37 protein-coding genes and 1 pseudogene (1 of these 38 running past the window's edge) are annotated in these 51,685 nt (G+C 71.6%); 15 read left to right on the forward strand and 23 right to left on the reverse strand.

The features are described from left to right. The 5 genes from IEZ05_RS30940 to trhA all read right to left on the reverse strand — a co-directional run. On the reverse strand, positions 1–267 hold the 5' end (the start) of the coding sequence (locus IEZ05_RS30940; RefSeq protein ID WP_189233639.1) for a PP2C family protein-serine/threonine phosphatase. The gene continues 972 nt to the left of window position 1, outside the view; only the first 267 of its 1,239 coding nucleotides appear in the window; the start codon lies at positions 265–267; its stop codon lies beyond the left edge, outside the window. A gap of 335 nt (positions 268–602) precedes the next feature. Continuing rightward, positions 603–902: an SCO5918 family protein gene (locus tag IEZ05_RS30945; protein ID WP_268255240.1), complete on the reverse strand. Its 300-nt coding sequence runs from the start codon at positions 900–902 to the stop codon at positions 603–605. 20 nt (positions 903–922) lie between these two features. Continuing rightward, positions 923–2,434, reverse strand: a complete 1,512-nt coding sequence (locus IEZ05_RS30950; RefSeq protein ID WP_189233603.1) for a DEAD/DEAH box helicase — start codon at positions 2,432–2,434, stop codon at positions 923–925. Between the two features lie 323 nt (positions 2,435–2,757). Continuing rightward, entirely contained in the window at positions 2,758–2,961 is a 204-nt protein-coding gene (locus IEZ05_RS30955) for a cold-shock protein (protein ID WP_189233604.1), read from the reverse strand. Between the two features lie 479 nt (positions 2,962–3,440). Continuing rightward, positions 3,441–4,226 carry a PAQR family membrane homeostasis protein TrhA gene (gene trhA, locus IEZ05_RS30960; RefSeq protein ID WP_373298878.1) on the reverse strand — a complete coding sequence of 262 codons (786 nt, stop codon included), beginning with the start codon at positions 4,224–4,226 and terminating at the stop codon, positions 3,441–3,443. 1,288 nt (positions 4,227–5,514) lie between these two features. Here trhA and IEZ05_RS30965 point away from each other — a divergent pair. Next, entirely contained in the window at positions 5,515–6,156 is a 642-nt protein-coding gene (locus tag IEZ05_RS30965) for a carbonic anhydrase (protein WP_189233606.1), read from the forward strand. Between the two features lie 44 nt (positions 6,157–6,200). On the opposite strand, the gene IEZ05_RS30970 is transcribed toward IEZ05_RS30965, so the two are convergent. Both IEZ05_RS30970 and IEZ05_RS30975 read right to left on the reverse strand, forming a co-directional pair. Then, positions 6,201–6,590 (reverse strand): hypothetical protein, encoded by a 390-nt coding sequence (locus IEZ05_RS30970; protein ID WP_229869940.1) that lies wholly within the window; start codon positions 6,588–6,590, stop codon positions 6,201–6,203. Positions 6,591–6,664: 74 nt separating this feature from the next. Further along, complete coding sequence (locus tag IEZ05_RS30975; RefSeq protein WP_189233608.1) at positions 6,665–7,639, reverse strand: L-threonylcarbamoyladenylate synthase; 975 nt, start codon at positions 7,637–7,639, stop codon at positions 6,665–6,667. 815 nt (positions 7,640–8,454) lie between these two features. Between IEZ05_RS30975 and IEZ05_RS30980 the strand changes: the two genes are divergently transcribed. Together IEZ05_RS30980 and IEZ05_RS30985 are read left to right on the forward strand one after the other, a co-directional pair. Then, positions 8,455–9,321, forward strand: coding sequence for a class I SAM-dependent methyltransferase (locus IEZ05_RS30980; protein ID WP_189233609.1), 867 nt, complete (start codon positions 8,455–8,457; stop codon positions 9,319–9,321). Further along, a complete protein-coding gene (locus IEZ05_RS30985; protein WP_189233610.1) occupies positions 9,321–10,031 on the forward strand; it encodes a GNAT family N-acetyltransferase in 711 nt (236 codons plus the stop codon). The genes IEZ05_RS30980 and IEZ05_RS30985 overlap by 1 nt, the downstream gene beginning before the upstream one ends. A 446-nt stretch (positions 10,032–10,477) precedes the next feature. Here the strand turns inward: IEZ05_RS30985 and IEZ05_RS30990 are convergent, their stop codons facing one another. After that, positions 10,478–10,927 (reverse strand): spore-associated protein, encoded by a 450-nt coding sequence (locus tag IEZ05_RS30990; RefSeq protein WP_189233611.1) that lies wholly within the window; start codon positions 10,925–10,927, stop codon positions 10,478–10,480. 185 nt (positions 10,928–11,112) lie between these two features. Further along, a complete protein-coding gene (locus tag IEZ05_RS30995; RefSeq protein WP_189233612.1) occupies positions 11,113–11,847 on the reverse strand; it encodes a class I SAM-dependent methyltransferase in 735 nt (244 codons plus the stop codon). Between the two features lie 149 nt (positions 11,848–11,996). Here IEZ05_RS30995 and IEZ05_RS31000 point away from each other — a divergent pair, with 149 nt between their 5' ends. Further along, a complete protein-coding gene (locus IEZ05_RS31000) occupies positions 11,997–13,898 on the forward strand; it encodes a CocE/NonD family hydrolase (protein WP_189233613.1) in 1,902 nt (633 codons plus the stop codon). 96 nt (positions 13,899–13,994) lie between these two features. Here IEZ05_RS31000 and IEZ05_RS31005 read toward each other — a convergent pair whose 3' ends face one another. Beyond that, positions 13,995–18,035 carry an endo-alpha-N-acetylgalactosaminidase family protein gene (locus IEZ05_RS31005; protein ID WP_189233614.1) on the reverse strand — a complete coding sequence of 1,347 codons (4,041 nt, stop codon included), beginning with the start codon at positions 18,033–18,035 and terminating at the stop codon, positions 13,995–13,997. Between the two features lie 151 nt (positions 18,036–18,186). Continuing rightward, positions 18,187–19,953, reverse strand: coding sequence for a glycoside hydrolase family 35 protein (locus tag IEZ05_RS31010; protein WP_189233640.1), 1,767 nt, complete (start codon positions 19,951–19,953; stop codon positions 18,187–18,189). Positions 19,954–20,194: 241 nt separating this feature from the next. On the opposite strand from IEZ05_RS31010, the gene IEZ05_RS31015 reads away from it, so the two are divergent. Next, positions 20,195–21,286, forward strand: coding sequence for a LacI family DNA-binding transcriptional regulator (locus IEZ05_RS31015; RefSeq protein WP_229869935.1), 1,092 nt, complete (start codon positions 20,195–20,197; stop codon positions 21,284–21,286). A 58-nt stretch (positions 21,287–21,344) separates the two neighbouring features. On the opposite strand, the gene IEZ05_RS31020 is transcribed toward IEZ05_RS31015, so the two are convergent. Beyond that, positions 21,345–22,253 (reverse strand): NAD-dependent protein deacetylase, encoded by a 909-nt coding sequence (locus tag IEZ05_RS31020; RefSeq protein ID WP_189233615.1) that lies wholly within the window; start codon positions 22,251–22,253, stop codon positions 21,345–21,347. 57 nt (positions 22,254–22,310) lie between these two features. Between IEZ05_RS31020 and IEZ05_RS31025 the strand changes: the two genes are divergently transcribed. Further along, entirely contained in the window at positions 22,311–22,700 is a 390-nt protein-coding gene (locus IEZ05_RS31025) for a nuclear transport factor 2 family protein (protein ID WP_189233616.1), read from the forward strand. A gap of 41 nt (positions 22,701–22,741) precedes the next feature. Here IEZ05_RS31025 and IEZ05_RS31030 read toward each other — a convergent pair whose 3' ends face one another. The 3 genes from IEZ05_RS31030 to IEZ05_RS31040 all read right to left on the reverse strand — a co-directional run bounded on the left by IEZ05_RS31030 (position 22,742) and on the right by IEZ05_RS31040 (position 24,734). Continuing rightward, complete coding sequence (locus IEZ05_RS31030) at positions 22,742–23,416, reverse strand: hypothetical protein (RefSeq protein WP_189233617.1); 675 nt, start codon at positions 23,414–23,416, stop codon at positions 22,742–22,744. Positions 23,417–23,517: 101 nt separating this feature from the next. Then, a complete protein-coding gene (locus IEZ05_RS31035; RefSeq protein WP_189233618.1) occupies positions 23,518–24,120 on the reverse strand; it encodes a hypothetical protein in 603 nt (200 codons plus the stop codon). 62 nt (positions 24,121–24,182) lie between these two features. Beyond that, complete coding sequence (locus tag IEZ05_RS31040; protein ID WP_189233619.1) at positions 24,183–24,734, reverse strand: mycothiol transferase; 552 nt, start codon at positions 24,732–24,734, stop codon at positions 24,183–24,185. 168 nt (positions 24,735–24,902) lie between these two features. On the opposite strand from IEZ05_RS31040, the gene IEZ05_RS31045 reads away from it, so the two are divergent. Next, positions 24,903–25,430, forward strand: a complete 528-nt coding sequence (locus tag IEZ05_RS31045; protein WP_189233620.1) for a hypothetical protein — start codon at positions 24,903–24,905, stop codon at positions 25,428–25,430. Between the two features lie 65 nt (positions 25,431–25,495). Here the strand turns inward: IEZ05_RS31045 and IEZ05_RS31050 are convergent, their stop codons facing one another. Both IEZ05_RS31050 and IEZ05_RS31055 read right to left on the reverse strand, forming a co-directional pair. Continuing rightward, positions 25,496–25,933 carry a DUF3592 domain-containing protein gene (locus IEZ05_RS31050; protein ID WP_189233621.1) on the reverse strand — a complete coding sequence of 146 codons (438 nt, stop codon included), beginning with the start codon at positions 25,931–25,933 and terminating at the stop codon, positions 25,496–25,498. Between the two features lie 198 nt (positions 25,934–26,131). Continuing rightward, on the reverse strand, positions 26,132–29,182 hold the full coding sequence (locus IEZ05_RS31055; protein WP_229869936.1) for a glycosyl hydrolase: 3,051 nt from the start codon (positions 29,180–29,182) through the stop codon (positions 26,132–26,134). A 368-nt stretch (positions 29,183–29,550) separates the two neighbouring features. Here IEZ05_RS31055 and IEZ05_RS31060 point away from each other — a divergent pair, with 368 nt between their 5' ends. The 3 genes from IEZ05_RS31060 to IEZ05_RS31070 all read left to right on the forward strand — a co-directional run bounded on the left by IEZ05_RS31060 (position 29,551) and on the right by IEZ05_RS31070 (position 38,992). Continuing rightward, positions 29,551–32,136 (forward strand): glycoside hydrolase family 127 protein, encoded by a 2,586-nt coding sequence (locus tag IEZ05_RS31060; RefSeq protein ID WP_189233643.1) that lies wholly within the window; start codon positions 29,551–29,553, stop codon positions 32,134–32,136. A gap of 135 nt (positions 32,137–32,271) precedes the next feature. Then, positions 32,272–35,682 (forward strand): glycosylhydrolase-like jelly roll fold domain-containing protein, encoded by a 3,411-nt coding sequence (locus tag IEZ05_RS36870; protein ID WP_189233622.1) that lies wholly within the window; start codon positions 32,272–32,274, stop codon positions 35,680–35,682. A 43-nt stretch (positions 35,683–35,725) separates the two neighbouring features. Beyond that, a complete protein-coding gene (locus IEZ05_RS31070; RefSeq protein WP_189233623.1) occupies positions 35,726–38,992 on the forward strand; it encodes a family 78 glycoside hydrolase catalytic domain in 3,267 nt (1,088 codons plus the stop codon). Positions 38,993–39,058: 66 nt separating this feature from the next. On the opposite strand, the gene IEZ05_RS31075 is transcribed toward IEZ05_RS31070, so the two are convergent. The 6 genes from IEZ05_RS31075 to IEZ05_RS31100 all read right to left on the reverse strand — a co-directional run bounded on the left by IEZ05_RS31075 (position 39,059) and on the right by IEZ05_RS31100 (position 45,334). Then, positions 39,059–40,087, reverse strand: coding sequence for a LacI family DNA-binding transcriptional regulator (locus IEZ05_RS31075; RefSeq protein WP_189233624.1), 1,029 nt, complete (start codon positions 40,085–40,087; stop codon positions 39,059–39,061). A gap of 80 nt (positions 40,088–40,167) precedes the next feature. After that, complete coding sequence (locus IEZ05_RS31080) at positions 40,168–40,488, reverse strand: L-rhamnose mutarotase (protein WP_189233625.1); 321 nt, start codon at positions 40,486–40,488, stop codon at positions 40,168–40,170. Positions 40,489–40,566: 78 nt separating this feature from the next. Then, the gene (gene rhaS / locus IEZ05_RS31085; protein ID WP_189233626.1) at positions 40,567–41,652 is read right to left on the reverse strand and encodes a rhamnose ABC transporter substrate-binding protein; all 1,086 of its coding nucleotides are present in this window, start codon (positions 41,650–41,652) and stop codon (positions 40,567–40,569) included. 76 nt (positions 41,653–41,728) lie between these two features. Next, the gene (locus IEZ05_RS31090) at positions 41,729–42,760 is read right to left on the reverse strand and encodes an ABC transporter permease (RefSeq protein ID WP_189233627.1); all 1,032 of its coding nucleotides are present in this window, start codon (positions 42,758–42,760) and stop codon (positions 41,729–41,731) included. Beyond that, positions 42,753–43,808 carry an ABC transporter permease gene (locus tag IEZ05_RS31095; RefSeq protein ID WP_189233628.1) on the reverse strand — a complete coding sequence of 352 codons (1,056 nt, stop codon included), beginning with the start codon at positions 43,806–43,808 and terminating at the stop codon, positions 42,753–42,755. Before IEZ05_RS31095 ends, IEZ05_RS31090 begins: the two co-directional genes overlap by 8 nt. Next, a complete protein-coding gene (locus tag IEZ05_RS31100; protein WP_189233629.1) occupies positions 43,805–45,334 on the reverse strand; it encodes a sugar ABC transporter ATP-binding protein in 1,530 nt (509 codons plus the stop codon). The genes IEZ05_RS31095 and IEZ05_RS31100 overlap by 4 nt, the downstream gene beginning before the upstream one ends. Before the next feature lie 359 nt (positions 45,335–45,693). Between IEZ05_RS31100 and rhaI the strand changes: the two genes are divergently transcribed. From rhaI to IEZ05_RS31125, 5 genes and pseudogenes are all read left to right on the forward strand, one after another. Further along, entirely contained in the window at positions 45,694–46,860 is a 1,167-nt protein-coding gene (gene rhaI / locus IEZ05_RS31105) for an L-rhamnose isomerase (protein ID WP_189233630.1), read from the forward strand. 65 nt (positions 46,861–46,925) lie between these two features. Next, positions 46,926–48,971: a bifunctional aldolase/short-chain dehydrogenase gene (locus IEZ05_RS31110; protein WP_189233631.1), complete on the forward strand. Its 2,046-nt coding sequence runs from the start codon at positions 46,926–46,928 to the stop codon at positions 48,969–48,971. A 160-nt stretch (positions 48,972–49,131) separates the two neighbouring features. Further along, on the forward strand, positions 49,132–50,640 hold the full coding sequence (locus IEZ05_RS31115) for a rhamnulokinase (RefSeq protein ID WP_229869938.1): 1,509 nt from the start codon (positions 49,132–49,134) through the stop codon (positions 50,638–50,640). Further along, on the forward strand, positions 50,631–51,386 hold the full coding sequence (locus tag IEZ05_RS31120) for a (Fe-S)-binding protein (RefSeq protein WP_189233633.1): 756 nt from the start codon (positions 50,631–50,633) through the stop codon (positions 51,384–51,386). The genes IEZ05_RS31115 and IEZ05_RS31120 overlap by 10 nt, the downstream gene beginning before the upstream one ends. Further along, a pseudogene (locus IEZ05_RS31125) lies at positions 51,383–51,685 on the forward strand (lactate utilization protein); the annotation flags it as partial. The gene IEZ05_RS31120 and the pseudogene IEZ05_RS31125, both read left to right, overlap by 4 nt.

A 51,685-nucleotide genomic window follows, 5' to 3' on the forward strand; every position in this document is an offset into this window, starting at 1 on the left:
GCCCTCGCCCTTGCCCTCGACCCCCGGCCGCTGGCTGCGGATCACCTCGTCGTACAGGGTGCCCCGCAGCGGGATACGCCGGGCCGGCTCACCGGTCTCGACACTGCCCGCAGCGCCCAGCCGTACGACCGAGCCGCCGGTGAAGTCGGTGATCAGGAAGGACACCGACGCCGCCCCCAGGCGCTCCGTGAGCATGCGCGCGACCACATCGAGCGACTCCACGGGCGCCGCGGCCTCCGCTGCCTCCAACGTCCCCGCCAGCGTCAACGCCCCGCCCGCGCGATTCCCGTCCGACCCCCATGCGGTCACGGCGCCTCCTCACTCCTCAACCCGATGCCGCTCAGGACTCGCGTCCCGGACCCGCGGGTGCCAGTGCCCAGTCCAGCACCGAACGGGTCGTACGGCACCACGTGTCCCAGCCTGCGCCCAGGAACCCAGCCGCCCGGCGCTCACCGCGCTCGAACCCTGTGCGGCCAGGACCAGTCCCCGTGCGCCCTGCGCTACCGGCGGTACCTCATGTGGCAGCCGGAAGGATGGCACGCAAGTGCACAGTGACGGCGGCGAGCTCACTGCTGCGACCCAGGCTCACGCCTGCCCGCCGGTCAGCCTGCCGCGGGGGCCCCGAGCATTGCGGAAGCCTTCTGCAACGGGCTGAGCATGCGCTCGGGTGCGGCAGCTCGGGAGAGGTCGCGGCAGGTGAAGCCGAGCTGGGTCATGGCCCGCAGGACCTCGCCGGCGTTGAAGTCGCGGCGGTCCTGACGGGTGACGACCTGCCCGACCTGCTTGACGGGGTAGGTGCGACGACCGATGGTCACGGACGCCCCGATGACTTCCTCGGGCTTGACGCCCTCCATCGATTCCAGGACGCCGCTCATGGTGAGGTGGAAGGGGAAGCGGGCGATGACACCTGAACACGAAGTCCTTACGCCGCGGCGTCGAACGAGGACTGCCGGGTCCTGCGCCGGGCGGCCGAGGCGGGGCTGCGCCGGCCGCGTGAGGACGACGTGCCGCGCTGACGCCGCTCGGCGACCGGCGCGGTGATCGTCACGGGGATGCCGGAGGGCGTCCGGGCGCCGGTGATCCGGCCGAGGGCCTCTTCGCCGGCACGGACCTGGGTGGTCTGGGGCGTGATGCCGGCGGCGGTCATGAGACGGGTCATGTCGCGGCGCTGGTTGGGGGTGACCAGGGTGACGACACTGCCGGACTCGCCGGCGCGCGCGGTGCGGCCGCCGCGGTGCAGGTAGTCCTTGTGGTCGGTCGGCGGGTCGACGTTCACGACGAGGTCGAGGTTGTCGACGTGGATGCCGCGGGCGGCGACGTTCGTGGCCACGAGCACGGTGACGTGCCCGGTCTTGAACTGGGTCAGGGTCCGGGTGCGCTGCGGCTGTGACTTGCCGCCGTGCAGGGCGGCGGCCCGCACCCCGCTGTTCAGCAGGTCCTGCGTCAACCGGTCGACGGCGTGCTTGGTGTCCAGGAACATGATCACCCGGCCTTCGCGCGCCGCGATCTGCGTCGTCGTCCAGTGCTTGTCCGCGCCGTGGACGTGCAGCACGTGGTGCTCCATCGTACTGACCGCACCCGCGGACGGGTCGACGGAGTGAACGACCGGGTCGGTGAGATATCGGCGGACCAGGCGGTCGACGTTGCGGTCGAGGGTGGCGGAGAACAGCATCCGCTGGCCCTCGGGGCGGACCTGGTCCAGGAGCGCGGTGACCTGGGGCATGAAACCCATGTCGGCCATCTGGTCCGCCTCGTCGAGGACGGTGATCGCGACCTGGTTCAGCCTGCAGTCACCGCGGTCGATGAGGTCCTTGAGCCGGCCCGGCGTCGCGACGACGACCTCGGCTCCACTGCGCAGCGCCTTGGCCTGCCTGCCGATCGACATTCCTCCGACGACCGTGGCGAGACGGAGCTGCACCGAGCGGGCGTAGGGGGTGAGCGCGTCGGTCACCTGCTGGGCGAGCTCACGCGTCGGCACCAGGACCAGGGCCAGCGGCTGGCGGGGCTCGGCGCGCTGTCCGGCGGTGCGGGCCAGCAAGGCCAGGCCGAAAGCGAGGGTCTTGCCGGAGCCGGTGCGCCCGCGTCCCAGGGCGTCGCGGCCCGCGAGGGTGTTGGGCAGGGTCGCGCCCTGGATCGGGAACGGGACGCTCACGCCTTGCGCGGTCAGCGCGGCCAGCAGCTGCTTGGGCATGTCGAGGTCGGCGAACGCCTCGACCGCGGGGAGTGCGGCAGTGATCGTCTTCGGCAGCGCGAACTCGCCCTGGACCACTGCGGGCCGCCGGCCGTAGCCGCCCGAACGGCTCTGACCCCCTGAACGGCTCGGGGCGGACGATCCGAAACGGCCGTCCCGCCTCGAACCGGCGCCGGCGCCGAAAGCGGGGCCGTCGCCACGGCTGCGACGGGAAGAACGGTCATTGATACGTGCGGAGTTCATGGAGAACCTTCCTTGATACGGCACGTATCAAGGAATTCCCGCAGCGAAGACAGCGCGGGGAATCGCAAGAACGGACCGAATGGAATGAGAAAAAGAATGAGGAGTGCAGTAGGGCTGACGCGGATTGCATCGACGGCATTTCTGAGCCATAGGGGCGTGAAATCCCGGACGCCTACCGGTTGCGCCTTGGGCGAGGCGTGCATCCCTGGACGTAACCACGGACGTTCTTCTCGTCCCGCAGGTCGCACCACCGCGGCAAATGTCCGCAGCTGGGGCCCGCACCCCGAGGGATGCGGGCCCCAGCTACGAAGTGCGCGTCAGCGTCAGGCGGGGACGATGTTCTCGGCCGTCGGGCCCTTCTGGCCCGCCGCGATGTCGAAGGTGACCTTCTGGCCTTCGAGCAGCTCGCGGAAGCCCTGGGCGGCGATGTTCGAGAAGTGGGCGAACACGTCGGCACCCCCACCGTCCTGCTCGATGAAGCCGAAACCCTTGGCTGCGTTGAACCACTTCACAGTGCCTGACGCCATGTCATATCTCCTCTTGGGCAGGTAAGCCGGGACCCGCGATGCACGGATACCGGGTCGCCGCGATGATGCCCCGTCCGGAAAACGACCGGCCATACGAAAACGCCGCCAGCGACTGAAGATGCCGACGAAGGCGCTTGAAGTTTTTGGGAACCACAACTGCAACTGAGGTCGACAGTAGCATGAGATGGCGGGTCGAGTTCCGTAAACGGCTCCGTCCTGCTGATTGCAGTGAAAACGCTCTCCGTGCGACGCGTCAAACCCTCCCCTCGCGACCACAGATATCGGCCGACCCGAAGCGCAGCGTTTCAGGAACGGAGGCCGCCGTTGAGCGCTCGAAAGAGCGCGTATTTGCGGTGGAGATTTCCTGCCCGACGTGCACCCCGGTGGCCCGTGCACCGGTCTCGCCGCGCCTCCGGGCCGCCGGTGAGGCGAGCGGACGGGCAGGCCCACAGGCCGGCAGGCGTGCGGTGGTGTGGGGGTCAGCGGGTCGCCAGGAAAATGGCGATGTAGTGCGCGGCGAAGGCTGCCACAGTCAACGCGTGGAACACCTCGTGGAAGCCGAACCAGCGGGGGGAGGGGTCGGGCCGTTGGAGGGCGTAGACGACCGCGCCCGCGCTGTAGAGAAGGCCGCCGGCCACGATCAAGGTGAGGACGGCCACCCCGCCGGTGTGCAGGAAGCCGGGCAGGTAGCGCACCGGCGCCCAGCCCAGGGCCAGGTAGCACGGGGTGTACAGCCAGCGCGGGGCCCCGATCCACAGGACCCGGAATGCGATGCCGGCCAACGCCCCCGTCCACACGATCCACAGCAGCACGGATCGCTGGTCCGTCGGGAGGAGGAGTACGGCAAGGGGGGTGCAGGTGCCAGCGATGATCAGGAATATGTTGGCGTGGTCGAGGCGTCGCAGAAGAGCCTCGCCGACCGGCCCCCAGGTGCCGCGGTGGTAGATGGCACTGGTGGCGAACAGCAGCCAGGCGGTGACCGAGTACACGGCGCAGGCCAAGGCCGCCTGCGGGGTAGGAGCCAGGCAGATGAGCACGACACCTGCGACCAGCGCCGCGGGGACCATCCCGGCATGGAGCCAGCCGCGCAGCCTCGGCTTGATCGGTTCCACCAAATCGGCCGCCCGCTCCACCAGAGCGGCAATCGTGTGGGCGTTCTCTCCCGCGCCGTCACTTCGTGGTCCGCGGGGCAGACCGGCTTCGCGCTGCTCTCCACGCTCTGAAACAACGTGCGCACGCTCGACCTCAGCGGTGTCACGCGACAAGGCTTCCCATCCTCCCCCGGACTCCCGGGCGCCCCTGGCAAACATGTGCTCATGCTAGGAGATCTCACAGGACAGCCCTTCGAGAGGCTGGTCCGAAAACCAGACGCTCCCTCAGTCGGGCGTGGGCTCCCCCACGGCGGACATACGCGGTGCGGCTCCCAGGTTCCGCCAATTGGGCCGCCCTGACGCTTCGGTGGCCCGGCGGTGTTCGGCGTCGATGGGCTGGGCTTGATAGTGGCGGTGTCCGCCCGCGGAGCGCAGCGGGGTGGTGAGGCGCGCTTCGCCGACGGCGCGGAAAAAGCCCTGCGTGGTGCCGAGCATCTCGGCGGCCCGGCGTCTGCTGTCGTCGCACCTCGTGTGGAACCCGTGGAGGGGCCCTGGCGCCGTACCGGCACCAGGGCCCCGAAGGAACTGCTACACCATCTGCCGGCCCCAGTAATGCGCCGGCCTTCTGTTTCCGCGTGCCCGGCCTGAACGCTGCCGGGGGCGCGGGGATCGCGGATGCGTGACCGGAGACCACCTCACTATCGATGTCCTGCGGTACCCGGACCCCTTGCTCGTCCGGGCGATCCTGATGGCGCTCGGTCCCTCCGTTCTTCCCTCTGATCCAGCACTTGCCGAACCGGTACTGCTGGTGGCCTGCAACAGCGCCACTCCCGGTACGCGCGCCCGCAGCCAGACGCCTTTACCGGGGTACCACGCGAAAACCACACTGCGGGTACTGCGGTCCTGCTCATGGCGGCCCCTGATCACTGCGGGCCACCCGGTCCGGCCGTCAGTCCCGTCGCCGTCCTGCAACAACCCTGGCTTCGGAACTCCACCGCCGCACCGTCTGCGTACTGCTGCCCGGCAGTTCATCCCTGCCGGGCCCTTCTTGATCTCGGCTACGAGAGAAACCATAGCCATCCCATCTCCCAATGTCTACTCCAGCCGATACAGATTTTTGTGGGCCTGGCTGCGAGGTAGTCGCCCACGGACGGAGCAGCGAACAAACAGACACCGGCGCAGACGACCCCGACGCAGACGTGACCGGCCGCTAGATGTGACCGCTCGTCTCATCCCAGACGACGTCGTGGCGGCGCTCCTGGCGCAGGCCCGCAATGGCGGTGACGAGTGATCCGGGCGGTCCGCCCTCGTTCGGCTGACGGCGCGGGCAGCGCCTGGCTCGTTGTGCGGATGAGACGAACGCGGGGTCCTGTGAGGGCATGGTCGTCAGCGTGGCCCGATCCGGCAGCCTCTGGCAGGACCTGGCGGTGCGACGGCTGGTGCCCGCTCATAGGCTGCCGCCATGACAGAGATCCAGAATCCGACTCCCCGTGACGCCTTCGACCTGCTCATGGCCGGTAACCAGCGCTTCGTCTCAGGCACCCCTGAGCACCCGAACCAGGACGCCGCACGCCGCACCGAGATCGCGCCGTCCCAGCAGCCGTTCGCCGTGCTGTTCGGGTGTTCCGACTCCCGGCTGGCCGCCGAAATCATCTTCGACCGCGGCCTGGGCGACCTGTTCGTGGTACGCACCGCTGGCCACGTCGCGGGCCCGGAGGTGCTGGGCAGCATCGAGTTCGGCGTGGAGGTGCTGGGCTGCCCGCTGGTGGTGATTCTCGGGCACGACTCGTGCGGCGCGGTCGGCGCGGCGTGCGCCGCGCTGGAGGACGGCGTGACGCCGGCCGGGTACGTCCGGGACGTTGTCGAGCGGGTGACCCCCAGCGTGCTGGCCGCCCGGGCCGCCGGACGGGTTGAGCCCGAGGAGATCCTCGCCGAGCACATCAGGCACACCGCCGACCTGCTGCTGGACCGCTCCCGGGTCCTCGCCGACAAGGTCGCCGCCGGCCGGACCGCCGTGGTGGGCCTGCGCTACCGCCTGGCCGACGGCAGTGCCCACCTCGTCGCCGCTCACGGCCTCGACGCGGCTGTGCTCCCGGCCTCTTGACCGCCGCGGCGCGGCCCCTCACCATGATCTGCCGCGATCGGCCGTCAGGAGACGGGAGGTACAGCGCGGGTCAGGGGCTCCAGGTCTCCGTACAGGGCGGCATGGAGTGCAGCCGCGAGTTCGCGGGCGCGGTCTTCGCTCCGCACGCCGTGCATCATGAAGTAGATCGGTCCTGCGTAGGCGTCAAGGTCGACCTCACGGTTGTCGACCAGGCAGGTGATCGCGGCCCGGACCGCATCGTTCGCGGCATCGTCGACAGCATGACCGGAGCCGGCAGTGAGCGTGTCCGCCTTCACGGTCCACCGCTGCCGTCTTTCGGATTCGATGGCGACGAACACAGCCTGCTGCGCCATGGCCATCCGGTACACGTCGTGGAACGCGTCGGTGCCGGTGGCATCCGGAATGAGGTGGGCGGGGCAAGGAACGGGCAGCATCTGCACGAGGGCATTGTGCACAGAGGAGCAGATCAATCGCCTCCGGTGACGCAGTGTTCCACCGTCGGTGCTGGTCACGCGGTGGGCCGGGGCCCCGCGGCGCGGCGCAGCCGGTTGGCGATGGCCAGTCCCAGCCCCTCCTCCACCGGCAAGGAGGCGACGATGAGATCGCACCCCCGCTGGTCGAGTCCGCGCAGGAACCCGTACAGATCGCGCGCGTAGTCAGCCAGGGACGCTGGGACATCCACCACGGCGTGCGCCTTCACCGGGGTGTCGGCGAGGGACGGGGGAAGGAGGACGCCGACGTGATGCCCCTGCTCCTGCGCGCGCCGCGCCTCGTCGACGACCTTCTCCGGCTCGGTCAGGACGACCCGCGCAGACGGCGCGTAGTGCGACGGATGCTGGCCTGGCACCCGGACGTGGCTGGTCGCCGGGACCGCGAGCGGGCATCCCAGCACCGCTTCGAGGTCCTCGCGCGTCACCCCGCCGGGCCGCAGGATGGTCGGGACCTCGCCGGTGGCGTCGACGATGGTCGACTCGACACCGACCTTGCAGGGGCCGCCGTCCAGTACGAAATCGACGGCGTCGCCGAGCTCGGCACGGACGTCGTCCGCGGTCGTGGGGCTCACCGAGCCGAAGCGGTTGGCGGACGGGGCCGTGACACCGCCACCGAAGGCCGACAGCAGCGCAAGTGCGACGGGGTGGTCGGGTACGCGCACGGCCACCGTCTCCAAGCCACCGGTCGCCTCCAGAGGCACCCGGCGCCCACGCCCCAGGACCAGCGTGAGGGGCCCCGGCCAGAAGCGTTCGGCCAGCAGGCGGGCCGTCGCGGGTACCTCCTGGACCCAGTCGCCCAGGTGCTCCGCGCCGCTGATGTGGACGATCAGAGGGTGCGAGGGCGGGCGCCCCTTGACCTGGAAGATACGCGAGACGGCGGCGGGGTCCTCAGCGTTTGCGCCCAGTCCGTAGACAGTCTCGGTCGGGAGAGCCACCAGGCCCCCGGCGCGCAGCACACCAGCCGCCTTCTCGATGTCACTGGTTCTTGCCATCACGCTCGCAATCCTAGGTGCGTCAAGGACCCCGGAACTTCACCAGGCCCCAACTGGAAGCGTTCTTCGCCCCCGCCGACGAGGAGGTCTTACGTGTCCGCGGCAAGGCCGCAAGGGCTGGTTGCCGGCCGGTCCGCTTGTTCGGTGACCGGGCGGGTGGCTGTCTTGTCGTGGTAACCGAGGGCCTTCGCGATGAAGGGGCCGGGGCCTGGACGCAGGAGGAACGTGGAGCAGATACGCCCCCGGTGACCACACACGGTGATTGCGCCTGACATCGGTTCGCTGATCTACACGCTCCCGAGATCAGTCGGAAACTCCTGGTCCAGAAGCTGTAGCACCTCCTGCTGCCGCCCTCGCCCTCGTGCAGCCCCTGCTGCCTGGGCTTCATGGCTCCGCCGGATCGCTCGTCATCTCCGGCATCGTCCCAGCCTGGCTCACGGAAAACCAGCCTGAACCAGCTACTCGCCGTGACCGAGGTCGTGGATGCCAAGCGAACACATACGCCGACCGGACCGGCGATCTCGTGCCGCGGTCGACAACCGACGCAGTCCACGTAGATCCCGGGGCGCTTGCGGGTGCGCTGTACCTGACCGAGGCCGTCATCACTCTCCGGCTTCTCACCGAGACGCGCGGGCCGCCACCTGCCCGAAGGTCACCTGGCGATCTCGGACAAGGGCGCTGCCGCGTCTTGGCGTTCGTACCTGCAACCTTCCATCCGTTCGGGTGGTTTGGCTTTCGTCATCTCCCGAGTCCCCGTGCCCGGCCCACAGACGGTGCGGCATGTTGAGGCGGTGGATTACTTGGGGCAGGAACCGATGACCGATGCGGTGGGTGAGACGGCGCTGTGGACGCTGTACCACCGCTCCCTGGCAGCCCGTGATCCTGAGTGCGGCCTGACCGACCCCAAGGCCATCGAACTGGTCGAGGCTTTGGACTACCCGTTCGCGCAGCGTTTCGGCACGGACAACCGCGGATGGGCCCGGGGCATGGCGGTGCGGGCGCGGTGTTACGACCGTGAGGTGCGCGCCTTCCTGGCCCGGCATCCGCGCGGCACGGTGGTCTGCCTGGGCGAGGGACTGGAGACGCAGTTCTGGCGAGTGGACAACGGCATGGTGCAGTGGCTGGGGGTCGAACTCGCGGAGTCGGCCGCACCGCGTCGCCGCTTGCTCCCCGACACTGACCGGTGCCGGACTTTGACCGGTTGCCTCCTGGACGAGCGGTGGACGGGAGAGGTCGACGCCTCGGAGGGTGTCCTCGTCCTGGCACAGGGTGTGCTGATGTATCTGGCCTGGGACCGTGTGAGGGCCCTGGTGGAGGCGTGCGCAGTGCGTTTGCCGCGGGCGCAGTTGGTGTTCGACACTCCACCGGCATGGTTCGCCGCAGGCACCGCCCGCGGCTGGTTCCGCTATCCGGCCGGGTACCGGCCACCCCCGATGTCGTGGGGGATGACACCCGCGCGGCTGCGTGAACTACGGGCATGCCCGGGGGTGGCCGCAACGTTGCCGGTGCGCGCGCCCCGTGGAGCGGGCCTGTGGTGGGGCCGGATGGCCCCTGTCGTCGACCGTGTGCCCGGGCTGCGCTCGTACGGGCCCCTGTCCGTGACCCGCCTGCTCTTCGCACCCGTCCCCCAGCCTGGCCGGCCCGCCGCCGCCCAGCCCTCCCATACCCGCGAGGAGCCCTGATGACCACCCTTCCCGACCAAGCCGAGTACACCTGCGTGAACACGCCCCTATCCGAGGCGCCGACCCCGCCACCGACGTCCGTCCCGAGTACTCCTCTCGTGCCGGTGGAGGGAACCGTCCTGCGCCTGCGGGAGTTGGAACACGCTGACGCCGACGCCGTTCTGGACATCTTCGGCGACCCCCGCACCACCCGCTGCTACGGCTCCCAGCCATTGACCGCCGCCGACGCACGTGCCGTGATCGACCACGCCTGCACGCAAGCCCGGCAGGCCCCCCGTACCTTCTACCGACTGGGCGTCGTCCTCCGTGACACCGACGAACTCATCGGCACCGCCAAGCTCTCCCTCACCCCACCCTCCACCGACCAATTCGTCGCGTGCAACCACCGCGCCGCCGAGTTCGGCATCGCCCTGAGCCCCGACCACACCAACACCGGCCTCGGTGCGGAGGTCGGCTCGCTCCTCGCTGTCCTGGCCTTCGACCGCCTCGCCCTGCACCGCTTGTGGTGCCTCCTGATGCCCACCAACACCGCGGCGATCCGCGCCCTGGACAAAAGCGGTGTATTCATCAAAGAAGCGCGACTTCGGCACTTCGCGCACGTCGATGGTGTCTGGCACGACATGCTCCAGTACTCCATCCTGGAGGACGACTGGAAAGCCTTGCGCCAGAACAGGCCGATCCGCGCGACGTGCAGCCCCACCACGACCTGATGGCGGTCGTGCTGGTACCCCGGGCCCGTGGTGTATCTGGGCGTGTCAGGGTCGGCGGCGGAACCAGCCGCGGCTCCTGCCCGCCTCAACGTCTCCGATGTCGATCTGACCGGCAGCGTGACCAGCTCCGAGCCCAGCACGCTCGCCGTCGCCGACCTCGACGCGACCGGCCAGGCGGCCTACACCTTCTACGCCGACGGAGCCACCGACTGGCAGTGGACCGCGAGCGAACTCGCCGCAACACGGAGGGACGACGCGGTCTGCCTCCACACCGAGTCCCTCGCGCTGATCCGCCGGCCCGGGGCAGCCGAGGGTGGACAGCCACGGCCACGGCGGTCTCGCCCTGATCGTCGTCCGGGCGGCTCCCGGGCACACGAGCCGCGACCCGACGCCGCCCCGGCGGGGGTGCCCACGCGCGCACTCCGCCGGGACGAGTCGGAACCGGATCAGCGGGTCGTGGTGACCCGGTGCTCCTTCAGGGCCGCGCAGTTGGAGCCGGTCACCTGCACGGACACACTGCCGATGCTGCCGCCCCAGTCGACGCAGTGGCCCTTGCCGTAGGCGTACACCGGGCCCGCGTACGACGTGTACGTCCCGTAGTCCCCGTCACCCTGGTCGGTGTCGGGGACGTACAGGTATGCGGACATGTCCACGGCCGTGCCCACGGTGTTGCGGATGGTCACGACGCAGTTCTTGCCGTTGGAGGAGTTGTAGGTCAGGTAGACGGTCCCCCTGGAGCCGATGGGCGCGGAGTTGACGGTCTTGTAGCCGCTGCCGCAGACGGTCCCCGGGGTGACGCTCGCCGCGGCGGAGGCGGGCGCGGCCAGGGCGGTGGTGCCCCCGACGGACACCGCCACCAGTGCGGCAGCGGCCAGCTTGGCGCGAGTTGAGATCATTTTTCCCCCTTGTGTGGTCTTGGAGCTGGTTGGTGCTCCTGCCTGGTGTGACCCGTCACGTACCGGAATGGTTGTGCCGCCGTGGCGAGCGAACGGGGTCAACCGGCGTACGCGGGGCGCACACTGACGCTCCGTCCGCCGGGGTGCGGGGCGCGACCGCCTCGCCCACGGCGGCCCCGGCGTCCTCAGACTTCCTGGGGGCGACGTGCGACGAAGACGAACTCCCGGCCCGGACGGTCGGGAGCCTCACGCACGTCGTCGACCACGTACCCCTGTGCGATCAGGTCCGCCTCGACCTCCTCGCGCTCCCGGAAACGCAACGTCGACTCCGACGTCAGTACCTGCCCGTCCACGGCGAAGACATAGGTCCAGCGGAACGTCACCAACGGCAGGCTCACGTCGGTCACCTCGACCCAGCTCTCGACCGCGCCGAGGTCCGGAACGTCCGTCACGCGGCAGGACCGCTCACGGTTCCACTCCTCCCAGGCGCGGCGGGCCGGAACCCGCGTCTCGAACATCAAGTGCCCGCCCGGCCGCAGGGATCGGTACGTTCTCCGCAGCGTCTCCTGCCATGTCCGCGGGGCCACGATGGCCTGCGCCACGTTCGCCGTCATGGTCGCCAGATCGACCCGCAGGGGCGGGAGCGCCGAGGCGTCCCCGTGGATCCACCGCACCCGTTCACCGCCGGGCTTGCCCCGGGCCACGTCGAGGGACGCCCCGGCGGGGTCGACCCCGACGACCTCGATGCCGCGGTCGGCGAGCAGGAGGGCGAACACCCCTGTCCCGCAGCCGATGTCCAGCACCCGGCGTGCGCCGAGCTCCTCGGCCATGCGGACGTACGCGTCGAGATCACCGCGATCGGGGTCGAGCGGGTCATGGATCGCGGCGAGCCGTGGATGCCCGAAGCACTCGTGAGCCATGGGGCCGACGGTATGCGGCACAGAATCCGAAGCGCCACTCAGTTCCGCCGCCGCACAGGGAAGTTGCACGCCCCATCGACGCGCGGCGGGTATCGCTGCTAAACCTGCACCACCTGCACCACTTGCACCCACCGTTCAAGGAGGAGCATGTGAGAGCCCGTAGCGCGGCCACCCGGACCGCCTCGGCACTTGTCGCCGCCCTGGCGCTGACCGCCGGCCTGGCGGGCCCCGCCGTCGCGGCGCCCGGGGCGGAGGCCGAACCGGCCGCCGCACCCCGGCCCGTGACGGGGGCGGCGGCCACCGCGACCGACCCCGTCACCCATGAGGAGAACGACCGCGTCCCCGAGGGCTCGGTCTGGACGCAGCACTACTTCCCGTCCTCGGACGGCTCCGGCACCCAACTGCACGCCGACGTCCTGCTGCCGGAGAAACTGGCCAGGAAGAAGAATGCGAAGGTGCCGGTCATCCTGTCGATCGGCCCGTACTTCGCCCACTCCGGGCAGACCGGCCCGGAGGGCTGGACCCACACCGGCCCCTCGTCCCGCTTCCAGGACTTCATCGAGGGCACCGACCTGTTCGACCAGGGCTACGCATTCGTCATGGTGGACCTGCGCGGCTTCGGCGGCTCCACCGGCTGCCTCGACTGGGGCGGCCCCGGCGAACAGGCCGACGTGAGGGCCGCGGTCGACTGGGCCGCGAAGCAGCCGTGGTCCACCGGCGCCGTGGGCATGTACGGAAAGTCGTACGACGCCGTCACCGGCCTCATCGGCAACAACCTGGACCAGCGCGCCCTCAAGGCCGTCGTCGCCCAGGAACCCCTGTGGGACATGTACCAGTACATCTACTCCAACGGCGTCCCCCGCCCGAACGTGACCGGCACCGCCGGGGCGTACAACTCCATCGCCACGATGCCTCCGATGGCGGACGACGACCCGCGCTACCAGGCCAACGCCCGGTACGAGGAGACCCACCCGGAGTGCCTGACGGAGAACTCGGCCGGATACCGGATATCCGACCAGCGGGACCCGTACTGGACCTCCCGCGACCTGGCGAAGATGGCCAGGGGCAGTGACACCCCGCTCTTCGTCACCCAGGGCTTCATCGAGAACAACACCAAGCCCGAGGAGATGGAGGAGTACCTCGACAACCACCGGGGCCCCGAGCGCGGCTGGCTCGGCCAGTGGGACCACGTGCGCGGCGGCGACCGCGTCGGCGACGGACGCCTGGCCATGGGCCGCGAAGGCTGGTACGACGAGACCCTGTCCTTCTACGACCAGTACCTCAAGGGCATCAGGCCGGCCGTCCGCTACCCGAACTACGCCGTCGAGGACTCCACCGGCGCCTGGCGCGCCCAGCGCACCTGGCCCGTCACGGAACGGTTCGTCACCCTTCCGCTCGGTGGCGGCTCGTACGTGGACGACGGCGGCGCCTCCGCCCGCGCGGCACTGACCGCCTCGGGCGAACCGGCGCCGCAGCCGTCCGCGCAGCCGGCCGGCAAATGGGACATGGAGAACGCGCCCGCGACCGAGCAGGCCCCGCCGCGCGGGCTGGCGAGGGAAGTGGCGAAGCGTCAGCAGGCCGGTGCGGTCACGTCCAGCTTCTTCGTGTGGTCGAAGCCGCTGAAGCAGGCCGTCCGTGTCACCGGCACCCCGCAGGTCTCGCTGACGGCGAGGGGCGAGGGCAACGTCATGCTCAAGCTGTACGACGTCGCCCCGGACGGCACCGCCGTCATGTTCGACGAACAGGTCTCCCTGGTGGACTCGGGCCGGCTGACCGTCGACCTGAAGGCGACCGACTGGACCCTCGCGGCAGGACACGTCCTGGCCGTGGAGATCGGTTCCGTCCAGACCGGCTCGTGGCGTGACACCCCGTCGGGCGAGACCATCCAGGTCAAGGGCGCGAAGCTCAGGCTGGCCCTGGACGACCCGGCCGACGACGTCGCCACCGCCGGAGACCGCTCGCCGTTCCTGGACACGTATCTGCGCCAGTACACGGTGAACCTGCCGGCCGGTCCGGCGACGTTCACGGTGGTTCCGGGCGGCCGCCTCTGACCCTCCGGCCGGCCCCGGCAGCAGGACGGCCGGGGCCGGCCCCCACCCGGGGCCGGCCCCGTGGCCCCCGGCGGACCACGCCGGGGGCCGGCCGGTTCAGCCCTGGTCGGCGGGCCGCTCGCCCGGCGGATGGCCCGTCGGCAGGTCCACCGGCGTGCCGTACACCCGCATCTCCGCGGCTGCCGCGAACGGCTGCCCGTTGAGGGCGTTCAGGGCCGTGAACCGTACGTGCGAGGCCCGGACCCGGTCGAAGGAGACGCGCTGCGTCTGCGGCACGTCCTTCAGCGTGCCCTTCGCCACCGTCCTCCAGTTCGTGCCGTCCTCCGACACGGCGACCTCGTAGCCGCCGACGCGGCCGTTCTGACCACCGCTCTGCCGGTTCAGATAGCCGAAGCCGTCCACGTCGGCCGCGCCGCCGAGCTTCAGCGTCACCCAGTGCGGGTAGGGCGCGGGCGTGCCGGTGTAGTCGGTGTGCCAGATGGTGCCCGGGTCACCGTCGAGGACGTTGGACACGGGTCCCTCGCCGTCGCCGGAGGAGCCGTTCTCGGAGTCGGCGGTGGCGGTCATCGAGCCGGGGGAGAGCAGCGGCTCGGTGGTCACCGCGGCCCGGGCGTCCGCCGAGACGGTCTTGGTGGCCCCGGCGTGGGCGTAGGTGGCGGTCGCCCGCCAGGTGGCGGTGGTGCCGGCCGCGCCGGCGGGCGGCGTCAGCAGCCAGGTGGTGCTCACGCTCGCGCCCGGCTTCACGGTCCCGACGAGGTTGCCGTCCTTCTTCTCGACCTCCGCCTTCCAGCCCTCCGGCAGCCCGCGCAGCGCCGTCCCGACGTTCACGGCGTCGGTGGACTCGTTGTTGGTGAAGGTGGTGACGAACTCGCCCGGCACCCCGGGGCTCAGCTCGGTACCGGCCGGCACGCTCACGTTCGCGCAGGCGGCCCCGGCCTCGGCCTCGCCCAGGTCGGTCACGGTGACGTCGTCGACGACCAGGTCCGTGCCCCGGGCGCCGCCGAGCTTGCGCAGCCCGACCCAGGTGTCCCCGCAGCCCGCGACGATCTCGCGGGAGTACGTCGTCGTGTCCAGGGCGGGCTCCAGGACGTCACGGGTGATGTCCCGGGAGGTCGTCCTCCCGTCCGCGACGCGGTCCGCGCCGGTCACCCAGGCCCACTGTCCCTCGATGTTGGTCTGGTACGAGAACGACACCCGGTACTTGTGTCCCTCCTCGAACGGCACGGTCGCGGGCGTGGTGCGGTACACCAGCCCCGTGTTCTCCGCGTGGGACTTGAGCGAGTGCCGCCCGGCGAGCACGTCGTCGACCGCCTTGCCCTTCAACGTGCCCGTGTCGTACGGGGAGTAGGTGTTCTTCCACGCCTTCTGGCTGTACGGCTCGTGCAGGTCGCTGACGCTCGTGCGGGGGTCGGTGACACCACCGGCGTCGCCCTTCACGAACGGGCCCCAGCCCGGCTGGTTGCCCTCGAAGTCGTCGTGGGCGACGACCGTGCCGTCCCCGGCGCGGGGGAGCGGCGAGGTGGTGTCGGCCATGACGCGCACGTCGTCCAGCACGACCGCCGCTCCGCCGGCACCGGCGCTGAGCTCCACGGTGACCTTGCCGCCCCGCGGTGCCGTGAACGCGACGGCGGCCCGCTGGGAGTAGGTGTCGCGCTTCTCGTCGGAGGCCATCCAGTTGCGTGCCGGGGTGATGTCGAAGGTGTTCACCGCCGAGTCGCCGGCACCGCGCACCCGGAGCGTGGTGTCCCGGCGTTCACCGGGGGCGATCTCGACGTCGGCGCTGAGCGTGTACCGCCTGCCCGGCACCAGACCGGAGACCCGCTGGGAGAGGCCGGAGGCACCGCTGCCGAGGCGGACGACGTTGTCGCCGTTGCCGGCCCGCGTGATCGCGGCGTCGCCCCGCGGGTTCCAGGCGTCCAGGTTCCCGCCGTTGAACCCGGGGTCGGTCAGCCCGGTGAACTCGCCGTACGCCGCGTCCTGGTGCGGTGCCTTGCCACCGTTCGGCACCAGGACGTAGGGCTGCCCCTTCTCCCCGGTCAGCGTCACCTTCCCGTCCTCGGCCTTCACCCGGGCCTTCTTCACCCGGCCCTGGTCGGTGAGGGCGTACAGGGTGAAGTTCCTGTTCCTGGCGAACTGGTCGGTCAGCTCGAAGGTGTGGGTGCCGCCGGACGCGCTGAAGAAGTACATCTTGTCGGCGTCGCCCGGCGAGGACGTGCCGTTGTCCGCCCGGGAGTCGCCCCACGGCAGCAGGTAGGTGTCGCCTTCGAGCACGACCGCGTCACCCATGGAGATCCGGCGCCGGCCGTCCACGGACTGGACGCGCACGCCGTCGGTGAGCGTCGCCGACCTGCCGCGGTCCCAGTCCATCACCCGGAAGTGCTGGAGGAACTTGGTGGGCAGGTTGTCGGTCCAGATGTTGCGGTAGAAGGCGTTCCAGTCGTCGTGGCCGGTCCAGCCCTCGAACTCGACGACGCTGGCGCCGCCGAGCAGCGGGTCGACGTTCCACACGTCACGGTCGGAGTTGGCGATGAACCGGACGATGTCGGAGTTGATGCCCTTGTTGGTCGCGCCGCCGTAGTTCTTGTCGGCGGCCCAGTGCGACCACACCGACGAGCCCTCGAACTTGTACGACCACTCGGTGGCCACCTCGAAGCCCATCTTGCGCAGCCCGGCGGCCAGTCCGTCGGCCAGCCAGCCGCTGGAGTAGTAGGCGTCGATGTAGACCGTCCTGATCTGCGGGGCCTCCTTGCGCAGCTGCGCGAAGCGGTCGAGGACGGCGCCGGTGCCGAGGTCCTTGCGCTGGTCGATGTGGTAGGCCTGGTTGAGCCAGTCCCACCCGTTCGGCTGCCCCGCGACCAGCCCTTGGCTGAAGGTCTTCGCCTGCGCGTACGCCTCGGTGGCGTTGACGTGCACGGCGAAGTCCGCGTTGTAGCCGGCGCCGGTCCCGGTGAGCCGGTTGAGGTCCTTCAGCCCGCCCGCGCGCACGTTCTCGTTGCCGCCGTAGTCGGGGTGCGCCGAGTCGTGGCCCTCGCTCGCGTAGCCCTTCTCCAGCACCCACTGCCCGAGGTTGTCGGTGGCCATGGAGATGCGCTTGGTGTTGTCCAGCGTCTTGAGGAACGGATTGGTGGCCTGGCTCGCGAAGTTGAACGGGATGCGCTGCACCACCCGCTCGGGCACCCGGTCCGCGCCCAGCGGGCGCCGCATGTGCTCCCGGTGCGCGATCGCGCCGTCCTGCCAGTCGACCGTGCCGTCGCCGTTGGCGTCGGCGGCGAGGACCACGGTCGCCCGGGGCAGCTCGTAGGTGTCGACCCGCGGGTCGGTTGCGCCCTGCGGGTGGTGGGTGTAGGTGCCGACGGACAGCTCCGCCCGGCGCCTGCCCTCGCCGGCGTCGACGATGCGGGACTGCAGGCGGGTGTTCCAGTTGCTGTTGTCGTTCTGCGGCGAGTCCTCGGTGGCGTTGGTGACGATGCCCGCGGACAGCTGCGCGGTGCCGACGAACGCGTACGGGGTGCCGACGGGCTCCTTGTCGGGGGCGGTGCCGTCGGTGATCGGGACGAACCGGTCGGCGGTCGTCGTCGAGTCCGTGGAGATCTTCGTCCGGGCGAGGTTGGCGCCCGGTGCGGAGGAGTCGACGGAGACGAGGGACTGGCCGGGGATCGCGAGGGTCCGCACGGTGGAGGCGGCCTCGCCGGAGATCTGCTCCACGGCGAAGACGACCGTGGTGTCCTCGGTCACCGTGATGGTCGAGGTGATGGTGAGGCCGGGCAGGTCCGCGAAGGTGGAGGTGTAGGTGGCCTTGCTCGCCTCCGCCTTCATGGTGGTCGTGGCCCGGTGCGGGGTGCCGTTCACGGTGAAGGTGTCGAGGACGGACGCCTGTCCGTCGAGGGTGCGTGTGCCCAGCCGGTAGGAGATGACCTGCGGGAACTCCTCGGCCACCGTGACGGTCAGCCCGCCCCGGCTCAGCTGCACCGGCGTGGCCGCCGCCGGCGCGGGGGCGGACAGGGCTCGGGGCAGCGCCGCGCCGGCGGGCACGGCCGCGGTCGACAGCATGCCCAGACACAGGCCCAGGGCCGCGGCCACGGCGCCGGGACGCGGGCCGCGTCTGCGCCCGGGCGGGCGGGGCGACGGGGACGTCATGGTTTCCACCTGGTACTTCCTCCTCGGATCGGGTGAGGGACGGGAGACGGCGGTGAGATCGTGACGGCGGCCGCGAAGGAACGACGGCCGGGGACGAGGACAGACGGTGGATCGCCGGGCGCGGGGGCGGGCGGGAGCCGCCCGGGGAGGGTCAGAAGGTCTCGACGTACTCCTCGGCGGGCCCCAGCTCGGGCCCCTCGCACAGCTCCAACCGGTCACCGAGGCGCTCCAGCTCCAGCACGGTGACGGTGTTCTCGCCCGGCACGAGCAGCGGTGCGGGCACGTAGAGCGTCCGCTGGGGACCGATCTCCCAGTAGCGGCCGAGCAGGGTGCCGTTGACCCACACGAAGCCCTTGCCGAAGCCGGGGAACGCCAGGAAGGCGTCGGCGGGCTCGGGGACCGTGAACCGAGCCGTGGCGAACCCCGTGGAGCCGTCCGGGCCGGCGGCCGACACGGCGCGCGCGAGGTCCTCCGGCGTCCACGTGTCGAGCGGCAGCCGGTGCATGGTCCAGCCGTGCACGAGCCGTCGGCCGACCGAGACACCGCCGAGGATGCCCTTGTGCCCGCCGAGCAGCGGGCCGTAGTTGACGCGTCCCTGGTTCTCCACCAGCAGCTCCAGCAGCACCGGTTCGCCCTGGCCGAGGACCTCCAGGGAGGCGTTCTCGTCGTCGAGGACGCCGAGCGGCACGCCGTCCAGGAAGACCTGGGCGCGGTCGTGGAGCCCGGAGACCGTGAGGGTGTGGCCCCCGCGCGGCAGGAGCGGTTCGGCGCGGTAGAGGACGAGACCGGACGCCTGCTCCAGTTCCTCGAAGCTCAGCGGATGCGGGGAGGTCACCGGCTCGGACGCGGCGCGCAGCGCCCCCAGCAGCGGGGCCTCGGCGCGCACGGGGACCGTACGGGCGGCCAGCAGCGTCGGCTCGGGCGGCAGCGGGCGTGCGGGAACCCCGCTGACGGCGAGCAGCCGCTCGCGGAACGCGTGGAACTTCGGCGTCGTCGCACCGTGTTCGGCGATCGGCGCGTCGGAGTCGTAGCTGGTCACCGTCGGCTGCAGCGCGCCGCCGTCGTGATTGGCACCGGCCCACAGACCGAAGTTGGTGCCGCCGTGCGCCATGTACAGGCTGACCGAACCGTCGGCGTCCAGGATGTCGTCGAGCGTGCGTGTCGCGCTCTCCACGGACCGGACGTGGTGCTTCTCGCCCCAGTGGTCGAACCAGCCGTTCCAGAACTCCGCGCACACGAACGGCTCGTCGCGGCGGCGCGCACGCAACAGGGCGGCTGCCTCGCGGGCGTGGGAGCCGAACGTCGCGGCCGCCAGATGGCCCGGCAGGCCGCCACCGTCCTGCATCAGCTCGGTGGGGCCGTCCGCCGTGTAGAGCAGTTCCGTGACGCCGCGCTCCACGAGCGCGTCCCGCACCCAGCGGACGTAGCCCCGGTCGTCGCCGTAACTGCCGTACTCGTTCTCGATCTGGACGGCGACCACCGGCCCGCCCCGCCCCGCCTGCAACGCCGCGAGGCGCGGGATCAGCTCGTCGAACCAGCGGCCGACCTCCGCCAGGTAGGGCGGGTGGGAGGAGCGCAGCCGCATGCCCGGCCGCCCGGTCAGCCAGACGGGCAGCCCGCCGTTGTCCCACTCGGCGCAGATGTACGGGCCCGGCCGCACGATCACGTCCAGCCCGGTCTCCTGGGCGGTCCGCACGAAGCGCTCGACGTCGTGTCCGCCGGTGAAGCGGTACCGCCCCGGCCGTGGCTCGTGGAAGTTCCACGGGACGTAGGTGTCCACGGTGTTGAGCCCCATGGCAGCGACCCGCTCCAGCCGGTCCGCCCACTGGGCGGGGTGGACGCGGAAGTAGTGCAGCGACCCGGCGAGCACGCGGTGCGGGCGGCCGGCCCGCAGGAGCGTTCCCCGCGGATGGGTCAGGACGGGCCCGGGCGCGGACGAGGAATCCCCGGACGGCGTACCGCCCGCCCGGCCGTGAGTCGTCCGGCCCTCGGCAGGACCCGATGTTATCGATGACACACTGCTCTCCCTCTCGGCCTCGGCAGGCACGCTGGCGGGAACTATGGCAGACGTTGTTATCGATGCCAATAGGGCTGGTGTGGCTAGACTGCGCTCCGACAGCGGTACCTGCGACGACGCGGCCTTCCTGGAGAAGCGGACGATGGCATCGGAAACACCGGAAGCCGGTGAGGCACTCACGCCCAGACGTGCGGCGGGCGACGGCGCCGCACGGCAGCCCGGCATGACCGATGTGGCCCGGCTCGCCGGTGTGTCCGCGCAGACGGTGTCCCGGACGCTGGCCGGGCATCCCAACGTCAAGGCGAAGACCCGCGCCAAAGTGCTCGCCGCCGTCGAGCAGCTCGGCTACCGCAAGAACAACGCGGCCCGGATGCTGTCCTCGGGGCGCAGCCGGACGATCGGCGTCGTGACCCTGCAGACCAACTTCTACTCGCGCACGAACCTGACGTTCGGCATCGAGACGGCGGCGCGGGAGGCCGGCTACGCGGTCAGTACCGCGACGACCGCGTCCCTGGACACGGCCGCGATCGAGGAAGCGCTGTCCCGTCTGGCGGAACAGGGCGTCGAGGGGGTCATCCTCTCCGTGCCGCTGGTCCACGTCAGCCCGCGGATCGAGCAGCTCACCGGCGCGGTGCCGACCGTCACCGTCGACGGCTCACGGACCCCGGCGACCGAGGTCGTCGCCGTCGACCAGACCCTCGCGGCCCGGCTGGCGACCCGGCACCTGATCGAGCTCGGGCACCGCAGCGTGTGGCACGTGGCCGGGCCGAAGGAGTGGCTCGACGCCGCCAGCCGCTGCGCCGGCTGGCGCGACACCCTGGAGGCCGCGGGCCTGACCGCGCCACCGGTGCTGGAGGGCGACTGGACACCCGAGTCCGGTTACCGCAACGGGCTGATCCTCGGCAAGATCCCCGACGTCACCGCCGTGTTCGTGGCGAGCGACGAGATGGCCTTCGGCGTGATCCGGGCCCTGCACGAACTCGGCAGGAGGGTCCCCGAGGACATCTCCGTCGTCGGCGTGGACGACATCGCGCTGGCCGAGTACTGCTCACCGTCGCTGACCACGGTCGCCCAGCCGTTCACGGAGATGGGCGCGCTGGCGGTCGCCCACCTGCTGCGGCACATCACGGACCCGGACGCCGCACCCGAACCGGCGTCCGTCGAACCGGCGCTGATCGTCCGGGCCAGCACGGGCCCACCGCCCGGCGGCCGGGCTGCCGGGACCCTGGCGTAACGGGCACCGGGGCACACGACGGGTGGCCGGCCCGGCGTAGCACCCGAGTCCGCGGGCGCTACTTCTCGTCGTCCGCCCCCGGGCCGTCGACGGGGACGTCCAGACGGCCGGCCACGGTGGTGAGGGCCGGGCCCAGCGGGAGTGCGACCCGGGTGAGGGCGTGCCGGTCGCCCCGGGTCGGGTCCCGGTTGACGATCAGCACCGGCTTCCCGGCCTGAGCCGCCTGGCGGACGAAGCGGAGCCCGGACATCACCGTCAGTGAGGAGCCCAGGACCAGCAGCGAGGTCGCCTCGCGGACCAGCCGGCGGCAGTGCTCGACGCGCTGCGGCGGAACGGCTTCGCCGAAGAAGACCACGTCCGGTTTGAGGATGCCGCCGCAGGCCGTGCAGGGCACCACCCGGAAGTCCCCGACCTGCTCGTCGGTGAGGTCCGCGTCACCGTCCGGGTTGATACCGGCGGCCACCGGCTCGAAGCCCGCGTTGGCCTCCTCCAGCCGCCGGGCGAGCTCGCGGCGCGGGGTGAGGGCGCCGCAGGAGAGGCAGACGACCCGGCCCAGGCTTCCGTGGAGTTCCACGACGCCCTCGCTGCCGGCGGCCTGGTGCAGGCCGTCGACGTTCTGCGTGATCACCCCGGACAGCAGCCCGTGCCGCCCGAACGCGGCCACGGCCCGGTGACCGGCGTTCGGGAGCGCGCGGCCGAAGGTGCGCCAGCCGAGGTGGCTGCGCGCCCAGTACCGGCGCCGGGCCCGGGCGGAGCCGGTGAAGTCCTGGTAGGTCATCGGGGTGTGCCGGCTCAGGCTCCCGCCCTCGCCCCGGTAGTCCGGGATGCCCGACTCCGTGGAGATGCCCGCCCCACTGAGCACCAGCACGCCGCCGGCGCTCAGCGCGTCGACGACCGGCTCCGGGTCCACGGTGCCCGGCGGCAGGTCCTCGGTGGGGGTCCAGCTCAGGGTGGGGCGCATACGCATGCCGCCAGGGTACGGAAAGCGCTGCGCCCGGCGTGGCCGTGGCCGTAGGGTTCCCGCATGGCGCAGGAGAGTGCGGGGGCGGTGCGGGCGGCGATCGAGGGGGAGCTGCGGCTGCTCGATCCCGAGGTGCGCGCCTGCCCGGTCCGGGTCCTGGAGCTGCTGGATCCGGAGTTCACCGAGATCGGCGCTTCGGGGCGCCGGTGGGACGCGGAGTCGATCCTCACGGTGACGAGCGATGGCTCGGTGTCCCCTGAGTCTGCGGTCGAGGTCGGCGAGATGTCCGGCGTGGTGCTCGCACCGGGCGTCGTCCATCTGACGTACGTCGCCGACCACCAGGGCCGCCGGGCATGGCGCAGCTCGCTCTGGCGGCTGACGGAGTCGGGCTGGCGGATGTATTTCCACCAGGGCACGCCGACCGGAACGGATCCCGGCGCTCGCGTCACCTGAGCGTTGTCTCGTTCGGTGTCGGCGCGTTCCCCGGCACAGCATCAGCCGGGGCTGGGGTCGAGGGACGTTGCCCCGCTCGCGTGACCCATGGGGTATTGCTCCTTGATCAACTCTCTCAGTTGATCCCTGACGGTCGCCAGTGCGGCCGTGGTTGCCGCTGTCTCGGCTTTCAGGGAGTGGAGACGGTCCGGGCTCACTTCGGCGTTGGCCAGGGCGTGGTCGACGAAGGCGCGGTATTTGCCGACCCATTGTGTTCGCCCCTCGACCGCGCTGTCGAAGTCCTCCAGCAATTCAGCGCAGTAGACGGACATCAGACTGCGCAGTGAGCGCCGAGCTGCTTGCCTGCGCTTGTCGGCGCTCCAGCGCTGCGTCAGGGGAGCCGCAGGATGCATGATCGAATTGATCTCTCGATGCGCGATCTCGACGTAGCTGCGTCCGAGCTTGAGGGTGAACACGGTGTAGGGACGGCCGGCCCCGTTGCCGACACTGGCCCCCATTTTCACCTCCCGCCGGGTCTGCGCGTTCGTCCCGAGCTGCTGGAGTGCCTGGTTGGTTCGCTTGGCGGCCTCACACCAGGCGTTGATGACCTCGTGGAGCTCCAGCAGTGACTCGTGCAGGTTCGGCCACGATGGTGATCCGACGGCACGCTCCGAGACCCCTCGGAGGATGCTCCCTGCCGCCCGTGTCAAGACCGTGACTTCGGGGCCGATCGGCATGAGTCCACCTCGATTCTTCAGGCCGATGGGTGGGTCAGCCTAGATCGGACCACCACGCTCGGTTGCCCGGTTGAGGGAGATTTGCGCTTTCTCCTCAAGTCTCAGTACGCGCCGCCCCGGAACAGCAGGCTGTTGTGGTGGCGGGGGCGGTCGCCGCGTTCGTGGGCCGCGTCGGAGCGGTCGGCGGGGGCCGAGCGCCCGGCGAGGTCCCGGAGGGCCGCCAGGCCGGCCAGCACCGTGTCACGGTGACGCGCGGACTTCATCCAGACCGGCAGCCGGGCGAACATCGACAGTGTCGGGGAGGCGTGACGCTCCCGCAGCCGTGCGTTCACGTAGGCGGCGAGGGCGTCGACGTGTTCCTCGTCGTACGCCCACAGGATCCGTCCCGCACAGCGGGTCTGCAGCCACAGCGGCCGCCGGAAGAAGGGGTCCTCGGTGCCGCCGGGAACCACGCCGACCAGAGCCCTGCCCCGCTGCTCGGCGGTCCAGTCGGCGACCGCGCCGCAGCCGGTGCAGCTGAGACGGCGGGGCTGGAAGAGGAGGGAGCTGACGTACCTCGTTTCCGCGAGACCGGGCACGGGCGCGACGAGGGCGCGGCCACCGCACCCCGGACAGACCACGAGCACCCGACTGGTGAACCGGACGAGCCACGTGCCGTGGTCGTGGTGGCGGACCGGTGCGGAGTGGACGGACGCGGAACCCATGGCCGACACCCTGCCAGGTCCGGTCCGCCCCGGGCGACCTCATTACGGCGGACCCGGCGCGGTCACACCCCGGTCGCGCCGTCGATCCGTTCGCGGATCAGGTCGGCGTGTCCGTTGTGACGGGCGTACTCCTCGATCATGTGGATCAGCACCCAGCGCAGGGAGACCGTGCCCCGCCAGGAGTCGTGGCCCTCGACGTCCAGATGCGCCGCCTCGGCGACGAACGCTTCCGCGAAGGCGACTTCCTCGCTCCAGGCCGCCCAGGACGCCGCGACGACCTCGGGGTCCGGACCGGCGCCGTCGAAGTCGCCCTCGGGGGTGTCCGTGGAGGAGAAGCGCAGCTCGACGTCCTGCCCGGCGAGCACGGCCCGGAACCAGCGGCGTTCCACGTCGGCGAGGTGTCTCACGAGGCCGAGCAGGGAGAGCGAGGACGGAGACACGGGCCGCAGCGCCAACTCCGGCCCCAGCCCGGCGCACTTCAGCTTCAGGGTGGCGCGCTGGGCGTCCAGCACGGCCACGAGCATCCTCCGCTCGTCACCGGTCGCGGGTCCGCTGAAGCGGCGCTCGCTGCCGGCGCCGGTGAACAGTTCGATCCGTCGGTCGGGAATCTTCATGGCCACATCATGGGCGCCGGACGAACGTCCCCGGAACCGGCTGGGACCGCGGCCGAGGAGACCGTGCGGGCGGGAACTTCCCTGCCCCTTCGCGCGTTGCGGAAGAGTCCTGATCATTCTGATGTGAGACCCGGTGGCGGTGCCGTCGCGGGGAGAAGTGAGCAACGCATGGCCATGGTGGGCCTGTTCTGGATCGCCGAGGGCGACGTGTACGTGGGCGCGAAGCCGTCCGGCCTGGCGCCCGGGGTACGTCTGACACCCCAGGGCGTGGTGGCGCTCGGCGAGCGGCAGTCCGGCGTCCACCTGTGGGAGGACGTGCGCGCCCTGACGGTGGCGGACGTTCCGGTGAAGTCCCTCGTGCGGCAGGCCGGCGTGCTCAAGGACCTCGCCGTGACGATGGTGGTGAATCTGGCCATGCCCATGGGGCCGGACCGGACGGACGAGGCCCCGGCGCTGATGACGCTGCGCGTCTCGTCGCCCGACGCCGACCACGAGCTGTCGGTCTACGCGGCCGCGGCCGTCGGCTACTCGCCGACCGAGGTCGAGCTCTCCCGCGCCCTGCTGTCGCGCCTCACCGAGGGCGCCGCGACGATGGAGACCACCCTGGCGGCGATGTCGGAGTGGGGCCGCGCGTCGGAGGGCGGGACCCCGCGGAGCGCGGAGCGGGAGAGGCTGCTGCGGAGTTGGGCGGGCTAGGACGGGACCCTCCGAGAGGCGTCAGCCCGCGGCGGACGTCCCGTGCCCGCGTGAGCCGCGCGGCATCAGCTCAGCGCCGCGGACAGGCTCACCCACTGGTACACCAGGAAGATCGCGCACCCGGCCAGGACCAGCAGCCAGAACGTCATGGCCGCCGCGTCCTTGCCGGGCTGCGGTTCGACCGCGGTGGCCCGCTCCGGATCCTGCGCGGAGTAGTAGACGGGGACCGTGTCACCCTCGGCCCGGTCGCGCGGGCCGCCGCTCTCCTGGAAGCGGACCGCGCGGCCGTCCCGGGTGGTGTAGTCGTACTCGTGCCACTGCACGCGCCGGGCCACGTTGTTGACCATCTGGGTCGTGGCCCAGGTGCGCACCACCCGCGCAGGCGCGCTCAGTCCGCTCTCCCAGGCCTCGCGCCGCTGCCGCGTCCGGCGGACCAGCGCGACCGCGGACCAGACCATGGCGGCCAGCAGCACCACCATGGTGATGTGGAACAGTGCGTTCATGGCGGTGGGTACCCCCGTACTCGTCGTCAGGCATCGCATCCGCCGGACAACCGTGTGCTGGTGGCCGTGCCGGCGCAGGCGGACCCTACCCGAGCGGCGTCCGGCCCGTGACGCCGCCCCGGCACTGACGGACCCCCGGCGCCGTCCTGGGCCACCGGCCACCGCCTGCGCGGCGCCTCGCACCGCGCGGGGTGTGCGTCAAGCCCCGACGACTGCCCTGCCGTACGGAACGAGCCGCACCGGGCCGACGAGACCGTAGTTCTGCCTCTTGGCGACCCCGAACACCGGCGCGTCGGCGACCCGCAGGCGGTTGAGCAGGGAGGTGGCGACCTCCACCTCGATGGTGTTGGTGCCGCGACGCAGGTACGGGCCCACGTCCACCACCGGCGTCAGCTGGTCGGCGGGCGGCAGGGCGCGCCCGTTGACCGTGACCCGGTAGGTGTCGAACACCTCGCCCAGTTCCAGCCGGGCACCGTGACCGCCGCTCCAGGCGGCCCCCAGCTTCACCGTGGTGCGGTACCGGCCCACGCCCGACGCATCGGCCAGCTCCGGGATCTCGGGCCAGGGCTTGAGCCCGTCGAGCTCGACAGTGCGCCGGGTCCTGGTCGTGCTGGACGCGGTGGCGCCCGGTGTCCAGTCCTCGGCGGTCAGGGACCAGCGGGTGAGCGCCATCGGCTCGGCGACCTTCTCGATGGTCGCGCTGACGGTGGCCCCGCTCTGCAGGACGGTGGCGTAGGTGCCCGGACGTGTGTCGCGGATCTCCAGCCGGCCGCCCTCGGCACGACGGACCTCGGCCGCCTCGCTGGACGTCGCGTTCCAGCGGGGTGCGGGGCCGGGGATCCACTTGCCGGGACGGGCCGTCGCGATGATCGTCGTGGCTCCCGGTTCCAGGGTGATGCGGAGCCGGAAGCGTCCGTCGTCGAGCCGGGTGTAGAGGGCGAGCGGTTCGATCGTGCCGGTCCAGGCGTCCAGCACGTAGGGGACGGCGTCCGGCCTGCGCGGGGTGAGCGTCACGTCGTGACTGATGAGCGTGCCGGTCGAGTTCTTCTTGCTGACCGAGTCGTTGGCGAAGAAGTAGTAGTCGGCCTCCGTGTCGGCCCGGTGGGCGTGCAGCAGCATCGAGGACTGCGCGTACTCGACGTCGCGCTTCAGGCCGAGCGCGGCGATGCCCTGGGGCACGTCGGGGCGGTCGGGCACGTTGGAGACGCTGGGCTGCGCCAGCAGTTCGGCGATCAGTTCCAGCAGACGCTCGTTGTCGCCCGTCTTCGGCAGCCCGGGTACGTGCCCGTCCTTCCAGTCCCCGATGACGATGACCGGAAGGCCCTTCCTGGCGTAGCCGACGAGCTTCTCTGCGACGTCCAGTTGCAGCGTGTGCTCGCGGTTGATCATGACGTCGCCGTCGACGAGCAGCGCCTTGAAGGCGGGGCCGTCCGGGGCGAACCGGCCGTCGCGCACCAGGGCGCCGGGCAGCGAGAGCAGGCGCGGGCTGAGGAAGAGGTGGGTCCAGCCGGCCGGTATGCCGTCGGCGCTGAACCAGGACGCGCCGAGCCCGGAACCGGCGTAGCCCTTCTGCCAGAGCACGCCGATGTCGGCCTTGTTGACGCCGGTCTGCAGGACCTGCTGGGTCCGGCTCAGGTATCCGGCGATATCGGGCACATGACGCCACGTGGGCTGGCGGGGGCCCCAGGCCTCGCCGTAGCCGGCGCCGCCGTTGTACGGCGAGAAGGCCGCGAAGCCGGGCCACGCCGCACCCGGGGCGTCGGCGTACGCGAAGCCGTGGAACACGGCCTGGTTCACCCCGGCCGCGTACTGGGTGACGAGCTTGCGGAGGGTGGCGTCCCAGGTGGTCGCGTAGGCGCCGCCCGCCGTGCCGCCCGCCTCGTTGGACAGCACCAGCTTGCCGCCCATGTCCCGGCCGCCGGCCAGGCAGCGGAAGTCGTCGAGGTTCTTGAACCCGAGCGACTCGCCCTCGGGCACGTCCAGCAGCGCGGCCTTGTACATCGCGTCGGTCTGCAGGCCGTAGGGCTGGACGCGCAGGTGCAGGCCGAGGCCGTGCGCCCACTTCCGCACCGGGAGCAGGTGGTTCTCGACGTACAGCTCGGTGACCACTTCCATGTAGTCCCGGCGGACGGCCTTGTTGGTGGCGTCGTCGAACGCGAAGGCGTACTTCTCCTTCGTCTGCAGGAGTGCGGGCAGATACGGGGCGAGCGAGTAGCCCATGCGGCGTTCGAACTCGGCCATGATGCCGGGCGTCCACAGCGTCGCGTGCGTCTCGATCTCGAGGGAGTCCTCGAACAGCGCGCCCCCGGTCTCCCGCAGCAGCCTGCGCATGCGCGGGGTGAGGATGCGGCTCTCCCAGAAGTCGATGACGGCCCGCGTCCCGGCCTCGCTGAAGTGGTCGACGACATAACTCGATGGGGTGGTGTGGGCCGGGCCCTCGGGGCGCTGGCCGGAGCCGCGTTCGTAACAGGCGATGACGAGCCAGGTCCCGTCGTCGGGCGCGGTCCACTCCAGCCGTCCGCCCTCGACGCGGGAGGCGAGATCGGTGACCGAGTCCTTCTCCAGCCGGGTGGGGAAGGCGGTGGGCGAGGTGCCGGCGACCACGCGGACGGCCTGCACGGACCGCACCTTCCGGGCCGTCGCGGCGGAGTCGGGGGCGGTCACCGGCTCGGGGAGCGGGCCCGCGAAGGCGGTTCCCCCGGGGACGACGGCGACGCCGTGCGCCAGCTCCTTGATCGCGGCGTTGCCGTCGGGCGTAATGCCGGGGACGGCGGCCGGCCAGGCCGGGCCGATGGAGAGGTCCACGAGGATGCCGCGCTTCTTCGCCTGACCCAGGGCCGTCTCGACCGCGTCGGCCCATGCAGGGGTACCCCAGCCGTAGCGGGACGGGTCGATCGGCTCGGAGACGCTGTGGGTGACCGCCGCGATCTCCACGCCGCCGAAGCCCGCGTCGGCGATCCGGTCGATCTCCCGCCTGATCTCGTCCGCGTCGACCAGCGCGTCCGGCCACCACCAGCGGAACTTGGGACGCACCGGCGCCGCGGGGGAGGAGAACGAACGGGCGAACGCGCCGCCGGGCCTGGCCGTCGTGGCGCCCGCCGGTGTCGGTCCGCCCGCCGCGGCGGCGGCCGAGGCGGTCCCCGCCGACAGGGCCGCCGCGGTCCCGGCCGCCGCCGTCATCTTGAGCAGAGTCCGCCGCCGCAGACTGTCGTGCTCGAAGGTCTCTTCCTGCCCAGGTCTGTGTCTCATCGCGCCTCGTTTGAACGTTTTAATGGCCTGGCTGGAACATACGCAGCCCGATGTGCGGCCGCAAGGGTTCGGCGGAGACGGATCGTCCGACAGTTCGCCCGCGCCGCCGACAGGGCCCGTTACCAGCAAGTACCGTGCGAGTGCGGGCCGGTTGCGGGCAGCCGTCGACTCCGGCGGGGCTGTCGTAACCCTTGACTCCCCCGAGGGCTCCGCCTACTTTGCCGTTCGGCTGAGAAAAACGTTTCAACGTACGTTGCGGAGCCGGCTGCCCCAGGAGCGTCGCCTCCCGCCGCCCCGTGCACGCATCGGCCCGTCACCGAGTGGTTCGTCCCTCCCCGAAGGAGCCCGGCTTGTCCGCGCGACCCCATGTGCCCAGCCCCGAGGTGCCCAGCCCCACCCGTCGCCGTGTCCTGACCGTCACGGCCGCCGCCGCGGTGGCCACGCTGCCCGGGACGGCCGCCGAGGCATCCGCCGCCGTCCCGGACACCGGTTCGCCGGCCGTTGCCGGCGCCGGACCGGCCGCGGAGGCCGTCCGGCCGGCGCTGGACCCGTTCCCGCTGTCCGCGGTCCGGCTCCTCGAGAGCCCGTTCCTCGCCAACATGCGGCGCACCTGCGCCTACTTGCTGTACGTCGACCCGGACCGGCTGCTGCACACGTTCCGGCTGAACGTCCGACTGCCGTCGACCGCGGAGCCGTGCGGCGGCTGGGAGGCCCCGGACGTCCTGCTGCGCGGCCACAGCACCGGCCACCTGCTGTCCGCCCTCGCCCAGGCGTACGCCAACACGGGCGACGACGTCTACGCCGAGAAGGCCCGCCACCTGGTGGCGGCGCTCGCCGAGTGCCAGGCGCACGCGCCCGCCGCCGGCTACCGCCCGGGCTACCTCTCCGCCTTCCCGGAGGACGTCTTCGACCAGCTCGAAGCAGGGGGCAAGCCCTGGGCGCCCTACTACACGCTGCACAAGATCATGGCCGGGCTGCTCGACCAGTACCTGCTCAGCGGCAACGAGCAGGCCATGACCGTGCTGACGGGCATGGCGGCCTGGGTGGACTCCCGCACGGCGCCCCTGTCCCACGACCGCATGCAGTCCCTGCTCCGGGTCGAGTTCGGCGGCATGAACGAGGTGCTGACGAACCTGTACCTGGAGACCGGCGACCCCGCGCACCTGCGGACCGCGCGACGCTTCGACCACGAGGAGCTGTACGAGCCGCTGGCCGCGGGCCGTGACGAACTCGCGGGGCGGCACGCCAACACCGAGATCCCCAAGATCGTGGGCGCGGCGCGGAGTTACCGCGCGACGGGGGAGCGGCGCTACCTGGACATCGCGGCCCACTTCTGGGAGACGGTCGTCCGGCACCACTCGTACGCCATCGGCGGCAACTCCAACCAGGAGTTCTTCGGTCCGCCCGGCGAGATCGTCAGCCGGCTGTCCGAGGACACCTGCGAGAACTGCAACAGCTACAACATGCTCAAGCTCGGCAGGCAGCTCTTCCTGTACGACCCCACGACCACCGCGTACATGGACCACTACGAGTGGACCCTCTACAACCAGATGCTCGGCGAGCAGGACCCCGACTCCGAGCACGGCTTCGTCACCTACTACACGGGCCTGTGGGCCGGTTCGCGACGCCGGCCCAAGGGCGGGCTCGGTGCCGCGCCGGGCAGCTACAGCAGCGACTACGACAACTTCTCCTGCGACCACGGCACGGGCATGGAGACCCACACCAAGTTCGCCGACAGCATCTACTTCCGCTCCGCCGGAGGGGACCGGACGCTGTACGTGAACCTGTTCATCCCCTCCGAGGTGACCTGGCGGCAAACGGGGGTGACGCTTCGTCAGGAAACCGGTCATCCGGAGACCGACCGCACCCGGCTCACCGTCACCGGCGGTGACGCGCGCTTCACCCTGAAGGTCCGGGTCCCCGCCTGGCTCGCCGACAGCGGCGGCCGGGCCGCGGTACGCCTCAACGGTCACGCACTCGGGGCGCCCGTCCGCCCGGGCCGGTACGTCACGATCGAGCGCCACTGGCGACGCGGCGACACGGTGGAACTGACCTTCCCGCGCGAGCCCGTCTGGCGGCCGGCCCCCGACAACCCGCAGGTCCGGTCCCTGTCCTACGGACCCGTGGTGCTCGCCGGCGCCTACGGCTCGACCGCCCTCGCGACCCTCCCCGGCATCCGGACCGAGTCCCTGCGGCCGGTGGCGGGCGTCCCCCTGGAGTTCACCGCCGTGGCCGACGGCCGTGAGGTGCCGTTGCGGCCCTTCCACAAGGTCCACCACCAGAACTACACCGTCTACTGGGCCGTCACGCCGCGCCAGGGCCGCGAACGGGACATCGCCCGCTACCCGCTCGACGAGGGCAGCGGCACCACGGTCGCCGACAGCACCGGTACCTTCCCCGGCGCGGCACTGACCGGCGGCGCCGGCTGGACCACGGACGGCACACGCACCGCGGTGCTCCTGGACGGAACGAACGGTCACGTCACGCTCCCCGAGGGACTCCCCGCCGGACTGACCGAACTGACGGTCGCCGTGCGCGTCCGCATCGACTCGCTCGCCAACTCCGCACGCGTCTTCGACCTCGGCTACCACAAGAGCACCTACCTGTACCTCACGCCCCGCACCGGCGCCGGCCGGGCCCGCGCCGCGCTGAAGATCTCCGGCATGGAGGGCGAGGACGTGATCGACGCCGCCGGGCCCCTGCCGCAGGGCCGGTGGATCCACGTCGCCCTCACCCTGGCGGGCGGCACCGGCATCCTGTACGTCGACGGAGCCGAGGCCGGCCGCAACGCCGCCGTGGTCACCAGCCCGCTGCTGCTCGGCGCCAGTACGCGCAACTACCTGGGCCGTTCGCAGAACTCCACGCATCCCTACCTGCACGGCGCGATCGCCGACTTCCGCCTGCACAACCGTGCCCTGACGGCCGCCGAGGTGGCCGCACTTGCCGCCGGCTGACGGCACCCCCCGGGACACACACGGACCACCGCACACCCACGCCCGCCCGGGCCCGAGGACCCGGGCGCCCACGTGCCCGGTGCCGCACGGCACGGGCGCGCCCCCCCGACATCCCCCTGAACGAGGGAGTTCCCCATGTCCGAATCCGACCTGACCAGACGCCGGTTCGTCGTGGCCGCCGGAACCGCAGGAGCCGTCTTCGCCGTCGGCCTGCCCGGCGCCGCCGCCACCGCCCGCGCCGCGCAGCCGGCGGCCGCCGCCGGAGTCGCCCGCACGTCCGGTTTCGCCCCCGAGGACTTCGCCGACCCCCGCCGGGACAGCCGGCCGACGGTCTACTGGTACTGGAACGGGCCCGTCACCCCCGAACTGGTCGAGACCCAGATGGCCGACCTCCGCGACAAGGGCATGTTCGAGGTCATCCTCTTCCCCTTCGACAACGCCGAGATGCAGCCGGTGTTCTTCAGCGAGGACTGGTTCGCGATCGTCGGCCACGTCCTGCGGGTCGCCGAGCGCACCGGCATGCGGGTCTGGCTGTTCAACGACGACCACTTCCCGAGCGGCCGGGCCGACGAGTACATCGTCACCGGCGGCACCGTCGGCTCCCGCACCTACGCACCCCGGCCGGACCTGAGGCTCAAGGCACTGTGGCGGTCCACCACCGTCGTCGAGGGGCCCGCCTCCGCCGAGCTCACCGCCACCACCGGGGTGGGCGTCGACACCGGCCGCCTGGTCGCCGACGCCGACGTCCTCGGCGGAGTCGCCGTACTGAGCGCGGGCGCGGGCTGGACCGACTGCACCGTCACCGGCAGCGCCAAGGCCGAGCACGGCGCCGCCGGGCTCGTCGTCCGCGCCTCGGCGAGCGGAACCGACGGCTACGCCGTGGAGTTCGACCAGACCGGCGTCGTCACCGTCCTGCGCCTGGCCGACGGCGCGGCGCCGGAGGAACTCGCGCGCAGCAGCCGCACCGACGGCTTCAACAAGACCAAGTTCCACACCCTCGTCGTCACCGTCCGCGGCGACGCCGTGGCCGTCACCCTCGACGGCAAGGACAAGGGCACCGTCACCGACACCGCCCGCACCACCGGCAGCGTGGGCGTGCGGGCCGTCGACGGGCAGCGCGCCCTGTGGGAGAGCCTGACCGTCACCGCCCCCGACGGCACCACCCTGTACGAGCAGACCTACGGCGACCCGGCCGCCGCCGGCGACTTCCCGGCCCGCCCGCGGCCCGAGGGCACCGCCGCACCCGTCGCCGCCGTCGCCCGCCCCGTCGGCGCCACCGGCACGGACCGCCTCGTGGAACTGACCGCGGACCTGACGGCCGGACGCACCTGGAAGGTCCCCGCCGGCCGCTGGCAGATCGACGTCTTCGGCGGCAGCCCCCTCATCGACGACAGCCAGGGCTACAGCCGCAGCTACGTCGACCTGCTCGACGACGAACCCGTCGACCTGTTCCTCGACATGGTCCCGGGGGAGTACCACCGCCGCTTCGGCCGCTACTTCGGCAACGTCATGCCGGGCTTCTGGGACGACGAACCCTACTTCGCCTCCGCCGAGGCCCACTTCAAGCGCCTGCCCTGGTCGCCGACGCTGCACGACGCGCTGCACGCCGTCGGCGTCGAACCGGGCACCGCGTACGCCTCGGCCTTCGACGACCTCGGCCGCGACGGCCGCATCGCCCGCGGACGCTACTGGCAGGCCGTCTCCGACCGTTTCGCCGTGTACTTCGAGAAGCAGTCCCGTTGGTACGAGAAGCGGAACGTCGCCCTCATCACCAACCCGCTGTACGACGAGACATCGCCCTCCAAGCGCATCGCCTCCACCGGCGACCTGCACAAGGTCCACCAGTGGGCGCAGATCCCCGGCGGCGACATCATCACCGCCGAGTACGTGGCCGGCGAACCCACGATGATCCCGCGCAACCCCGTCAGCGTCGCCCACCAGATGGGCCGCGACCGCGCCCTGCTGGAGGCTTTCGGCAACATGGGCTGGCAGGTCGCACCCGACTTCGCCCGCGCCCTCGTCGGCGCGAACGCCGCCCGCGGCATCAACCTCACCGTGCTGCACGCGCTGTGGACCGACGAGACCCGGGTGTACTTCCCCCCGCCGTTCGGCCCGCGCGCCCCCTGGTGGTGGGCCATGGAACCGCTCGCCGACTGGATCGGCCGCGTGATGGAGGCCGTCCGCGGCACGTCCGCCGCACGGACCGCGCTCGTCCAGCCGCAGCGGGCGGCCGAGCAGTGGCGTGGCACCGACCGGCAGGGCGCCGTCGACAGCGCGCTCGGCGACGTCGCGTACGCCCTGGAGGCCGCCCAGGTCGACTTCGACCTCGTGCACGAGGGGGCACTGAGCGGCGACCGCGGCCTCCTCGCCCACGCCACCACCCGCGGCGGCCGGCTCACCGTCGGCGAGGCCCGCTACGACCTGGCCGTCCTGCCGCCGACCCCGACGCTCGACGCCGCCGCCGTGAAGACACTCACGGCCTTCGTCCGCGGCGGCGGCACCGTCGTCGCCGTCGGCGAACTGCCCGGGGACGAGGCGAACGGCGGCGACCGCGGCCTGGAACGCGCGCTGTCCGCGTTGTTCGGCGAGCAGCTGCCCGGCAGCCGCCGCACCGGCGCCGGCACGGCCGTACGCGTCGCCGACGTGACCGGCCTGCGGGAGGCGGCGCACGCGGCCGGCGTCGCCGCCGCCGTGCTCGAACCGCCCGCCGAAGCGGTCCGCATCCTGCGCACCACCCGCGGCAAGGACATCGCGTTCCTCGTCAACAACGAGAGCGGACAGGCCGTCGAGACGGTCGCCGCACTCCCGGCCACCGGCGTCCCGGAGCTGTGGGACCCCGCCACCGGCATCGCCCGGCCCGCACCCGTGTACCGCCGCGACCGGGGGAGGGGCGGCCTGCGGGTACCGCTGCGCCTGCGCCCCTACGAGACCCTCGCGATCGTCGTCCGCGCCGCCACCCGACCCGGCGCCCACCTCACCGACGCCGCCCTGCCCGTGGAGGACGTCACCGCCAGGAAGGACACGCTGCACGTCACCGCCGTCGCCGACGCGCCCGGCAGCTACCCCCTGGCGGGCACCGACGACCGGCACACCTACCGCGGCACCGCCGAGGTCACCGACCCGCTGCACGCCGTGGACCTGGGCGGCGACTGGACGCTGACCCTGGACAAGGGTGGTGCCACGCCCGTCACCCGCTCTCTGGGCAGCTGGACCGACCTCGACCCGCTGTTCTCCGGCAGCGGCACCTACACCACCACCTGCGACCTGGACCGGGACACCCTCGACGGGCGCGGCTTCAACCTCGACCTGGGCACCGTCCGGGAAGTCGCCGGGGTGACCGTCAACGGCACCGAGCTGCCGCCGCTGCTGTGGAGCCCCTACACCGCCGACGTCACAGACGTCCTGCGGACCGGCCGCAACACGATCACCGTCCGCGTCTCCAACACCCTCTCCAACGAACGCAAGAAGCCGCTGCCCTCGGGCCTGCTCGGCCCCGTGACCCTGCGGCCCTACCGCCGCGTCACGGCCGTCCTGAACCGTGTCTGACCCGGCAGCGTCCGCCCCGCCCCGCACCCGCAAGGAGCACCCCATGAGCAGAGCGCTCGCCCGGCGCGCCCACCGGCGCCCCGCCCTCCTCGTCGCCTCCGGCCTCACCGCACTCGTCACGGTGCTGCCCACGGCCGTCACCGCGGACGCCGGGCCCCCCGCCCGCATCGCGCCGGCCGAGCTGCGCACCCAGCACCTCGCGCAGGCCCTGGGCATCGACGACACCACCCCCTACCTGAGCTGGAACATCACCAGCCGGGCGGCGGGCGTCGTGCAGTCCGCGTACCGGGTGCAGGTGGCCGGCTCCCTGAGCAGGCTCAGACAGGGCAAGCCGGACCTGTGGGACTCCGGCAGAGTCCGCTCCGGCGTCCCGCAGACCACCTACGCCGGCAAGGAACTCGGCTCCCGCACCCGCGTCTACTGGCGGGTCATGCTCTGGTCCGCCGACACCGGCCGCGCCTCCGGGTGGAGCGAACCCGCCGCGTTCGAGACGGGCCTGACGAAGCGGCAGGACTGGGACGCGGACTGGATCACCCACCCCGACTGGCAGCTGAGCAAGCGCACCGTCGAGCCCGTCGTCGTCGACCTGCCGCGCACCACGGCCCGTTACGTCCGCCTCGACGTCACCCGGCTCGGCCTGCCGCTCGCTGACGACTTCCCCGCCGAGTCCTGGCGCCTCCAGCTCGGCGAGATCGACGTACGCGACTCCGCGAGCGCGACCACCGGCCTCGCCAAGGGCGCCGCCGTGACCGCGTCGGAGACCAGCACCGTCCGCAAGACCTGGGAACCCGCCCTCGCCGTGGACGGACTGCCCAACAGCGCCCTGCAGACGGCCGCCGGCTACTCCAGCCCGCCGCACACCGGCCCCGACGTCTCCGACGCGCCGGTCGTGCTCACCCTGGACCTCAAGTCGGCCAAGAGCTTCGACCAGATCGCCCTGTACCCGCGCGCCGACGTCCTCACCGACGACGGCCGGGTGCCGAACTTCCCCGTCGACTACACCGTCTCCACCGGCGACGCGCCCACCGGCCCGTTCACCGAGGCCGCGCGGGTCACCGGACAGCAGCCGCCCACGCCGTACCTGCCCGCCGGACTGCCGCTGTTCACCAAGGACTTCACCCTGCCGAAGAGCGTGCGCAGCGCACGGCTGTACGTGTCCGGCCTCGGCATCCACGACGCGAGCATCAACGGTGAGCCGGTCGGCGACGCCGTCCTCGAACCCGCCAACACCGACTACGCCGAGCGCCTCCAGTACGCCACCTACGACGTCACCGACCGGCTGCGTTCCGGCCGCAACACCCTCGGCATCGAGCTGGGCAACGGCATGTCCAACGTCGTCAGCACCGCCGACCGCTACCGCAAGCTGTACGGCAACCTGAGCGACCCGAAACTCGTCGCCCAGCTGGAGATCACGCTCGCCGACGGCACCGTGCGCCGCATCGCCAGCGGCGGCGACTGGCGCACCACCCTCGGCGCGACCACCTCCTCCAACTGGTACGGCGGCGAGGACTACGACGCCCGCCGCGCGATCCCGGACTGGAACAAGCCCGGCCAGGACCGGGGCGCCTGGAAGGCGGCGGCCACCGTGTCCGGCCCCGGCACGGCCACCGACCCCGCCGTCCTCAGCGCCCGTGAGACCGAACCCGTCCGCGTGATCGAGACGCTCACCGGCAAGGAGGCCGAGGGCGCGGCCGAGGGCAGCCGGATCTTCGACCTGGGCCGCAACATCGCCGGCTGGCCGGAGATCACCGTCACCGCCCCGGCCGGCACCGACATCCGCATCCTTCCCGCGGAGAGCCTCAAGGACGGCCACGCCTTCCAGTCCATCAGCAACGTCGGCGGCCCGCTGTGGGACACCTACACCACCCGCGGCGACGGCTCGGAGACCTGGCATCCCAAGTTCAGCTACCACGGCTTCCGCTACCTGGAACTCAAGGGCCTGCCCGAGAACGCGACCGTCGCCGTGCGCGGCAAGGTCCTGCACACCGACAACGCCTCCTCGGGCGACTTCACCAGCTCGAACCAACTCGTCAACGGCATCCACTCGATCATCCGCCGGTCGATCGAGGGCAACATGATGAGCGTCCTCACCGACTGCCCGAGCCGCGAGAAGCTCGGCTGGCTCGAGCAGAACCAGCTGCTCTTCCCCGTCCTCACCGGCAACTACGACATGGAGGCGTACTTCCGCAAGCTCGTGCGCGACATGTCCGACGCCCAGACCGGGGACGGCCTGATCCCGAGCACCGTCCCCGAGTACACGAACCTGCCGGGCGGCTACCGCAACGACGCCAACTGGGGCGGCGCCTTCGTCCTCGTGCCCTGGCAGCTCTACACCACCTACGGCGACCGCGACACGCTCACCACGTACTACCCGCAGATGCAGCGGTACGCGGCGTTCCTGGAGCAGCAGGTGAAGGACGGCATCCTCGACTACGGCCTCGGCGACTGGTTCACCCCCGACCGGACCTTCCCGCGCGCCGTGGCCGGCACCTACGGCTACTGGCGGGTCGTCGACGCCCTGAGCCGTATCGCCGGCGTCCTCGGGGACGAGGACGGCGCGGCCTCCTACCGGGCCAAGGCCGACGCCAGTGCCGAGGCCCTGACCGCCAAGTACTACGACCGGGCGACCGGCACCTTCGGCGGCGGCGGCCACGGCGCCGAGGCGCTCGCGCTGGACATGGGTGCCGTCCCGGCCGGTGAGCGCGAGCGGCTGCTCGGCCACTTCGTCACCAGCGTGGAGCAGGCCGACCACCACCTGGTGCTGGGCGAGATCTCCCTGCCGGCCGCCTTCCGCGTGCTCTCCGCGGCCGGCCGTGACGACGTCATCCACGCGATCGCCACGCAGACCACCAGCCCGAGCTACGGCTACCAGGTCCTGCACGGCAACACCACGCTCGGCGAGTCCTGGGACGGCGGCCCCGGCCAGTCCCAGAACCACTTCATGCTCGGCGCCATCGACGCCTGGTTCACCGACCGGGTCGCCGGCATCGAACAGGCCCCCGGTTCCATCGGCTACCGCAAGCTGCTGATCGACCCGGCCGTCGTCGGCGACCTCACCTCCGCGTCCGGCTCCTACCGCACGCCGTACGGCACCGTCGGCACCGACTGGAAGCGCGACGGCGACCGCTACCGGCTGCGGCTGAGCGTGCCCGCCGGCAGCACCGCCGAGGTCCATGTGCCGTTCACCGGGGGACGCGTCGCCGCCCCCGACGGAGCGAAGCCGCTGCGGACCGAGCAGGGCGAGGCCGTCTACGAGGTCGGCTCGGGCGACTGGACGTTCACCTCGGTGTACGCGGCCGACGGCTCCTGAACGAGCGGCAGCGGTGGCGTCGTGCGACGCCACCGCCGCCGGGCTGTGCGCGTGCGGCGCACGGTGTCAGCGGGTCGGCAGGCTGGAACCGCGGACGACGAGCTCGGGCTGGAGGACCACGTGCTGGTGCCGGTGCTCGTCCGCCCGGTCACCGGCCTCCTGGAGAAGCAGGCCCGCCGCCATCGCGCCCATGGCACGGGCGGGCTGACGCACGGACGTCAACGGGACGGTCGCCGCGGCGGCGAACTCGATGTCGTCGTACCCGACGATGGCCATGTCGTCCGGGACCTTGACGCCGGCCGTGTACATGAACTGGAGCACGCCGAGCGCCAGCAGGTCGTTGGCGCAGAAGACCGCGGTGGGCCGCGCCGCCAGACCCAGCAGCCTGGCACCCGCGTCCCGGCCGGCGGCCACGTCGAGGCGCTCGGTGGGCAGTTCCTGCAACGCCGTGGGGGGCAGACCGGCCTCGCCGACGGCGTTCAAGGCCCCCGTCCGGCGGTCCTGCACCTGCTTCAGATGGGGCGGCCCGCTGACGAAGGCGATGGTGCGGTGCCCGGCACCCGTGAGATGCCGGACCGCCATGGCGCCGCCGGCGATGTCGTCGACCGAGACGGAGCAGCCCTCCTCGTCCCCCGCCACCCGGTCAACGAGCACGTAGGGGATGCCGTGCCGGCGGAAGTCGCCCAGGCTCCGCCCACTGGGATCGGCGGGCGTGACCAGCACCCCGCGGACCCGCTGTTCGGCGAAGAGGTCGAGATACTCGGCCTCCTTCCGCGCGCTCTGCGCGCTGTTGCACAGCGTGACGGCGAGGCCCGCGTCCCGGGCCGTGCGCTCCGCTCCCTGCGCCAGGTCGACGAAAAACGGGTTGCCCATGTCCAGGACGAGCACCGCCATGACCCGGCTGCGGCCCGCCCGCAGCTGCCGGGCGGACTCGCTGCGCACATAGCCCAGACGCGCGATCACCTGCTCCACATGACGCCGCGTCCGCTGCGAGACGCGGCTGGGCTGGTTGAGCACATTGGACACCGTGCCGACCGAGACACCCGCCTCCCGTGCCACGTCCTTGATGCCGACCACCGGCGTGGAGTGCGTCATGTGTGTTGTCTCCTGCTGTTCTCTCCCCGCCGTCGAACCGGTGCGGGGAAGCGTTCGTCCTGCGGGGCCGGGACGCCGGCTCACGCCAGGTGGAAGACCTCGGTGAGAGGGCGCATGGCGGCATCGGGCGCCCGCCCGTCGAGTTCCTCGAAGAACTCCGCCATCTCGGCCTGCCAGCGGGCGTTCACCTCGGTCGCGTCCATGGCCGCGCGGGCCGCCTCGAAGTCGTCGGTCTCGAGATAGCCGACGAGCAGGCCGTCCTCCCGCAGGAAGAGGGAGTAGTTGCGCCAGCCGGCCTGGGTGAGGGCGGCGCGCATGTCCGCCCACACGTCACGGTGGCGTTCACGGTACTCGGCGGCCTTCTCGGCGCGGACCTTCAACAGAAAACAGACGCGTTGCATCGGATCACCTTGCTGCCGACGGTGGGGCCCCGGCGCTCGCCGGGGCCCCACCGCAGTCGTCACGGAAGTCGCTGCGGATCAGAAGTCGTACTGGTCGATGTTGGCCTTGTCGAAGACGGTCGGCTCGCCCGGCGAGACGACGCCGTCCTCGCCCAGGGTGAAGCTCCCCAGGTCGCCGGCCTTGAACGTCTCGCCCTTCTGGCCGGTGATCTGTCCGGACTCCAGGGCGACGGCGGCGTGCGCGGCGAGCGCGCCGAGCTTGGCCGGCTCCCACAGCTCGAACGCCTCGACGGTGCCGTTCTTGACGTAGGCGCGCATGTCGTTCGGGGTGCCGAGACCGGTGAGCTTGACCTTGCCCTTGTACTTGGAGCCGGACAGGTACTGGGCGGCGGCCTTGATGCCCACGGTGGTCGGGGAGATGATCCCCTTCAGGTTCGGGTACTCCTGGAGCAGGCCCTGGGTCTGCTGGAACGACTTCTGGGCGTCGTCGTCACCGTAGGCGACCTTGACCAGCTTGATGTCCTTGTAGGCGGGCTTCTTCAGCTCCTGCTTCATGACGTCGATCCAGGCGTTCTGGTTCGTCGCGGTCTGCGCGGCGGACAGGATCGCGATCTCGCCCTTGCCACCGATCTGCTGGGACAGCAGCTCGACCTGCGTACGTCCGAGGTCCTCGGTGGAGGCCGGGGAGACGAACACCTGGCGGCAGTCCTTGTTGGTGTCGGAGTCGTAGGTGACGACGCTGACACCGCCCCGCATGGCCTGCTTGAGCGCGGTGCACAGGGCGCCGGGGTCCTGCGCGGAGACGGCCATGGCGTCGACCTGCTGCTGGGTCAGCGTGTTGACGTAGCTGACCTGACCGGCGGTGTCGGTGCCGCTGCTGGTGCCGACTTCCTTGTAGCTGGAGCCCAGTTCGTCCAGGGCCTTCTTGCCGCCGGAGTCGGCGGTGGTGAAGTAGGGGTTGTTGACCTGCTTGGGCAGGAACGCGACGGTGAGGCCCTTCTTGGTCGCCGCGTTGGGGTCGGCCTTGCCGACCGCCGCGCTGCCGCCGTCCTCGGACGCGTCGTCCTTGGTGGTGCCGCCGCAGGCGGTGGCGCCGAGAGCGAGGGCGGTGACGGTGGCGAGGGCGAGGGAGAGGCGACGTGGTCTGGCGGTGGTGCCGAACATGAGGTGTTCCTTTACCTGTGCGGGCGGGGGAGTGGACGGCGGGCCGGAGGGGTTCCGGGACGCGAGGACAGCAGGGCTATGAGGACGGGGCCGTCACCGGTGGGGAGGCGGCCGTCCGCCCCCTGGCGCGGGCCTGGGAGATCTGCCGGCCGATCCGCGGAGCCAGCACGGAGACGACGAGCAGCACGCCGGTGGCGACGGTCTGGGACTGGGCGGTGACGTTCAGCAGGCTCATGACGTTCTGCATCGTGCCGAGCAGGAACACACCGGCGACGGCGCCGCCGAGCGTGCCCTTGCCGCCGTCGAAGTCGATGCCGCCGAGCAGCACCGCGGCGATCACGGACAGTTCCAGGCCCGTCGCGTTGTCGTAGCGGGCGCTGGCGTAGTGCAGCGTCCAGAACACGCCGGTCAGGGCGGATACCACGCCCGTGGACACGAACATGGCCAGCTTCAGCCGCTTGACCCGGACACCGGCGAAGCGGGCGGCCTCCTCGGAGGAGCCGACGGCGAACAGCGAGCGGCCGAAGCGCGTGGCGTGCAGCAGGACGACCGCGATCGCCAGCAGCACGACGAACGGCACGGCGGCGTACGGGAGGAAGGTGTCACCGAACCGGCCGGCCCCGAAGTCCAGGTACTGGGCCGGGAAGTCGGTCACCGAGTCGGACCCGAGCACGATCTGCGCGATGCCCCGGTAGGCGCCCAGCGTGCCGATGGTGACGGCCAGCGACGGCAGTCCGAGCCGGGTCACGAGCAGCCCGTTGACCAGGCCGCACACCACGCCGAGCAGCACGCACAGCGGGATGATCGTCTCGATCGCCATGCCCGCGTTCCACAGCGCCCCCATCACGGCGCTGGAGAGGCCGGCGGTGGAAGCCACCGAGAGGTCCACCTCGCCGGACACCACGAGCATCGCCATCGGCAGCGCGATCAGCGCGATGGGCAGGGTGTTGCCGATCAGGAAGGACACGTTGAGGGCGTTGCCGAAGTTCTCGACGAAGGAGAACGAGCAGATCAGCAGGACGACCAGCAGGAGGCCGACCGAGGTGTCCCAGCGCACCGCCCCGCCGAGGCGGGAGAGCGCGGGGGACTTGGCGGTGGTGTCAGGCATGACGGGCACTCCTCGTCTGTGCGGCCTTCTTGCGCAGCGCCCCGGCGACCCGCAGCGCCAGGACCCGGTCGACGGCGATGGCGAGCAGCAGCAGGAAGCCGTTGATGGCGGTGACCCAGACCGAGCTGACGCCCAGGGCCGGGAGCACACCGTTGATGGAGGTCAGCAGCACCGCGCCGAGCGCGGCGCCGTAGACGGTGCCCGAGCCGCCGGTGAAGGCGACGCCGCCGACGACCACGGCGCTGACCACCATGAGCTCGTAGCCGCTGCCGGTGTTGGAGTCGACGTTGCCGAACCTGGCGAGGTAGAGCGCGCCGGCCAGTCCGGCGAGCGCGCCGCACACCACGTAGGCCGTCATGACGCGGGCCCGGACGGGGACACCGGCGAGCCGGGCGGCCTCCGGGTTGGACCCCAGGGCGTACATGTCGCGGCCACTGCGGTAGCTGCGGAGGTAGTAGGCGACGACGACCAGCACGGCGACGGTGAGCAGGGCGAGGTAGGGCACCACGGAGATGCCGTCGTGGCCGAAGTCGACGAAGCCGCCGGGCAGGTCGCTCGCGGTGATCTGGCGGGAGCCGACCCAGATCGAGTCGATGCCGCGGACGATGTACAGGGTGCCCAGGGTCACCACCAGCGCCGGCACCTTGCCGAGGCTCACCAGCGCACCGTTGACGACGCCGAACAGCGCGCCGATCGCCACCGCGATCAGCACCGCGACGAGTGCGCTGCCGCCGTCCTGGAGGTAGAGGCCCGCGGCGAAGGCGGAGATGCCCAGCACCGAGCCGACCGACAGGTCGACGTTGCGGGTGATCACCACCATCGCCTGGCCGATCGCGACCAGCACCAGGATGGTCGCGTTCAGCAGCAGGTCCTTGATGCCCTGCTGCGACAGGAACTCGCCGTTGGACAGCTGGGTGGCGCCGAGCATGACCACCAGTACGGCGATCACGGCCAGTTCACGGGCCTTGAATATCTTGTCCATGAGCCGCCGCGCGGCGACGGACTCGGGTGCGACGTCCTGGCGCACCGGCTCGACGGTCGTGGTCATGCCGCCTTCCTCCCTCGGTCGGCGCGCCCGGTCGCGGCTGCCATCACGGTTTCCTCGGTGGCCTCGGCCCGGGGGATGTCGGCGGTCAGCCGGCCCTCGTGCATCACCAGGACCCGGTCGGCCATGCCGAGGATCTCCGGCAGGTCGGAGGAGATCATCAGGACGGCCACGCCGTCGGCGGCGAGCGAGGACAGCAGGCGGTGCACCTCGGCCTTGGTCCCGACGTCGATGCCGCGGGTCGGCTCGTCGACGATCAGCACCTGGGGTGCCGTGGCGAGCCACTTGGCGAGGACGACCTTCTGCTGGTTGCCGCCCGAGAGCGTGCCGACGACGTCGGCCAGCCGGGCGTACTTGACCTGGAGCCTGGTCGCCCAGTCCACGGCGCGGCTGCGTTCGGCCCGGCGGTTCATCAGCCCGGCACGGGAGGTGGCCGCGAAGCCGGTGAGGCCGATGTTCCGCTCGATGGACATGTCCATCACCAGGCCCTGGGCGCGGCGGTCCTCGGGCACCAGGGCGATGCCCGCGGCCATGGCGAGACTGGGCGCCCCCGGCGGGAGCTTCCGGCCGAGCACCTCGACCTCGCCGCCGTCGAAGCGGTCGATGCCGAACACGGCCCGGGCCACCTCGCTGCGGCCCGCCCCGACCAGTCCGGCCAGGCCGAGGATCTCGCCGCGGCGGACGTCGAAGGAGACGTCGGTGAACACCCCCTCGCGCGTCAGCCGGCGCACGCTGAGGGCGACCTCGCCGATCCGGGTCTCCTGCTTGGGGTAGAGCTCCTCGAGATCGCGGCCGACCATGCGCCGCACCAGGCCGTCCTCATCGAGGTCGGAGAGGGGCTCGCTGGCGATCCAGGCACCGTCCCGCAGCGTGGTGACCCGCTGGCACAGCTCGAAGATCTCCTCCAGGCGGTGCGAGATGAACAGCACCGCCGATCCCTGCTCGCGCAGTGTCTTGACCACGCCGAACAGCCGGGCCACCTCGCTGCCGGTGAGGGCCGCCGTCGGCTCGTCCATGATCAGCACGCGGGCGTCGAAGGACAGGGCCTTGGCGATCTCCACGAGCTGCTGGTCGGCGATGGAGAGACCGCGCGCCGGCTGGTCGGGGTCGAGAGCGACGCCGAGGCGGGCGAAGAGGTCGGAGGCGGCCCGCTTGACCGCGCGGTGGTCCACCCGGCCCAGGGCGCGGCGCGGCTGCCGCCCGATGAAGATGTTCTCCGCCACGGACAGGTCGGGGAAGAGTGTCGGCTCCTGGTAGATCACGGCGATCCCCGCGTCGCGGGCGTCGGCCGGGCTGTGGAAGTCCACCGGCTTGCCGTCGAGGAGGACCGTGCCGGTGTCCGGACGGTGCACGCCTGCGAGAGTCTTGATCAGGGTGGACTTGCCGGCGCCGTTCTCGCCCGCCAGGGCGTGGGCCTCGCCCGCGTGGAGTCGCAGCGAGACGCCGCGCAGGGCCCGGACGGCGCCGAAGGATTTACTCACTCCCTCCAGGGCGAGCACCGGAGTGGTCTCCGGTTCGGGATGAGTCATGGGTTCTCTCCAGTACGTGTGCCGGGGGAACCCCGCTGTGAAATGTTTCAACGGGGTTGCCCGGAAGCTAGCTTCAGCCTGTCCGGAACGTCAAGGGTCTGAGCGTCCCCCAGTCGCGAGAAGTTGCGGACCGGGTCGACGGGGGCGCCTGGAAGCCCCAATGAACTGCGCAGTCACCCGCTGTCGGGCCGGTTGTGGCGCTGTGCGCCCGTGTTCCGGCAACAGAGTCGCCCAAGCTCTCCGCGACCCCTTGACGGCGTTCTGGTCACGGGCTAGTTTCAGCGGCGTCCTGAATCGATTCACACACCGGGTCCTGCACATGCCCCACGACGGGGCAACTTGCGTATTCAGAGGTGGACATGCCTGACATCACTGCCGTGAAAACCGCACTCGCCCACCAGCGGGTCGAGACGCCTTCCTGGGGCTACGGCAACTCCGGAACGCGTTTCAAGGTGTTCGCGCAGCCCGGCGTGCCGCGCACACCTCGCGAAAAACTCGACGACGCGGCCAAGGTGCACGAGTTCACCGGCATCACCCCCCGGGTGGCGTTGCACATCCCCTGGGACAAGGTGGACGACTACGCGGCGCTCGCCGCCCACGCGAAGGACCGCGGCCTGGAACTGGGCGCCATCAACGCCAACGTGTTCCAGGAGGACGACTACAAGCTCGGCAGTGTCTGCCACCCCGACGCCACGGTGCGGCGCAAGGCGCTCGCGCACCTCATGGAGTGCGTCGACATCATGGACGCCACCGGCTCACGCGATCTCAAGCTGTGGTTCGCCGACGGCACCAACTACCCCGGCCAGGACGACGTCGCCGCCCGCCAGGACCGCCTGGCCGAAGCCCTCCGGGCCGTCTACGAGCGCCTCGGCGACGACCAGCGGATCCTCCTGGAGTACAAGCTGTTCGAGCCCGCCTTCTACACGACCGACGTCCCCGACTGGGGCACGGCCTACGCGCACTGCCTCAAGCTCGGCGACCGCGCGCAGGTCGTCGTCGACACCGGCCACCACGCGCCCGGCACCAACATCGAGTTCATCGTGGCCCTCCTGCTGCGCGAGGGGAAGCTGGGAGGCTTCGACTTCAACTCCCGCTTCTACGCCGACGACGACCTGATGGTCGGCGCCGCCGACCCCTTCCAGCTCTTCCGGATCATGCACGAGGTCGTCAAGAACGGCGGGCTGGACCCCGCCGCCGGCGTCGCCTTCATGCTCGACCAGTGCCACAACATCGAGGCCAAGATCCCCGCCGTCATCCGCTCCGTGATGAACGTGCAGGAGGCCACCGCCAAGGCCCTGCTCGTCGACGCCGGGGCGCTGACCGCGGCGCAGGCCGAGGGCGACGTCCTGGCCGCCAACGCCGTGCTCATGGACGCCTACAACACCGACGTGCGTCCGCTGCTGGCCGAGGTCCGTGAGGAGCAGGGCCTGCACCCCGACCCGGTCGCCGCCTACCGCGCGAGCGGCTGGCAGGAGCGGATCGCCGCCGAGCGCGTGGGCGGCGAACAGGCCGGCTGGGGCGCGTAACCGTCCCCCGGAGTCCCTCGCGCCCCGCACCCCCGTCGTCATCCCACCCCGAAGGAAAGATCACCATGGCCTCCGCCATCCACCCCGAAGTCGCCGGGCTCCTGGCGCGCTCGCACCGGCTGGGCTCGGACCCCCGCAACACCAACTACGCCGGCGGCAACACGTCCGCCAAGGGCACCGCCACCGACCCGGTCACCGGCGGCGAGACGGAGCTGCTGTGGGTCAAGGGCTCCGGCGGGGACCTGGGCACCCTGAAGGCCGAGGGACTGGCCGCCCTGCGGCTCGACCGGCTGCACGCGCTGAAGGACGTCTACCCCGGCGTCGAGCGCGAGGACGAGATGGTTGCCGCGTTCGACTACTGCCTGCACGGCAAGGGCGGCGCCGCACCGTCCATCGACACCGCCATGCACGGCCTGGTCGACGCGGCCCACGTGGACCACCTGCACCCCGACTCCGGCATCGCGCTGGCCTGCGCGGCCGACGGGGAGAAGCTGACCGCCGAGTGCTTCGGCGACAAGGTCGTCTGGGTGCCGTGGCGGCGCCCCGGATTCCAGCTCGGCCTGGACATCGCCGCCGTCAAGGAGGCCAACCCGCAGGCCGTCGGCTGCGTCCTCGGCGGCCACGGCATCACCGCGTGGGGCGCCACCTCCGAGGAGTGCGAGGCCAACTCGCTCCACATCATCCGCACCGCCGAGGCCTTCCTCGCAGAGCGGGGCCGCCCCGAACCCTTCGGACCGGTGACCGACGGGTACGCACCCCTGCCCGACGAGGAGCGCCGCGCCCGCGCTGCCGCCCTCGCCCCGCACGTCCGCGCCCTCGCGTCCGCCGACCGCCCCCAGGTCGGCCACTTCACCGACGACGCGGTCGTGCTGGACTTCCTCTCCCGCGCCGAACACCCGCGCCTCGCGGCCCTCGGCACCTCCTGCCCCGACCACTTCCTGCGCACCAAGGTCCGCCCGCTGGTCCTGGACCTGCCGGCCGACGCCCCGCTGGAGCAGGCCGTCGCCCGCCTTCAGAAGCTGCACACCGAGTACCGCGCCGAGTACCGGGCCTACTACGAGCGGCACGCCGTCCCCGGCTCGCCCGCCATGCGCGGCGCCGACCCCGCCATCGTCCTCGTGCCCGGCGTGGGCATGTTCTCCTTCGGCAAGGACAAGCAGACCGCCCGGGTCGCCGGCGAGTTCTACGTCAACGCGATCAACGTGATGCGCGGTGCCGAGGCCGTCTCCTCCTACAGCCCCATCGAGGAGTCGGAGAAGTTCCGCATCGAGTACTGGGAGCTGGAGGAGGCCAAGCTGCGCCGGATGCCCGCGCCCAAGCCGCTGGCCACCCGCGTCGCCCTGGTCACCGGCGCCGGCTCGGGCATCGGCCGGGCCATCGCCCACCGGCTCGTCGCCGAGGGCGCCTGCGTGGTGGTCGCCGACCTCGACGCCACGAACGCCTCGGCCGTCGCCGAGGAACTCGGCGGCCCGGACAAGGCCGTGGCCGTCACCGTGGACGTCACCAGCGAGGAGCAGATCGCCGCCGCGTTCGCCGAGGCGGTCCTCGCCTTCGGAGGCGTCGACCTGGTCGTCAACAACGCCGGCATCTCCATCTCCAAGCCGCTGCTGGAGACCACGGCCAAGGACTGGGACCTCCAGCACGACATCATGGCCCGCGGCTCCTTCCTGGTCTCCCGCGAGGCCGCCCGCGTGATGACCGCCCAGAAGCTCGGCGGCGACATCATCTACATCGCCTCCAAGAACGGCGTCTTCGCGGGCCCCAACAACATCGCCTACGGCGCGACCAAGGCCGACCAGGCCCACCAGGTGCGCCTGCTGGCCGCCGAGCTCGGCGAGCACGGCATCCGCGTCAACGGCGTCAACCCCGACGGGGTCGTCCGCGGCTCCGGCATCTTCGCCGCCGGCTGGGGCGCCGAGCGGGCCGCCGTGTACGGCGTGGCGGAGGAGAAGCTGGGCGAGTTCTACGCCCAGCGCACGCTGCTCAAGCGCGAGGTCCTGCCCGAGCACGTGGCGAACGCGGTCTTCGCCCTCACCGGCGGCGACCTCACCCACACCACCGGGCTGCACATCCCGGTGGACGCGGGCGTCGCCGCGGCCTTCCTGCGCTGACCCCGCAGCAGCCCTGATGCCGGTGCGGCCCGCGCAGCGGCATCAGGGCGCACCACGGGCCGGCGGACCGGCCCCGTCTCTTCGCCCCCTGCCTTCTTCGTCTCCCCTTCTCCCTCCCCGTCCGACCACTCCTCGCCGCGCACAGCGGAGGTACCACCACGTGACCACCACCCCGGCCTCCTCGGCCTTCCCCTCGGCGTTCGCCGCGGTCGACCTCGGGGCCACCAGCGGACGGGTGATTCTCGGCCGTGTCGGACCGGACAACCTCGACCTGACCGAGGCCCACCGGTTCCCCAACACCCCCGTCCGCCTGCCCGACGGACTGCACTGGAACCTGCTCTCCCTCTTCCAGGGAGTCCTCGACGGACTGCGGGAAGCCGCCCGGGCCGGCTCGGTCGTCTCCATCGGCGTGGACACGTGGGCGGTGGACTACGGACTCCTCGACGCCGACGGCGTACTCCTCGGCACCCCGTACCACTACCGGGACAGCCGCACCGACGACGCCGCCGAACGGGTCCGGCACCACGTCGGCCCCGAGGAGCTGTACCGGATCACCGGGCTGCAGCACCTGCCGTTCAACACCGTCTTCCAGCTCGCCTCGGCCGCCGACAGCAGCCAGCTGCGTGCCGCGCGCACCCTGCTGCTGATCCCGGACCTGCTGGTCCACTGGCTGACCGGATCCATCGGCGCGGAGGTCACCAACGCGTCCACCACCGGGCTGTTCGACGCCCGCACCGGCACCTGGTCCGCCAAGCTCCTCGAGCGGCTCTCCGTCGACCCCGGCCTGCTGCCGCCGCTGCGCCGCCCCGGCGACCCGGCCGGCACCCTCCTGCCGCACGTCGCCGACCACACCGGCCTCGACGCGAGCACCCCGGTCGTCACCGTCGCCTCGCACGACACGGCCTCCGCCGTCGCCGCCGTCCCGGCCACCGAGCCGCACTTCGCCTACATCTCCTGCGGCACCTGGTCGCTGGCCGGACTCGAACTGGACGCCCCGGTCCTGACGGAGGCCTCCCGGGCCGCGAACTTCACCAACGAGCTGGGCGTGGACGGCACCGTCCGCTACCTCCGCAACATCATGGGCATGTGGCTGCTGGAGGAGTGCCGCCGGACCTGGGGCGCGCAGGGACTGCCCACGCACATCCCCGAACTCCTCGCCGAGGCCGCCCGCTGCCGCGCGTTCGGGGCGGTCATCGACCCGGACGACCCCGAGTTCCTCGCCCCCGGCGACATGCCGGAACGCATCCGGGACCACTGCCGCCGCACGGAGCAGCCGGTCCCCGACAGCCAGGGTGCCGTCGTCCGCTGCATCCTGGAGAGCCTCGCCCTGGCCCACCGCCGCACCCTGAGGCAGGCCGCCGAACTCGCCGGCCGCGACATCACCCACATCCACCTCGTCGGCGGCGGCTCCCGCAACGACCTGCTCTGCCAGCTCACCGCCGACGCCACCGGCCTGCCCGTCATCGCCGGGCCTACCGAGGCCACCGCCCTCGGCAACATCCTCGTCCAGGCCAGAGCGGCCGGGCTGGTGGCCGACCTTCCCGCGATGCGCCGGCTCGTCGCCTCCACCCAGCACCTCAGGCGCTACAGCCCCCGCGGCGACGGCGCCGCCTGGGACGCGGCAGCCGCCAGGCTCACCCCTGCCCGAACGGAACCCCGATGCGCGTAGCCCTCTTCGCCACCTGCGTCAACGACGCCCTCTACCCGTCCACGGCGATCGCCACCGTCAAGGTGCTCGAACGCCTCGGGATCGAGGTGGACTTCCCCGCCGACCAGACCTGCTGCGGCCAGCCGCAGTACAACACCGGTTACCGGCGCGCGACCGAACCCCTGGTGCGCCGCACGGCCCGCGCCTTCGACGGCTACGACCACGTCGTCACCCCCTCCGGCTCGTGCGTCGCCATGGTCCGCGACAACTACCCGCGGATCGGCGCCAAGGCGGCGGCCGAAGGACGCGGCCAGGAACTCGCCGGCGCCGCCGCGACCCTCGTGCCCCGCGTCCTCGAACTGACCGAGTTCCTCGTCGACGTGCTCGGGGTGACGGACGTGGGCGCGTACTACCCCCACACGGTGACGTACCACCCGTCGTGCCACGGACTGCGCATGCTCGGTCTCGGGGACCGGCCGCGCCGGCTGCTGCAAGCGGTCAAGGGACTGCAACTGATCGAACTGCCGGGCGCGGAGGAGTGCTGCGGCTTCGGCGGCACCTTCGCCGTGAAGAACGCCGACGTGTCCGCGGCGATGGGCGCGGACAAGGTGCGCAACGCCGAGTCGACGGGCGCGGAGGTGCTGTGCGGTGCCGACAACTCCTGTCTGATGCACATCGGCGGCATGCTGCGCCGCCGGGACGCGCCCCAACGGGCCCTGCACCTCGCGGAGATCCTGGCGAGCACGGAAGAGGAGCCGCTGCGATGAGTGGGACCTTCATGGGGATGCCGTCCTTTCCCGAGGCGGCGCGGGAGGCCGTGCGTGATGCGACGCTGCGGGGGAATCTGCGGCATGCGACGCGCACGATCCGGGACAAGCGGGCGCGGGCGGTGGCGGAGCTGGACGACTGGGCGGCGCTGCGGGAGGCCGGGAAGCGGATCAAGGACCACACGCTGCGCCATCTCGACCACTATCTGGTGCGGGTCGAGGAGGCGGTGACGGCGGCGGGCGGCACCGTCCACTGGGCCGCCGACGCGGCCGAGGCCAACGACATCGTGGCCCGGCTG

Source organism: Streptomyces flaveolus, from assembly GCF_014648815.1.
GTDB classification, from domain to species: Bacteria; Actinomycetota; Actinomycetes; order Streptomycetales; family Streptomycetaceae; genus Streptomyces; species Streptomyces flaveolus.

Excerpts from the sequence above, each read along its gene's own strand:
- IEZ05_RS30950 (WP_189233603.1), bottom strand. The coding sequence starts at position 2,434 with ATGAACTCCGCACGTATCAATGACCGTTCTTCCCGTCGCAGCCGTGGC.
- IEZ05_RS30955 (WP_189233604.1), bottom strand. The coding sequence starts at position 2,961 with ATGGCGTCAGGCACTGTGAAGTGGTTCAACGCAGCCAAGGGTTTCGGC.
- IEZ05_RS30965 (WP_189233606.1), top strand. The coding sequence starts at position 5,515 with ATGACAGAGATCCAGAATCCGACTCCCCGTGACGCCTTCGACCTGCTC.
- IEZ05_RS30970 (WP_229869940.1), bottom strand. The coding sequence starts at position 6,590 with ATGCTGCCCGTTCCTTGCCCCGCCCACCTCATTCCGGATGCCACCGGC.
- IEZ05_RS30975 (WP_189233608.1), bottom strand. The coding sequence starts at position 7,639 with ATGGCAAGAACCAGTGACATCGAGAAGGCGGCTGGTGTGCTGCGCGCC.
- IEZ05_RS30980 (WP_189233609.1), top strand. The coding sequence starts at position 8,455 with ATGACCGATGCGGTGGGTGAGACGGCGCTGTGGACGCTGTACCACCGC.
- IEZ05_RS30985 (WP_189233610.1), top strand. The coding sequence starts at position 9,321 with ATGACCACCCTTCCCGACCAAGCCGAGTACACCTGCGTGAACACGCCC.
- IEZ05_RS30990 (WP_189233611.1), bottom strand. The coding sequence starts at position 10,927 with ATGATCTCAACTCGCGCCAAGCTGGCCGCTGCCGCACTGGTGGCGGTG.
- IEZ05_RS30995 (WP_189233612.1), bottom strand. The coding sequence starts at position 11,847 with ATGGCTCACGAGTGCTTCGGGCATCCACGGCTCGCCGCGATCCATGAC.
- IEZ05_RS31005 (WP_189233614.1), bottom strand. The coding sequence starts at position 18,035 with ATGACGTCCCCGTCGCCCCGCCCGCCCGGGCGCAGACGCGGCCCGCGT.
- IEZ05_RS31015 (WP_229869935.1), top strand. The coding sequence starts at position 20,195 with ATGGCATCGGAAACACCGGAAGCCGGTGAGGCACTCACGCCCAGACGT.
- IEZ05_RS31020 (WP_189233615.1), bottom strand. The coding sequence starts at position 22,253 with ATGCGTATGCGCCCCACCCTGAGCTGGACCCCCACCGAGGACCTGCCG.
- IEZ05_RS31025 (WP_189233616.1), top strand. The coding sequence starts at position 22,311 with ATGGCGCAGGAGAGTGCGGGGGCGGTGCGGGCGGCGATCGAGGGGGAG.
- IEZ05_RS31030 (WP_189233617.1), bottom strand. The coding sequence starts at position 23,416 with ATGCCGATCGGCCCCGAAGTCACGGTCTTGACACGGGCGGCAGGGAGC.
- IEZ05_RS31035 (WP_189233618.1), bottom strand. The coding sequence starts at position 24,120 with ATGGGTTCCGCGTCCGTCCACTCCGCACCGGTCCGCCACCACGACCAC.
- IEZ05_RS31040 (WP_189233619.1), bottom strand. The coding sequence starts at position 24,734 with ATGAAGATTCCCGACCGACGGATCGAACTGTTCACCGGCGCCGGCAGC.
- IEZ05_RS31045 (WP_189233620.1), top strand. The coding sequence starts at position 24,903 with ATGGCCATGGTGGGCCTGTTCTGGATCGCCGAGGGCGACGTGTACGTG.
- IEZ05_RS31050 (WP_189233621.1), bottom strand. The coding sequence starts at position 25,933 with ATGAACGCACTGTTCCACATCACCATGGTGGTGCTGCTGGCCGCCATG.
- IEZ05_RS31055 (WP_229869936.1), bottom strand. The coding sequence starts at position 29,182 with ATGAGACACAGACCTGGGCAGGAAGAGACCTTCGAGCACGACAGTCTG.
- IEZ05_RS36870 (WP_189233622.1), top strand. The coding sequence starts at position 32,272 with ATGTCCGAATCCGACCTGACCAGACGCCGGTTCGTCGTGGCCGCCGGA.
- IEZ05_RS31070 (WP_189233623.1), top strand. The coding sequence starts at position 35,726 with ATGAGCAGAGCGCTCGCCCGGCGCGCCCACCGGCGCCCCGCCCTCCTC.
- IEZ05_RS31075 (WP_189233624.1), bottom strand. The coding sequence starts at position 40,087 with ATGACGCACTCCACGCCGGTGGTCGGCATCAAGGACGTGGCACGGGAG.
- IEZ05_RS31080 (WP_189233625.1), bottom strand. The coding sequence starts at position 40,488 with ATGCAACGCGTCTGTTTTCTGTTGAAGGTCCGCGCCGAGAAGGCCGCC.
- rhaS (WP_189233626.1), bottom strand. The coding sequence starts at position 41,652 with ATGTTCGGCACCACCGCCAGACCACGTCGCCTCTCCCTCGCCCTCGCC.
- IEZ05_RS31090 (WP_189233627.1), bottom strand. The coding sequence starts at position 42,760 with ATGCCTGACACCACCGCCAAGTCCCCCGCGCTCTCCCGCCTCGGCGGG.
- IEZ05_RS31095 (WP_189233628.1), bottom strand. The coding sequence starts at position 43,808 with ATGACCACGACCGTCGAGCCGGTGCGCCAGGACGTCGCACCCGAGTCC.
- IEZ05_RS31100 (WP_189233629.1), bottom strand. The coding sequence starts at position 45,334 with ATGACTCATCCCGAACCGGAGACCACTCCGGTGCTCGCCCTGGAGGGA.
- rhaI (WP_189233630.1), top strand. The coding sequence starts at position 45,694 with ATGCCTGACATCACTGCCGTGAAAACCGCACTCGCCCACCAGCGGGTC.
- IEZ05_RS31110 (WP_189233631.1), top strand. The coding sequence starts at position 46,926 with ATGGCCTCCGCCATCCACCCCGAAGTCGCCGGGCTCCTGGCGCGCTCG.
- IEZ05_RS31120 (WP_189233633.1), top strand. The coding sequence starts at position 50,631 with ATGCGCGTAGCCCTCTTCGCCACCTGCGTCAACGACGCCCTCTACCCG.